This is a genomic window from Leisingera sp. UBA4491, from assembly GCF_002388965.1.
GTDB classification, from domain to species: Bacteria; Pseudomonadota; Alphaproteobacteria; order Rhodobacterales; family Rhodobacteraceae; genus Leisingera; species Leisingera aquaemixtae.
On record NZ_DGNN01000017.1, the window covers coordinates 167,815 to 223,992 of the forward strand.

52 protein-coding genes and 1 tRNA gene (1 of these 53 only partly in view) are annotated in these 56,178 nt (G+C 63.8%); 26 read left to right on the top strand and 27 right to left on the bottom strand.

Annotated features, from left to right (window positions below; all coding sequences use genetic code 11):
* From B2P87_RS10035 to B2P87_RS10060, 6 genes are all read right to left on the bottom strand, one after another.
* Positions 1-180: the start of an Hsp20 family protein gene (locus B2P87_RS10035; protein WP_058284876.1), read on the bottom strand. The gene continues 285 nt to the left of window position 1, outside the view; only the first 180 of its 465 coding nucleotides appear in the window; it begins with the start codon at positions 178-180; the stop codon falls past the left edge of the window.
* 132 nt (positions 181-312) lie between these two features.
* Entirely contained in the window at positions 313-1,128 is an 816-nt protein-coding gene (locus B2P87_RS10040) for a trypsin-like serine peptidase (protein ID WP_141891334.1), read from the bottom strand.
* Complete coding sequence (locus B2P87_RS10045; protein ID WP_244270160.1) at positions 1,125-1,883, bottom strand: trypsin-like serine peptidase; 759 nt, start codon at positions 1,881-1,883, stop codon at positions 1,125-1,127. The genes B2P87_RS10040 and B2P87_RS10045 overlap by 4 nt, the downstream gene beginning before the upstream one ends.
* A 154-nt stretch (positions 1,884-2,037) precedes the next feature.
* Positions 2,038-3,360, bottom strand: coding sequence for a glycolate oxidase subunit GlcF (gene glcF / locus B2P87_RS10050; protein ID WP_141891335.1), 1,323 nt, complete (start codon positions 3,358-3,360; stop codon positions 2,038-2,040).
* Positions 3,361-3,363: 3 nt separating this feature from the next.
* Positions 3,364-4,461, bottom strand: coding sequence for an FAD-binding protein (locus B2P87_RS10055; protein WP_167510290.1), 1,098 nt, complete (start codon positions 4,459-4,461; stop codon positions 3,364-3,366).
* A gap of 50 nt (positions 4,462-4,511) precedes the next feature.
* Positions 4,512-5,957, bottom strand: a complete 1,446-nt coding sequence (locus B2P87_RS10060) for an FAD-linked oxidase C-terminal domain-containing protein (protein WP_141891337.1) — start codon at positions 5,955-5,957, stop codon at positions 4,512-4,514.
* Positions 5,958-6,037: 80 nt separating this feature from the next.
* On the opposite strand from B2P87_RS10060, the gene B2P87_RS10065 reads away from it, so the two are divergent.
* Together B2P87_RS10065 and B2P87_RS10070 are read left to right on the top strand one after the other, a co-directional pair.
* Positions 6,038-6,760, top strand: coding sequence for a DUF599 domain-containing protein (locus B2P87_RS10065; RefSeq protein WP_141891338.1), 723 nt, complete (start codon positions 6,038-6,040; stop codon positions 6,758-6,760).
* Between the two features lie 35 nt (positions 6,761-6,795).
* Positions 6,796-7,152, top strand: a complete 357-nt coding sequence (locus tag B2P87_RS10070; RefSeq protein WP_141892113.1) for a hypothetical protein — start codon at positions 6,796-6,798, stop codon at positions 7,150-7,152.
* 52 nt (positions 7,153-7,204) lie between these two features.
* On the opposite strand, the gene rlmH is transcribed toward B2P87_RS10070, so the two are convergent.
* The 3 genes from rlmH to B2P87_RS10085 form a co-directional block, all read right to left on the bottom strand.
* Positions 7,205-7,675 (bottom strand): 23S rRNA (pseudouridine(1915)-N(3))-methyltransferase RlmH, encoded by a 471-nt coding sequence (rlmH, locus tag B2P87_RS10075; protein ID WP_141891339.1) that lies wholly within the window; start codon positions 7,673-7,675, stop codon positions 7,205-7,207.
* A 92-nt stretch (positions 7,676-7,767) separates the two neighbouring features.
* The gene (gene rsfS / locus B2P87_RS10080) at positions 7,768-8,148 is read right to left on the bottom strand and encodes a ribosome silencing factor (RefSeq protein WP_058284869.1); all 381 of its coding nucleotides are present in this window, start codon (positions 8,146-8,148) and stop codon (positions 7,768-7,770) included.
* A gap of 166 nt (positions 8,149-8,314) precedes the next feature.
* Positions 8,315-9,691, bottom strand: a complete 1,377-nt coding sequence (locus B2P87_RS10085) for a mechanosensitive ion channel family protein (RefSeq protein WP_141891340.1) — start codon at positions 9,689-9,691, stop codon at positions 8,315-8,317.
* A 189-nt stretch (positions 9,692-9,880) separates the two neighbouring features.
* On the opposite strand from B2P87_RS10085, the gene B2P87_RS10090 reads away from it, so the two are divergent.
* The 7 genes from B2P87_RS10090 to B2P87_RS10120 all read left to right on the top strand — a co-directional run bounded on the left by B2P87_RS10090 (position 9,881) and on the right by B2P87_RS10120 (position 15,768).
* Positions 9,881-9,979, top strand: coding sequence for an isopropylmalate isomerase (locus B2P87_RS10090; RefSeq protein ID WP_244270149.1), 99 nt, complete (start codon positions 9,881-9,883; stop codon positions 9,977-9,979).
* Positions 9,980-10,032: 53 nt separating this feature from the next.
* Positions 10,033-11,436 (top strand): 3-isopropylmalate dehydratase large subunit, encoded by a 1,404-nt coding sequence (gene leuC, locus B2P87_RS10095; protein WP_141891341.1) that lies wholly within the window; start codon positions 10,033-10,035, stop codon positions 11,434-11,436.
* A 12-nt stretch (positions 11,437-11,448) separates the two neighbouring features.
* On the top strand, positions 11,449-12,054 hold the full coding sequence (gene leuD, locus B2P87_RS10100; protein ID WP_141891342.1) for a 3-isopropylmalate dehydratase small subunit: 606 nt from the start codon (positions 11,449-11,451) through the stop codon (positions 12,052-12,054).
* A gap of 363 nt (positions 12,055-12,417) precedes the next feature.
* On the top strand, positions 12,418-13,254 hold the full coding sequence (locus B2P87_RS10105; protein ID WP_141891343.1) for a hypothetical protein: 837 nt from the start codon (positions 12,418-12,420) through the stop codon (positions 13,252-13,254).
* On the top strand, positions 13,251-14,291 hold the full coding sequence (locus B2P87_RS10110; protein WP_141891344.1) for an endonuclease/exonuclease/phosphatase family protein: 1,041 nt from the start codon (positions 13,251-13,253) through the stop codon (positions 14,289-14,291). The genes B2P87_RS10105 and B2P87_RS10110 overlap by 4 nt, the downstream gene beginning before the upstream one ends.
* A gap of 124 nt (positions 14,292-14,415) precedes the next feature.
* Positions 14,416-15,519 (top strand): 3-isopropylmalate dehydrogenase, encoded by a 1,104-nt coding sequence (gene leuB / locus B2P87_RS10115; protein WP_058284864.1) that lies wholly within the window; start codon positions 14,416-14,418, stop codon positions 15,517-15,519.
* A 172-nt stretch (positions 15,520-15,691) separates the two neighbouring features.
* Positions 15,692-15,768 (top strand) — tRNA-Pro (locus B2P87_RS10120).
* Between the two features lie 88 nt (positions 15,769-15,856).
* Here the strand turns inward: B2P87_RS10120 and B2P87_RS10125 are convergent.
* The 7 genes from B2P87_RS10125 to B2P87_RS10155 form a co-directional block, all read right to left on the bottom strand.
* Positions 15,857-16,777, bottom strand: coding sequence for a LysR family transcriptional regulator (locus tag B2P87_RS10125; RefSeq protein ID WP_141891345.1), 921 nt, complete (start codon positions 16,775-16,777; stop codon positions 15,857-15,859).
* Positions 16,778-16,790: 13 nt separating this feature from the next.
* Positions 16,791-17,834: an ABC transporter ATP-binding protein gene (locus B2P87_RS10130; RefSeq protein ID WP_141891346.1), complete on the bottom strand. Its 1,044-nt coding sequence runs from the start codon at positions 17,832-17,834 to the stop codon at positions 16,791-16,793.
* On the bottom strand, positions 17,831-18,826 hold the full coding sequence (locus tag B2P87_RS10135) for an ABC transporter ATP-binding protein (protein ID WP_141891347.1): 996 nt from the start codon (positions 18,824-18,826) through the stop codon (positions 17,831-17,833). The genes B2P87_RS10130 and B2P87_RS10135 overlap by 4 nt, the downstream gene beginning before the upstream one ends.
* 4 nt (positions 18,827-18,830) lie before the next feature.
* The gene (locus B2P87_RS10140) at positions 18,831-19,781 is read right to left on the bottom strand and encodes an ABC transporter permease (RefSeq protein ID WP_141891348.1); all 951 of its coding nucleotides are present in this window, start codon (positions 19,779-19,781) and stop codon (positions 18,831-18,833) included.
* A complete protein-coding gene (locus B2P87_RS10145) occupies positions 19,778-20,758 on the bottom strand; it encodes an ABC transporter permease (protein ID WP_058284859.1) in 981 nt (326 codons plus the stop codon). The genes B2P87_RS10140 and B2P87_RS10145 overlap by 4 nt, the downstream gene beginning before the upstream one ends.
* A gap of 146 nt (positions 20,759-20,904) precedes the next feature.
* Positions 20,905-22,467, bottom strand: coding sequence for an ABC transporter substrate-binding protein (locus B2P87_RS10150; protein ID WP_141891349.1), 1,563 nt, complete (start codon positions 22,465-22,467; stop codon positions 20,905-20,907).
* A gap of 285 nt (positions 22,468-22,752) precedes the next feature.
* Complete coding sequence (locus B2P87_RS10155) at positions 22,753-23,946, bottom strand: MFS transporter (protein WP_141891350.1); 1,194 nt, start codon at positions 23,944-23,946, stop codon at positions 22,753-22,755.
* A gap of 88 nt (positions 23,947-24,034) precedes the next feature.
* Here B2P87_RS10155 and B2P87_RS10160 point away from each other — a divergent pair, with 88 nt between their 5' ends.
* Together B2P87_RS10160 and B2P87_RS10165 are read left to right on the top strand one after the other, a co-directional pair.
* Positions 24,035-25,372 (top strand): PLP-dependent aminotransferase family protein, encoded by a 1,338-nt coding sequence (locus tag B2P87_RS10160; RefSeq protein WP_141891351.1) that lies wholly within the window; start codon positions 24,035-24,037, stop codon positions 25,370-25,372.
* Positions 25,373-25,602: 230 nt separating this feature from the next.
* Positions 25,603-27,174: an SGNH/GDSL hydrolase family protein gene (locus tag B2P87_RS10165; protein WP_141891352.1), complete on the top strand. Its 1,572-nt coding sequence runs from the start codon at positions 25,603-25,605 to the stop codon at positions 27,172-27,174.
* Between the two features lie 31 nt (positions 27,175-27,205).
* On the opposite strand, the gene B2P87_RS10170 is transcribed toward B2P87_RS10165, so the two are convergent.
* From B2P87_RS10170 to B2P87_RS10195, 6 genes are read right to left on the bottom strand one after another with little or no spacing between them, the layout of a single operon-like run.
* Positions 27,206-27,646 (bottom strand): c-type cytochrome, encoded by a 441-nt coding sequence (locus B2P87_RS10170; RefSeq protein WP_141891353.1) that lies wholly within the window; start codon positions 27,644-27,646, stop codon positions 27,206-27,208.
* Positions 27,643-28,911: an ABC transporter ATP-binding protein gene (locus B2P87_RS10175; RefSeq protein ID WP_244940737.1), complete on the bottom strand. Its 1,269-nt coding sequence runs from the start codon at positions 28,909-28,911 to the stop codon at positions 27,643-27,645. Before B2P87_RS10175 ends, B2P87_RS10170 begins: the two co-directional genes overlap by 4 nt.
* A 56-nt stretch (positions 28,912-28,967) precedes the next feature.
* On the bottom strand, positions 28,968-29,651 hold the full coding sequence (locus B2P87_RS10180; protein WP_141891354.1) for a copper-binding protein: 684 nt from the start codon (positions 29,649-29,651) through the stop codon (positions 28,968-28,970).
* Between the two features lie 37 nt (positions 29,652-29,688).
* Entirely contained in the window at positions 29,689-31,047 is a 1,359-nt protein-coding gene (locus B2P87_RS10185) for a multicopper oxidase family protein (RefSeq protein ID WP_141891355.1), read from the bottom strand.
* A gap of 14 nt (positions 31,048-31,061) precedes the next feature.
* Positions 31,062-32,522, bottom strand: coding sequence for a TolC family protein (locus tag B2P87_RS10190; protein WP_141891356.1), 1,461 nt, complete (start codon positions 32,520-32,522; stop codon positions 31,062-31,064).
* Positions 32,522-32,746, bottom strand: a complete 225-nt coding sequence (locus B2P87_RS10195; RefSeq protein WP_141891357.1) for a hypothetical protein — start codon at positions 32,744-32,746, stop codon at positions 32,522-32,524. Before B2P87_RS10195 ends, B2P87_RS10190 begins: the two co-directional genes overlap by 1 nt.
* Positions 32,747-34,023: 1,277 nt before the next feature.
* Here B2P87_RS10195 and B2P87_RS10200 point away from each other — a divergent pair.
* The 14 genes from B2P87_RS10200 to B2P87_RS10265 all read left to right on the top strand — a co-directional run bounded on the left by B2P87_RS10200 (position 34,024) and on the right by B2P87_RS10265 (position 46,904).
* Positions 34,024-35,493, top strand: a complete 1,470-nt coding sequence (locus B2P87_RS10200; protein ID WP_141891359.1) for an AMP-binding protein — start codon at positions 34,024-34,026, stop codon at positions 35,491-35,493.
* Positions 35,490-35,747: an acyl carrier protein gene (locus tag B2P87_RS10205; protein ID WP_141891360.1), complete on the top strand. Its 258-nt coding sequence runs from the start codon at positions 35,490-35,492 to the stop codon at positions 35,745-35,747. The genes B2P87_RS10200 and B2P87_RS10205 overlap by 4 nt, the downstream gene beginning before the upstream one ends.
* Positions 35,748-35,796: 49 nt before the next feature.
* Complete coding sequence (locus B2P87_RS10210) at positions 35,797-36,174, top strand: ectoine synthase (protein WP_058285561.1); 378 nt, start codon at positions 35,797-35,799, stop codon at positions 36,172-36,174.
* A 16-nt stretch (positions 36,175-36,190) separates the two neighbouring features.
* Positions 36,191-37,324: an acyl-CoA dehydrogenase family protein gene (locus tag B2P87_RS10215; RefSeq protein ID WP_082649488.1), complete on the top strand. Its 1,134-nt coding sequence runs from the start codon at positions 36,191-36,193 to the stop codon at positions 37,322-37,324.
* Positions 37,321-37,986 (top strand): transglutaminase-like domain-containing protein, encoded by a 666-nt coding sequence (locus B2P87_RS10220; protein ID WP_058285563.1) that lies wholly within the window; start codon positions 37,321-37,323, stop codon positions 37,984-37,986. The genes B2P87_RS10215 and B2P87_RS10220 overlap by 4 nt, the downstream gene beginning before the upstream one ends.
* A 39-nt stretch (positions 37,987-38,025) precedes the next feature.
* On the top strand, positions 38,026-38,625 hold the full coding sequence (locus B2P87_RS10225; protein ID WP_141891362.1) for a DsbA family oxidoreductase: 600 nt from the start codon (positions 38,026-38,028) through the stop codon (positions 38,623-38,625).
* Positions 38,622-39,116: a nucleoside deaminase gene (locus B2P87_RS10230; protein WP_141891363.1), complete on the top strand. Its 495-nt coding sequence runs from the start codon at positions 38,622-38,624 to the stop codon at positions 39,114-39,116. Before B2P87_RS10225 ends, B2P87_RS10230 begins: the two co-directional genes overlap by 4 nt.
* Positions 39,113-39,913 carry a maleate cis-trans isomerase family protein gene (locus B2P87_RS10235; protein WP_141891364.1) on the top strand — a complete coding sequence of 267 codons (801 nt, stop codon included), beginning with the start codon at positions 39,113-39,115 and terminating at the stop codon, positions 39,911-39,913. Before B2P87_RS10230 ends, B2P87_RS10235 begins: the two co-directional genes overlap by 4 nt.
* A 95-nt stretch (positions 39,914-40,008) precedes the next feature.
* Positions 40,009-40,428 carry a MarR family winged helix-turn-helix transcriptional regulator gene (locus B2P87_RS10240; protein ID WP_141891365.1) on the top strand — a complete coding sequence of 140 codons (420 nt, stop codon included), beginning with the start codon at positions 40,009-40,011 and terminating at the stop codon, positions 40,426-40,428.
* A 217-nt stretch (positions 40,429-40,645) separates the two neighbouring features.
* A complete protein-coding gene (locus B2P87_RS10245; protein ID WP_058285568.1) occupies positions 40,646-40,966 on the top strand; it encodes a DMT family transporter in 321 nt (106 codons plus the stop codon).
* A gap of 45 nt (positions 40,967-41,011) precedes the next feature.
* Positions 41,012-41,392 (top strand): DMT family transporter, encoded by a 381-nt coding sequence (locus tag B2P87_RS10250; protein WP_008557863.1) that lies wholly within the window; start codon positions 41,012-41,014, stop codon positions 41,390-41,392.
* Between the two features lie 232 nt (positions 41,393-41,624).
* Positions 41,625-42,983: a sigma-54-dependent transcriptional regulator gene (locus B2P87_RS10255; protein WP_141891366.1), complete on the top strand. Its 1,359-nt coding sequence runs from the start codon at positions 41,625-41,627 to the stop codon at positions 42,981-42,983.
* A 24-nt stretch (positions 42,984-43,007) separates the two neighbouring features.
* The gene (locus tag B2P87_RS10260) at positions 43,008-44,951 is read left to right on the top strand and encodes a sensor histidine kinase (RefSeq protein WP_141891367.1); all 1,944 of its coding nucleotides are present in this window, start codon (positions 43,008-43,010) and stop codon (positions 44,949-44,951) included.
* 249 nt (positions 44,952-45,200) lie between these two features.
* Positions 45,201-46,904 carry an OFA family MFS transporter gene (locus B2P87_RS10265; RefSeq protein ID WP_141891368.1) on the top strand — a complete coding sequence of 568 codons (1,704 nt, stop codon included), beginning with the start codon at positions 45,201-45,203 and terminating at the stop codon, positions 46,902-46,904.
* A 752-nt stretch (positions 46,905-47,656) separates the two neighbouring features.
* Here the strand turns inward: B2P87_RS10265 and B2P87_RS10270 are convergent.
* The 5 genes from B2P87_RS10270 to B2P87_RS10290 all read right to left on the bottom strand — a co-directional run bounded on the left by B2P87_RS10270 (position 47,657) and on the right by B2P87_RS10290 (position 52,387).
* Positions 47,657-49,291 carry an acyl-CoA synthetase gene (locus B2P87_RS10270; RefSeq protein ID WP_141891369.1) on the bottom strand — a complete coding sequence of 545 codons (1,635 nt, stop codon included), beginning with the start codon at positions 49,289-49,291 and terminating at the stop codon, positions 47,657-47,659.
* Positions 49,292-49,295: 4 nt separating this feature from the next.
* Positions 49,296-50,096 (bottom strand): enoyl-CoA hydratase, encoded by an 801-nt coding sequence (locus tag B2P87_RS10275; RefSeq protein WP_141891370.1) that lies wholly within the window; start codon positions 50,094-50,096, stop codon positions 49,296-49,298.
* A gap of 23 nt (positions 50,097-50,119) precedes the next feature.
* Entirely contained in the window at positions 50,120-50,569 is a 450-nt protein-coding gene (locus tag B2P87_RS10280) for an OsmC family protein (RefSeq protein ID WP_141891371.1), read from the bottom strand.
* 23 nt (positions 50,570-50,592) lie between these two features.
* Positions 50,593-51,735, bottom strand: coding sequence for a glycine cleavage T C-terminal barrel domain-containing protein (locus B2P87_RS10285; protein ID WP_141891372.1), 1,143 nt, complete (start codon positions 51,733-51,735; stop codon positions 50,593-50,595).
* Between the two features lie 160 nt (positions 51,736-51,895).
* A complete protein-coding gene (locus B2P87_RS10290; RefSeq protein ID WP_141891373.1) occupies positions 51,896-52,387 on the bottom strand; it encodes an Lrp/AsnC family transcriptional regulator in 492 nt (163 codons plus the stop codon).
* Between the two features lie 1,393 nt (positions 52,388-53,780).
* On the opposite strand from B2P87_RS10290, the gene B2P87_RS10295 reads away from it, so the two are divergent.
* A complete protein-coding gene (locus B2P87_RS10295) occupies positions 53,781-55,496 on the top strand; it encodes a calcium-binding protein (RefSeq protein ID WP_141891374.1) in 1,716 nt (571 codons plus the stop codon).
* Positions 55,497-56,178 lie beyond the last annotated feature (682 nt).

Sequence of the window (56,178 nt, forward strand, 5' to 3'; positions counted from 1 at the left end):
CTCGGCAAAACCGGCGACGGCAATCGAGATGCGATAGCTGTCGGCGTCGGTCTTTTCGATGTTGTAGGGCGGGTAGCTGGACTGGGCGGCATCAGCGCTCAGGGCGCGGTCCATCAGGTTGGCGATCTGGTCAAAGCCGATGGTTGCACGGTGCAGCGGTGTAAAATCAAAGGTACGCATTTTCCATCCTCATTCATGAGCGATTTCAGGATGCCTTCCCCGCGGGGACAGGCCGGAATTTTCCGGGCCCCAATCAGCGGCTGCCCGGATAGTCCTCAGATAGGAACGGAAAATGCGGCTTCAAGGGGGCGGTCAGCCGCCCGGGCGCACAAATTTCGCGCCCCCGGCAGAGGCGCCGCCGCCCGCCCGGATCCGCTTGATCCGGCGGTCGGGCGCGGCCGCAGGATTGCGGCGCAGCTGGGCCTTCAGCTCTGCCACCCGCTGCGGCAGCTTCATGCCAAACGCCACCTGCTTACCCCGGTAATTGCCGCCGCCGGACACCAGCGCCAGGATGCGCCCGCGGCCGCCGGCCTGGGAAAACACCGGCGCACCGGAGGACCCGAAGGTGACGTTGCAGTCGATCATCAGCACGTCCTCATACTCCCCCATCAGGTTGCACTGCCGCTGCCGCGACAGCGCCTCGGCGCGGCCCCGGCCATAGGAGGTCACGGAAATGCGGCTGCCGTACCCGCTGCCGGAGTGCAGGGCAAAGGCATCGGCCTCGCCGCTGAGAATGGGTTCGGCCAGCCGGATCAGCGCCACATCGTGGCGGATGTTTTCGAGGTCGAGGCGTCCGCGCGGGGCGTACCCCGGATGCGCGGCGACCTGCAGCGCCTGCCGCTCGGCAATCGCCACCCCATCGCGCAGCCCGGCGCGGAAGATGATCTGGTCTGCCGGGCGCACCTTTGCATTCCGGTCATAGACGCAGTGGGCCGCCGTCAGCACCAGCTCCGGCGCAATTAGCGTGCCGGTGCAAAACCCCTGCCCGTTCAGCTCCAGCCGCCCCACCGCTTCCCAGCCCAGCAGGTCATCTCGCCCGGTCAGGCGCCGGAGGCCGGTGCCCTGTGCCATTGCGCCGCCGGTATAGGCCAGGGCGGCAACCGCCAGGATCAGCGCCCGCCAGGTCATTGCTTGATGAACTTCGCACCGGAGGAACTGCGCCCCTCGCCGACGCGCACGCGGCCAACGCCGGGCGGCAGGCGGCCGCCGGTGGCCACGCCGGTCAGCTGCGCCTGCAGCAGCGTCAGCTCCTCGGCCAAAGCGGAACCGAGCGAGACCCGTTCACCGCTCACCTCGGCCTTGGCGGAAATCACCGACACGATCCGCGGGGTGCCGCCCTCGAAGGAGAACACCGGCGCCCCGGAGGAGCCGAAATCCACATCGCAGGACATCACCAGCACCCCCTGCTGCCGCGCCATCACCGCGCAGACCTCCTGCAGGGACGGCGCCTCGGAGCGGTCATGGGCGTAGGAGACCACACCGATCTTGGCCCCCTTGCGCGGGCGCTCGTCGGTCTCGAACGGTGTCACGGTGGTGTTGCGGATCGGGCGCTGCAGCTGCAGCAGCGCGATGTCGTTGCGCACCCGGCCGGTCGACAGCTCCCCGTCATAGACATAGGCGGGATGCTGCACCGCCCGCCGCACGCTGCGGTAGGCCGAGGCGCGCCCGTTGCGCCATCCGGCCAGGAATTCAATGGTTGTGGGGTCAATCGGCGCCTTTGTGCGGCTGTCATAGAGGCAATGCGCGGCGGTCAGCACCAAGTCAGGCGCAATCAGCGCACCGGTGCAAAATCCCTCGCCATTCACATCAAGCCGCCCGACGGCCTCCCATTTGCGGCCCGCATCCAGAGTATCCATCCGCTGCAGGCGGCTGTCCTGCGCCATTGCCGCGGCCGGCAGCAACACTGCCAGCACCGCCAGAATCCACTGCCTCACCTGCGTCTCCTCTTATCCACCGGCTGGGAGATTACGTGTCCGTTCCGGCAAAATTACGGCAAGCCCGCGGAGAATGCAGCCTGATTCTTTCGCGCAGGCGGCCTCAGCGCAGGATGGGCACCTCCGGGGCGCGCTTGCCAGGCGCGGTCAGCGCAGGCGGTTGCGGGCCGCCGGCGGCCCAATCGAGCAGCTCCACCGTGTGCACGATGGGCAGTTCAGTGCCGGAGCCGATCTGCATCATGCAGCCGATATTGCCCGCCGCGATCAGGTCGGGGGTCTTGGCCTCCAGCGTCTTCACCTTGCGCGCCTTCAGCTCGGCAGAGATTTCCGGCTGCATCAGGTTATAGGTGCCCGCCGACCCGCAGCAGAGGTGGCTGTCGGCGGGTTCCACCACGGTGAAGCCTGCGCGTTTCAGCAGTGTCTTCGGATGGGTCTTGATCTGCTGCCCGTGCTGCAGGGAGCAGGCAGCGTGATACGCCACGGTCAGCCCCTTGTCCGAACCCTCAGGCAGCTCCAGCTGCATCAGCAGTTCGGAGATATCCATCGCGATGGCAGAGACCCGCGCCGCATCCGCCGCCAGCGGCTCATTTCGGAACATGTGGCCATAGTCCTTGACCGTGGTGCCGCAGCCGGAAGTATTGATGACAATGGCGTCCAGCCCCTGCCCGTCCATCTCTGCCGCCCAGGCGCGGATGTTTTTAGCCGCGGTGGCGTGGCTCTCGTCCTCGCGCCCCATGTGATGGGTCAGCGCGCCGCAGCAGCCCGCGCCCTTGGCCACCACCACCTCGCAGCCCAGGCGGGTCAGCAGGCGGATGGTGGCATCATTGATATCGGTGTTCAGCGCCTTTTGCGCGCAACCGGTCATCAGCGCCACGCGCTTCTTGCGCGGCACGGCGGGGGCAAAGCTTTGCGGATCGTCATTGCGGCTCACCGGCGGGATGTGTTTCGGCGCCATCTCCAGCATGGCGCGCAGCCGCGGATCGGGCAGCAGACCTTTGAATGGCCTGGCCAGCTTGGCGCCCATCAGCGCCAGCCGGAACCGGGACGGATAGGGCAGGATCCGCGCCAGCAGCCAGCGCAGGGCCTTGTCGCTCCAGGGCCTGTCATAGTGCTTTTCGATATAGGCGCGGGCATGATCCACCAGATGCATGTAATGCACGCCCGACGGGCAGGTTGTCATGCAGGCCAGGCACGACAGGCAGCGGTCTATGTGCTTGACGGTCTTGGCGTCCGGCACCCGCTCGTTTTCCAGCATGTCCTTGATCAGATAGATGCGGCCGCGCGGGCTGTCGAGTTCGTCGCCCAGCACCTGATAGGTCGGGCAGGTCGCGGTGCAAAACCCGCAATGGACGCAAGTGCGCAGGATCTCATTGGCGCGCTTGGTGCCCGGATCCTGCAGCTGCTGTTCGGTAAAGGTGGTTTGCATGTCTTATCCCATCAAGCCCGGATTGAGGATGCCGCGCGGATCGAACTGCCGCCGCAGCCCTTTGGAAATGGCCGCAAGGGGCGCGGGCTGCGGCTGGAACACGCCCAGCCGGGCGCGGGTTTCGGCGTCCGCCCGCACCAGCGTGGCATGACCCGGCACGGTGAGCCGGCTCCGCAGCTCTGTCCCCGCGGGGACAAGCGCCCAGATCAGCCCGCCGCCCCAGTCAAACTGCAGCGCATCCGCCTGCAGCTGCGGCGCCAGCGTCACCGCGTCCGATGGCTTCACCGATATCCGCCAGACATCCCCCGCGCGCCCGTGAAAAGCCGACACATCGCGCAGGCCTTGCCACAGATCCCGGGCCTGCGGCTGCACCTCTGCCCGGCCAAAGGGCGACAAAAGCTCCGCCAGCTTGCCGCTGCGATAGGCAGCAGATCCGGCAAACCCCTCCACCCGGATGCAGACCTGACCGCTTTCAGCGTCGTAGGCCGCGCCGGTGACATCATAGGGCGAGCCCAAAGCCGCCGACATCGCCCGCACGGCCGACGGCAGGTCCAGCCCGGCCACCGTTACCGTCGCCTCGGCCTCGGCCCGCGGCAGCACCTTGAGCGACACTTCCGTCAGCACCCCCAGCGTGCCGTGGGCGCCGCAGAGAAGTTTCACCAGGTCATAGCCGGTCACATTCTTCATCACCCGGCCGCCGTTCTTCACCACCTGGCCGGAGCCGTCCACAAACCGCACGCCCAGCAAGTGATCGCGCGCCGCGCCCGCCTGGATGCGCCGGGGGCCGGAGATGCCCGCGGCAATCACCCCGCCGATGGTTGGCTCGCCTTCGGTGCCCAGCAGCCCGCGGTGGTCCATCGGCTCAAACGCCAGCCGCTGGTTTTCAGCCGCCAGCAGCGCTTCGACCTCCGCCACCGGCGTGCCTGCCTTGACCACCAGCGTCAGGGCGCCGGGCTCATAAAGCCCGATACCGGACAGGGCGCGTGTGCTCAGCACCTCCCCCTCCACCGCCAGCCCGCGGCTGCCGCCGCCCTGAATACACAATGGCCCGCTTGCGCCCGCAATGGCCTCCGCCAGCTCTGCCTCGGTCCCTGGTGTCATCATCTTCATCTTTCCGGAAATACTCTGGGGGTTTGGGGGCGAGCCCCCAATCATTCAGCTGCCAGGGCCGCCCGCCGGCCCTCTGTCACCGAAAGCGGGAATACCTTTGCCGGGTTCAGCAGCCACTTGGGGTCAAACACATCCTTGACCTTCAGCTGCGCCTCCAGATCCGCCTCATCATACTGATGCAGCATCAGATCCCGCTTCTCGATCCCGACCCCGTGCTCCCCGGTCAGGCAGCCGCCTGCCTCGACGCACAGCTTCAGGATCTCGGCGCCAAAGGCCTCGCAGGTCTCCAGGTCGCCCGGTTTGTTGGCATCAAACAGGATCAGCGGGTGCATGTTGCCGTCACCTGCATGAAACACATTGGCCACATCCAGCCCGAATTCCTTGCTCATCTCGCCGATCCGGCGCAGCACGAAGGGCAGCGAGGACACCGGGATGGTTCCATCCAAGCACATGTAATCGTTGATCTGCCCCATGGCGCCGAAGGCGGATTTGCGGCCCAGCCAGATGCGGGCGGCCTCGTCCGCATCGCCGGCCTCGCGCAGCTCCACCGGGTTGTGGGAACGGGCAATCTCCGTGATCAATCCAAGCTGGTGGTCAATCTCCTCCGGGCTGCCCTCCACCTCGATGATCAGCAGCGCTTCGCACATCGGATAGCCTGCCTTGGCAAAGGCCTCGCAGGCCTCGATGCAGGGGCGGTCCATGAATTCGATGGCCACCGGCAGCACGCCCGCCTTGATGATGTCCGACACGCAGGCGCCCGCGACCTCGTTGCTATCATACCCGATCAGGACAGGCCGCGCGCCCTCCGGCTTGCGCAGGATCCGCAGGGTGGCTTCGGTCACCACTCCCAGCTGACCCTCGCTGCCGCAGATCACCCCCAAGAGGTCCAGGCCCCCGGCATCCAGATGGGCCCCGCCGATCTCCACCACGGTGCCGTCCATCAACACCATGGTCACACCCAGCAGGTTGTTCGTGGTCACCCCGTATTTCAGGCAATGCGCGCCGCCGGAGTTCATGGCGATATTGCCGGCAATGGCGCAGGCCAGCTGCGAGGACGGATCGGGCGCGTAAAAGAACGCCTCCTCCTCCACCGCGCCGGAAACGCTCAGGTTGGTGCGCCCGGTCTGCACCCGGATGATGCGGTTGCCGTAGTCAGTCTCCAGAACCGCATTCATCCGCGCCACGCCCAGGATGACGCAATCCGCGGTCGGCAGCGCCCCGCCCGCCAGCGACGTGCCCGCCCCGCGCGGCACCACCGGCACGCCTTCCTCGTGGCAGATGCGCAGAACGGCTGAGACCTCCTGCGTGCTCCGCGGCAGCACCGCCAGCAGCGGCGGACATCTGTAGGCGGTCAGCGCATCGCACTCATAGGCGCGGGTCTCCGCCTCGTCCTGGATCACCGCATCGGCGGGCAGCACAGTCAGCAGCCGCGCGGCAAGCCGCGCCTTGCGGGCCAGAATGGCGGGGTTCGGGGATGGCATCTCCATAGGGCTCTCCTCTTTGGTAAAATAATATTACCAATTTATCGCATCTGGCAAGGGGCGGATTGCCGCGCTAGGGTCGGGCCATGATCTGGACCGCCCGCCTTGCGCAGTTTTCCCTGTTCGACCTTGCCGCCGTCACCCTGCTGATTGCCAGCTGGCTGTGGATCGGCTGGCGGATCGAAAACCCGCCTGCGGGGCGGCCTTCGGTGTCCTGGCTGATGGCGGATTTCCGGCGCGACTGGATGAAACGGATGGTGGAGCGCGACCCGCGGATCTTTGACTCCCAGCTGGCAGGCAACCTGCGCCAGGCCACCGCCTTTTTCGCCTCTGCCGCGATGATCGCCATCGGCGGCGGGCTGGCGCTGATCGGCAATACAGAGCAACTGGCCGGCGTTGCCGAAGACCTGATCCAGGACAGCGCCCCGGCCTTCGTCTGGGAGGTGAAGATCCTGGTGGTGCTGCTGTTTCTGTCCAATGCGTTTCTGAAATTTGTCTGGTCCCACCGGCTGTTCGGCTATTGCGCGGTGCTGATGGCAGCGGTGCCGAACGACCGTGCAGACCCGCTGGCCTATCCGCGCGCTGCGCAGGCCGCCGAGATCAGCATCACCGCCGCGCGCAGCTTCAACCGCGGGATGCGGGCAACCTATTTCGCCCTCGCCGCGGTGGCCTGGCTGGCGGGCGCGCTGCCGCTGGCCGGTGCGGCGGTGATCACGTTTGCCGTCCTCTACCGGCGCGAGTTTGCCTCGCATTCGCGCACGATCCTGATGCGCATCCCGCCAGAGAGCGACGGGGACACGGTTTCGTGACCGCGCAGCCGCGCAGCCGCCGCTATGGTGCGGGGATGAAATCCCTGCTGCTGACCGGCGCGCTCTGCGCTGCTGCCCTGCCCGCGCGCGCCGCTGAACCGGTTATTGAAGGCGCCACGGCCCGCCAATCCGGCGGCGGCTGGATCTTCAGCGTGACGCTGTCGCACCCGGACACCGGATGGGAGCATTACGCCGACGGCTGGCGGGTGCTCGGCATGGACGGAACCGAACTGGGCCTGCGCGTGCTGGCGCATCCGCATGAGCAAGAGCAACCCTTTACCCGCTCGCTCAGCGGCGTTCAGATCCCGGAGGGCACAGCCCAAGTGCAGATCCAGGCCCGCTGCCTGGTGGACGGCTGGGGCAAGGACACATACGTCCTCACCCTGCCCTGACTTCATCTTTCTAAGAAATACTCGCGCCGCAGGCATGCGCCCAAAGGCGCATTCACACCCTGTGATAGGGGCTGCCCGCCAGTATGGTCGCAGCGCGGTAGATCTGCTCCGTCAGCATCACCCGCACCAGCATGTGGGGCCAGACCATCTTGCCGAAGGAGATCGAGAAATCGGCTTCTGCCCGCAGGCTGGGATCAATCCCATCCGCGCCGCCGATGATCAGCGCCAGATCCTGGCGGCCGCTGTCGCGCCAGCCGGCCAGCTTGTCCGCAAAATCCGGCGAGGACAGCAGCTTGCCGCGCTCGTCCAGGGTGCAGATCACCGCGCCCTTGGGCAGCGCCTTGCGCAGCAGCGCGGCCTCTGCCGCCATGCCTGCGTTCTTCTTGTCCTCAATCTCCACCACCCGCGCAGGCCCCAGGCCCAGCGCGCGGCCGGTCCGGTCAAACCGGGCCAGATAGTCGTCGATGAGGGATTTTTCCGGGCCGGACCGCAAACGTCCGGCCGCACAGATATGCAGACGCATGACAGTCCTGAAGTTACCGGGCCTGAAGTTACCCGGCCTGAAGCCATCGGGCCCGCACCCTGCGCGCGGGCCTGCATTTGTTCAGCCTGGGATCAGTCCTCGGCCGCCGGGGCTGCCGGCGCCGGCGCGGCACCTGCGGGCATCCACATCTTTTCGAGCTGGTAGAACTCGCGCACTTCCGGGCGGAAGAGATGGACAATCACATCGCCTGTGTCGATCAGCACCCAGTCGCCTGTATCTTTGCCTTCGACCTTGCAGTTGATCCGGAACTCCTGTTTGAGCCGGTCCATCAGTTTTTCCGACATCGCTGCGACCTGGCGGGTGGAGCGGCCGGAAGCCAGCACCATATAGTCGCCAATCGAGGTTTTGCCGCGCAGGTCGATCTGCACAACATCTTCGGCTTTGTCATCGCTGAGTGAGGAGAGAATCCGCTCCAGCAGCTGTTCGCTGGTGGGCTGGGACTGGGCGGCCATCACGGCTGCCCCATTAACAGCGGCATCCGCCGCATGAGGTACGGGTGACAGGACATAGTCCTCCTTGCAACGCGCCGCGAAGCCCCGGCGCCGGGCCTGTTAATAATGTAGCAACCAGTGGGTAAATTTTCAATGAAACCCGGCCCGGCGATGCAAGCCATGGGCTTTACTCCTCATTTCCGTCAGGTGCAACCCTGACCGGCAGCGGGTCATTCAGCATCCGCACTTCGCGCTGCGGGAAGGGGATTGAGATGCCCTGGGCCTGAAACGCATCCCACAGCGCCAGAAAGACGTTGCCGCGGATATTGGTCAGCCCGCCGGTGGGGTCGTCGATCCAGAACCGCAGCACATAATCCACGCTGCTGTCGCCGAACCCGGTAATGTGGCAGACCGGCTTCTTGCTGCCGTACTGCAGCACCCGGTTCACGCTGGAGGCCGCCTCGATCGCGATTTTGCGGACCTTGTGCGGATCATCGCCATAGGCGGTCCCGAAGGTCAGGTCCAAGCGGACGAACCTGTCCGAATGCGACCAGTTCACCACCTGCGTGGTGATCAGATCCTCGTTCGGGATCAGGTATTCGCGCCCGTCGCGGGTCACAACAGAGACGTAACGGGCGCCCAGCGCGTTGATCCAGCCAAAGGTGTCGCCCAGCGAGATCACATCGCCAGGCTTGATCGACTTGTCCAACAGGATGATCAGGCCGGACACCAGATTCGACACCACTTTTTGGAGGCCAAAACCAAGGCCCACACCAATGGCGCCCGACAGCACCGCCAGACCGGTAAGGTCGATGCCAATCGCCTTGAGACCGATGAAAAACGCGCCGCCGAACAGCAGGATCTGAGCCAGCTTGGCCCCCAGCACCTGCATCGACGGGGAAATTTCGGAGTTGGAGCGGATCCGGTTTGCCGCAACCTGCGAAATCACCCGCGCCAGGGTCAGCATCACCCCGAGGATAACAATGGCCTGCACCACCAGAAACAGCGAGATCCTGAGGTCGCCGAAATCTATGGCAACGCTGTCCAGCAGCGCCGTGGCCTCCTGTGTGATCCCCAGGATGCGCAGTGTGATCCATACCCAAGCGCCGTATTTCACCATATTGCGCAGCAGCGGGTTTCCGACCAGCCGGGTGGCGAAGGAGACGATCAGCCAGGCCAGAGACAGGTTGGCCGCCACTAACAGCAGGCGCGAGCGGCTGGGCCACGTGGTCTCCTGCATGATCAGAACAACCGTCCAGATCAGCACCACGAACAGCAGCCCGCGGATCCGCTTGTGCACCACCAGCCCCAGGCGCATCCGCCAGCGCGGCCAGCCTTCGCGCCCGCGCAGCCAGTTGTGAAACGCCTGACTGATGGGCCGCGCGATCACGGTCGCCAGGATAAAAAGCGCCAGCCCGATCCCGACCTGATAGGCGTTCCAGGGCCGCAGCAGCAGTTCGGCGCCGCCAGCGGCGAACTCCCACAGCTGCTGGCCAAGTTCGATCGCTTCAGCGGCGCCTTCTGCCAGCGCGTCCTTGGTTTGGATCTGCTCCTCCGGCTCCATCAAGCCCCCCTGTTTTCTCTGCAGTCTGCCGTTCCTGCCGGTTTCGATCAAGCAGAGACGCCGCAAGCTTGGGACAGAACCGCGCCCGGCCCTGGCGGCAGCCGGGCGGCACCGGTCCGGCCCCTTGCGCAAGCCGGGCGTGAGAGAACGAATCTTGATTGCCGGAGCTTGCGGATGTATCTGACAGCCATGACCCTCGTATTGGCCCAAAAGATCCAGCTGCAAGACCGCGCCCGCCTGCGCGAGCGTTTCTTTGGCGCCGCCCGCACGGTCCTGGCGCGCCTATAAGGCGCCTGCCCAGCCCTAAGCCAGCATATCCAATACATCACGGGAGAGGACCCATGTCCCCCAAGACACTCTATGACAAGATCTGGGATGCGCATGTTGCGCATGAAGCAGAGGACGGCACCTGCCTGCTCTATATCGACCGCCACCTGGTCCACGAAGTGACCAGCCCGCAGGCGTTCGAAGGTCTGCGTATGGCCGGCCGCAAGGTGCACGCGCCCGAAAAGACAATCGCGGTGCCGGACCACAACGTGCCGACCACGCTGGACCGCGCCAAAGGCATCGAGAACGAGGAAAGCCGCATCCAGGTTGAGGCGCTCGACAAGAACGCCAAGGAATTCGGCGTGCATTACTACCCGGTGGATGACGTCCGCCAGGGCATTGTGCACATCGTCGGCCCGGAACAGGGCTGGACCCTGCCCGGCATGACCGTTGTCTGCGGCGACAGCCACACCGCCACCCACGGCGCCTTCGGCGCGCTGGCGCATGGCATCGGCACCTCCGAGGTGGAGCACGTGCTGGCCACCCAGACGCTGATCCAGAAGAAGTCCAAGAACATGAAGGTGGAGATCACCGGCAAGCTGAAGCCGGGCGTCACCGCCAAGGACATCACCCTGGCGGTGATCGGTGAGACCGGCACCGCCGGCGGCACCGGCTATGTCATCGAATACTGCGGCGAAGCGATCCGCGATCTGTCGATGGAAGGCCGCATGACCGTCTGCAACATGGCGATCGAAGGCGGCGCCCGAGCAGGCCTGATCGCGCCGGACGAGACCACCTTTGAATATGTCAAAGGCCGCCCGCACGCCCCGAAAGGCGCCCAGTGGGAAGCGGCGCTGAACTGGTGGAAGACCCTGTACACCGACGAAGGCGCGCATTTCGACAAGGTGATCACCCTGAAGGCTGAAGACATCCAGCCGGTCGTGACCTGGGGCACCTCGCCCGAGGACGTGCTGCCGATCACCGGCGTCGTGCCGCACCCCGAGGACTTCACCGGCGGCAAGGTCGAGGCGGCGCGCCGCTCGATCGAGTACATGGGCCTCACCCCGGGCCAGAAACTGACCGACATCGAGATCGACACCGTGTTCATCGGCTCCTGCACCAACGGCCGCATCGAGGATCTGCGCGCCGTGGCTGATGTGGTGAAGGGCAAGAAGATCAAGGACGGCATGCGCGCCATGATCGTTCCGGGCTCCGGCCTGGTGCGGGCGCAGGCCGAGGAAGAAGGCCTGGCCGAGATCTTTCAGGATGCCGGTTTCGAGTGGCGCCTTGCCGGCTGCTCCATGTGCCTGGCGATGAACCCCGACCAGCTGGCCCCGGGCGAGCGTTGCGCCGCAACCTCCAACCGGAACTTCGAAGGCCGCCAGGGCTATAAGGGCCGCACCCACCTGGTGTCCCCTGCTATGGCCGCCGCCGCTGCCCTGACCGGCAAGCTGACCGACGTGCGCGAGCTGATGTAAGGAGCCAGAAGCATGGAAAAGTTCACAAAGATCCAAGGCGTTGCCGCACCGATGCCGCTGGTCAACATCGACACCGACATGATCATCCCCAAGGTGTTCCTGAAGTCCATTCAGCGCACCGGCTTCGGCAAGAACCTGTTCGACGAGATGCGCTATAACCGCGACGGCACCGAGATCGAGGATTTCGTGCTTAACAAGCCGCAATACCGCAACGCCGAGATCCTGGTGGCTGGCGACAACTTCGGCTGCGGCTCCTCGCGCGAGCACGCGCCGTGGGCCATTGCCGATTTCGGCATCAAGTGCATCGTGTCCACCTCTTTCGCCGACATCTTCTTCAACAACAGCTTCAAGAACGGCATCCTGCCGATCGTGCTGCCGCAGGAGCAGGTCGACATCCTGATGGCCGACGCGGAGAAGGGCGAGAACGCCCGTATGACGGTGGACCTAGAAGCGCAGGAGATCACCACCTCAGACGGCGACGTGATCAAATTTGACGTGGATCCCTTCAAGAAGCACTGCCTGCTGAACGGGCTGGACGACATCGGCCTGACCCTGGAAAAAGCCGACTCGATCAAGACCTTCGAGGCAAAGGCGGCACAGGAGCGCCCCTGGGTCTGATTCCCGCTGCAATACCTAAGACTCAATGGAGCCGCCCGCACGGGCGGCTCTTTCGTTTGCCGCGCCAACAGAATCGCACGGCATGTCAGCAGCCGCTCCACTCTTGTGCAGGAAAACCCTGAAACTACAGCATCTGGTAGCCCGCCCGAGGGTTCAAGTTCTCTGCGCCAAGGCGCTGATGCAATCCCGCACCAGTCCCGCGGTCAAAGTGCCCCCTGCCGCACTGCCGGGCCTTGAGCGGAATACCGCCAACCGGCACCATCAGGGCAAAAATGAGGCAGAGCACCCCGGACCCTACCGGGGGGCTTCAAATCCGGACCCAGAGGCGAAAACGCCCGCGCCGGTTTGAAGGGAAACGAAGACGTGTTTGCACGCATCACAGGCGCGGCGTTCCGCGGCATACTGGTGGCCATGCTGTTCGCGATGCCGACGCTGATTCTGCCGGCGGCCGCGACCGAGTCGCCTGAGATCATCCTGTTCATTGCCTTGCTGGGTTCGGCCCTGGCCTTCAGCGAGTACGTCTCCCACTTCCCCAGCTTCGTGGAGTTCCGAAATGCCCCGCCGATCAACCGGATGCGCTTTGCCGCTGCTGCCGTCACCGTCGGCGCGCTGAGCTTGCTGGCAGCACATCCGCTGGCCCCGACCGGGCTGACAGCGCTGGTGCAGCGGCTGGGCGGCTGGCTGGGCAGCCAGCTGGACTTTGCCTACTCGCCGGTGCAGCTAGCGGTGCTGATGATGCCGCCGCAGGTGCCCGAGGCCACGGTGCTGATGGTGCGCGATGCCGCCGGGCTGGCGTGTTTGATTGCCGGCCTGGCGATTGCCGTCTTTGCGCTGGTGATCCGGATCGGGAACTGGCCGGTGGGCAACGGCGCCTTCAATGTCTGGGTCAATCTGCCCCTGTTCGACCCCACCACCGGCGGCGATGTGGTGCAGCGGCTGCAGCGCGACGGGCGGATAAATATCGTCGGCGGCGTGCTGCTGCCCTTCGCTTTGCCCGCCGCGGTCAAGCTCGCCTCGGGTCTGGTGGATCCCGGAATGCTGGCGGCACCGCATATGCTGATCTGGGTGATCAGCGCCTGGGCGCTGGTGCCCGCCTCGATGATCATGCGCGGGATGGCGATGCTGCGCATAGCCGGTCTGATCGCGCGCAAGCGCCGTGCCGCCTGCAGCAATGCGGATGCGGCGATGCAAACTGCATGAGGCAGCTGGCGGCAGGCCTCCTTCTGACACTCGCCGCCGCCTCGGGCCAGGCTGAAACCCTGCGCATCGCGACATTCAACACAGAGCTGTCACGCGACGGGCCGGGGCTGCTGCTGCGCGATATCGAACGCGGCACCGACCCGCAGGTTGCCGCGGTTGCGGAGGTGATCACCGCGGTGCAGCCGGATGTGCTGGCGCTGCAAGGAATTGACTGGGACTATGAAGGCCGGGCGCTCGCCGCGCTGGCCGGACGGCTGGCGGACCAGGGCCTGGGCTTTCCGTACCGCGTGGCTTTGCAGCCCAACGCAGGCCTGCCGCCCCCGGCGCCGCTGGATCTGGATGGCGACGGCCGGGCCGGCGGGCCGCGCGACAACCAGGGCTTTGGCCGGTTCCGCGGCCAGGGCGGCATTGCGCTGCTGTCGCGTCTTCCCATCGGCCACGAGGGGGTCCGCGACTTTTCTGCCCTGCTGTGGCGCGATCTGCCGGACGCGCTGCTGCCTCAGCACCCGGACGGCCGCCCCTTCCCCTCGCCAGAGGCGCAGGCCGTGCAGCGGCTGTCCTCCACCGGGCATTGGCTGGTGCCGGTGGAACTGCCGGATGGCCGCTGGCTGAATGTGATGACCTTCCATGCCGCCCCGCCGGTCTTTGACGGGCCGGAAGACCGCAACGGGCGGCGCAATCACGACGAAATCCGCCTGTGGCAGCTGCTGCTGGACGGCCGGCTGGGACCGGTACCCGAAGCGCCCTTTGTCATTGCCGGGGACGCCAACCTTGACCCCGGCCAGGGCGAAGGCCGCAAACAAGCCATCCGCAGCCTGCTGGCAGACCCGCGTCTGCAGGACCCGCAGCCGCACAGCCCGCAGGGCACCGCAACGGTGGCCTGGCAAGGCGTTGGGCAGATGCGGGTGGATTATGTGCTGCCCTCCGCCGGGCTGACGGTTGCCGCCAGCGGCATTGCCTGGCCCGAAGGCCCGGACGATGCCGCGGCCCTCGCCAGCCGCCACCGGCTGGTCTGGGTGGATTTGTTGCTGGACTGATCCGCCGCGCCGCCATTTCGTTGCGCAGGCAAATCCTCCTCAGCTCCTTTATTTCCCAGGGCCGTTATTGACCCTGCCCCGCTGTCCCGCTACGCCCTTGCCAGCTGTTTTTAGGAGGATCCCCATGCCCAACCCATCGATTCTGATTCTGCCCGGCGACGGGATCGGCCCCGAAGTCATGGCCGAGGTGCGCAAGATCATCACCTGGTTTGGCGACAAGCGCGGCCTGCAGTTCGATGTGAGCGAGGATCTGGTCGGCGGCGCGGCCTATGACAAGCACGGCAAGCCGCTGGCGGATGAGACCATGGCCAAGGCCCAGGACGTCGACGCGGTGCTGCTGGGCGCGGTCGGCGGCCCGGCCTATGACAACCTGGACTTCTCGGTGAAGCCCGAGCGCGGCCTCTTGCGTCTGCGCAAGGAAATGGACCTCTACTCCAACCTGCGCCCGGCGCAGTGCTTTGACGCGCTGGCGGATTTCTCCTCGCTGAAGAAGGATATCGTCGCGGGCCTCGACATCATGATCGTGCGCGAGTTGACCTCCGGCGTCTACTTCGGCGAGCCGCGCGGCATCTTCGAGGAAGGCAACGAGCGCGTCGGCATCAACACCCAGCGCTACACCGAGAGCGAGATCGAGCGCGCTGCCCGCTCCGCGTTCGAGCTGGCGATGCGCCGCAACAAAAAGGTCTGCTCGATGGAGAAGGCCAACGTGATGGAATCCGGCATCCTGTGGCGCGAGGTTGTGACCCGTGTGTCTGCAGATTACCCGGAGGTCGAGCTGTCCCACATGTACGCCGACAACGGCGCCATGCAGCTGGTGCGCGCACCCAAGCAGTTCGACGTCATCCTGACCGACAACCTGTTCGGCGATATCCTGTCCGACTGCGCCGCAATGCTGACAGGCTCGCTTGGCATGCTGCCCTCCGCCTCCCTCGGCGCACCGATGGAAAACGGCCGCCCCAAGGCGCTCTATGAGCCCGTGCACGGCTCCGCCCCCGACATCGCGGGCCAGGGCAAGGCCAACCCGATTGCCTGCATCCTGAGCTTTGCCATGGCGCTGCGCTACAGCTTCGACCAGGGCGCCGAAGCCGACCGCCTGGAAGCTGCGGTCGAGAAGGTTCTGGCCGACGGCGTGCGCACCGCGGACCTGCTGGCCAGCGAAGGCGTAGAGCCCGTCTCGACCAGCCAGATGGGCGACGCCGTGGTCGCTGCGCTGGACGCAAGCCTCTGATTTCAGGACATTCTCCGGATCACTCCAAGCCCCGCCCGGTTGTCCGCGCGGGGCTTTTTCATGCCCGCCGGCCCCCTGCCCCAAGCCGCTAAAAAGAATTCTCAAAAACCGCATCTTTCTGTGGAATCGCCCTTGTCAAACCCCGCGCCCTGGGCTATTTCGCCCCCACGGTCGGAGTGTAGCTCAGCCTGGTAGAGCACTGTCTTCGGGAGGCAGGGGTCGGAGGTTCGAATCCTCTCACTCCGACCAATAAAACAAGGCGCCCAAGGGCGCCTTTGTTGTTTTTAGCATACCGCCAATACGAAACAGCAGCCCAGGCGGGCGCCTGTTTCGGCGCTCAGGCGGCTTTCATTGCGGAGCGTTTCAGCTGCTTCCACAGCACATCCAGCGTCTGCTTGGTGCTGCGAGGATCCCGGTAGAGACGGATTTCCAGGTCAGTGCCCAACCGCTCGTCGACGATGGCAAAACGGCCGGAGGCGATCTCCTGGCGGCACAGGCTCAGCGGCAGCCAGCCCATGCCGAACCCCTCCTGGATCATCGCCTTGACGCTGTTGGCCAGCGCGTTCTGATTGACGACAAAGACCTTTTGCGTGGGCAGCAGCTGGGTCAGCGCGAACTCCTGCACCGAGCGCAGGGCGGACACCGCGCCATAGGACAGCAGCGGCACCGCGTCCTTGCTGCCGGCCGCAAATCCAAACTCCGGCGTGCCGTCCGCGGCGGTGCGCGAGACCGGCACATAGCGGTCGGTCGACAGGGTCAGGTATTCGAAGTTAGCGACCTCCAGCGGCCCCAGGAAATCCATCGACGGATGCCAGTAGGTCAGGATCACATCGCAATAGCCCTGCTGCAAAGCGCTCACGAACTGATCGGCGGCCCAGGAGGTGGAGTTGAGGTCGGTATCCACCCCGCCCTCGCTCGCCAAGGGTGCGATCAGGGTCTTGTAATGGGTCATGTACAGCGACTGCGACGCCGCAAAGCGGATCACGTTTTCGCCCGCCGCATCAATGGTCTGGCAGCGCTCGATGGTTTCCTCGTAGGTGCGCACCATGATGCGGGACTGGGACAGGAACACCTCCCCTGCCGGGGTCAGCGTCAGCGGCAGGGTCTCGCGGTTGATCAGCCGCACGCCGATTTCATTCTCCAGCGCCCGGATGCGGCGGGAGAAAGCCGGCTGGCTGACATTGCGCTCTTCGGCCGCGCGCGAGAAATTCTTGCACGCGACCAAAGCCTCGAAATCCTTAAGCCAGATGATGTCCAACTAGCGTCCCGTCCTAGCCGGCGGCCACCGCATCCAGCCTGTCTTCTTCGACAGCGTGGCAGGCAACAAGGCTGCCATCGGGCTGGTGAATGGCTTTCGGCTTTTCACTCTTGCATCGTGCGTCCGCAAAGGCGCAGCGGCTTTGGAACGGGCAGCCTGTCGGCAGGTTGATCGGCGTCGGGATCTCGCCCTTGAGGCGGATATGGTTCGGCCGGTCGTCCTTCAGCTGCGGCACCGCGGACAGCAAGGCCCGAGTATAGGGGTGTTTGGGGCTGGAGAACAATGTCGCGGTGTCCGCAACTTCGCAAACCGACCCGAGGTAAAGAACCGCAACACGGGTTCCGAAGTGCTCCACCACACTCAGATCATGCGTGATGAACAGGTAGGTCAGACCGCGGCTTTCCTTGGCTTCCAGCATCAGGTTCAGCACCTGCGCCTGGATCGAGACATCCAGCGCGCTGATCGGCTCGTCCGCGATGATGAACTCGGGGTCCACCGTCAGGGCGCGGGCAATGGCGATACGCTGGCGCTGACCGCCGGAGAATTCATGCGGATAGCGCTTGGCCCAGCTGGGATCGACGCCGACCGACAGCATCACTTCGGTCACCTTGTCGCGCACTTCGGCCGCCGAGGCGTTGGGAAAGTGATGGCGCACCGGCTCTTCCAGCGCCTGCCGGATGGTCATGCGCGGGTTGAGCGAGGCATAGGGGTTCTGGAAGATCATCTGGATCTTCTTGCGCAAAGGCTGCATCTCGCCGCGCGACAGGTTGTCGATGCGCTGCCCGTCATAGCGGATCTCGCCCGCCGTCGGGGTCAGCAGCCCCGCCACCAGCCGCGCCACGGTCGACTTGCCGCAGCCCGATTCGCCCACAACGCACAGCGCCTCGCCGCGGTTGGCGTCCAGAGTGATGTTGTTCACCGCGTGGACCGAGCGGGTTTCCCGCACGAATTTGCCCTTTTTGAACTTCAGCGTCTCCAGGAACCCGTGATCGAGATCGAACCGCTTTTCCAGGTTCTGGATCTCCAGCAGCGGGCGGTCAGTGTTTGCGTCCTTCATGCCCGTGCCTCCTGACGGTCTTCATCGCTGTGCAGGCGCTGCACCTCATGGCAGGCCACTGCGACCTCACCGTATTGCACGATTTCCGGCACCCGGCTGCGGCACAGGTCGGTGGCGTATTTGCAGCGCGGGTTGAAGGCGCAGCCCTGGGGAATGCTGGCCAGGCCCGGCATGTTGCCTGGGATCTGCTTCAGCCGCTGGCCCGGCACCGTCTGCTGCGGCAGCGCGTTGATCAGGCCTTGGGTATAGGGGTGCTGCGGGTCGTTGATGATCTCGCGGGTGCGTCCGGCTTCGATGATCCGGCCTGCATACATCACCAGCGTGCGCTCGGTCATCTGGCTGACCACGCCCAGGTCGTGGGTGATCAGGATCAACCCCACCTGGTTGGACTGGCACAGCTCCAGCATCAGCTCCATGATGTCGGCCTGGATGGTCACATCCAGCGCCGTCGTGGGTTCGTCCGCGATGATCAGCTGCGGATCGAGCAGCAGCGCGATGGCGATGATGATCCGCTGCCGCATGCCGCCCGACAGCTCGTGCGGGTACTGTTCCAGCCGCTCCTCCGGCGACGGAATATAGACCTCGCGCAGCTTGACGATGGCAATCTGGCGCGCTTCCTCGCGGCTCAGCTTGCGGTGCGCCATCAGGGTTTCGATCATCTGCTGGCCGATGGTCAGCACCGGGTTCAGCGTGACCATCGGATCCTGAAAGATCATCGCCATCCGGTTGCCGCGCAGGTTGCGCAGGCGCTTGTCGTTCATCTGAACGACATCCTCGCCGTCGAACAGGATCTGGCCGCTGTCGATATAGCCCGGGCGGCTCAGCAGGTTCATCAGCGAAAAGCCGGTGATTGACTTGCCGGCGCCGCTTTCGCCGACGATGCCCAGACGCTCGCCCTTGGCCAGATCGAAGGAAATGCCGTTTAGGGCAGTAACCGTCTGGTCGCGCATGGCGAATTTGACGGTGAGGTCGCGAACGGAAAGAAGGCTCATCGCGTTACCCCTTGTAGAGTTTCGGGTTCAGGACGTCGCGCATCCAGTCGCCCAGCAGGTTGATGACAAGAACCAGAACCACCAGCACCACGCCGGGAATGGCGGTGATCCACCAGCTGCCGGAGAAGATGTAGTCGAAGCCGGAAGAGATCAGCGAGCCCAGCGACGGCTGGCTCGGCGGCATGCCCAGGCCAAGGAAGCTGAGCGAGGCCTCGGAGATGATCGCATTGGCGACCTGCACGGTGGAAATCACGAAGATCGGCGACAGCGAGTTCGGCAGGATGTGCCGCACCATGATCCGCATCGGCCCGAAGCCGAGGACACGGGCGCTGTCGACATATTCTTTCTTCTTCTCGGCCAGCACGGTGGCGCGCACGGTGCGGGCGTACTGCGGCCATTCCGCCACCCCGATCACCGCAATCAGGAAGACAACGGCATAGCGGTTGAAGGTGTCGGAGCCGAACATCGCCTGCGTGACCGCCAGAAAGATGATCGCCACCATCAGGGTCGAGAACGACAGCTGAATATCGGCAAGGCGCATCAGCAGGCTGTCCAGGCGGCCGCCGACATAGCCGGCCAGCAGCCCGATGGAGATGCCCAGAAAGGCCTGCAGCGCCACCGCGCAGATGCCGATCAGCAGCGACAGGCGGGTGCCGTACAGGATCGTCGACCACAGGTCGCGGCCCTGGTCATCCGTGCCCAGCATGAATTCCGGCAGCGCGCCGTCGATCCAGACCGGCGGGTATTCCGAGTTCATGATGTCAATGGACCCCGGATCGTAGGGATCATAGGGCGCGATCATCGGCGCCAGGAAGGACGCCACAGCAATCACCAGGAAAACAACCATGCTGACCACCGCCACCGGGTTGCGGCGGAAGCTGTAGCCCATGTTTGAGTTCCAGACCTTGGACCAGCGCGATGGTTCGGATTTCGGGTTCAGCGTTTCGGTACTCATGCGCCCATCCTCGCAATATTCACGGTCGGGTTCACCAGCCCATAGATCAGGTCGACGATGGTGTTGGTGACCACAAAGATGAAGCCGACAACAATCAGGTAGGCCACGATCAGCGGGGTATCGACACGGTTCACCGCCTCAAGGAACATGAAGCCCATGCCCGGCCACTGAAACACCGTCTCGGTCAGGATGGTGTAGGCCACCATGGTGCCGATCTGCACGCCGCCCACGGTGATCACCGGCAGAAGCGTGTTCTTCAGCGCATGCACAAAGTAGATGCGCCACGGGTTGATGCCCTTGGCCTTGGCGTATTTCACGTATTCCGACTGCAGCACTTCCATCATCTCGGCCCGGATCAGGCGGACGAACAGCGGCAGCATGATCGACGCCAGCGCAACGGAGGGCAGGATGATGTGCATCCAGCCGTCGGCGGTGGCAAAGTTGGTCTCCCAATAGCCCCAGACATGCACGGTGTCGCCGCGCCCGTAGGAGGGGAACCAGCCGTATTCCACCGAGAAGACAAAGATCATCAGGATGGCGGTCAGGAACACCGGGATCGAGATACCGACAATCGACAGGCCCATGATGACGCGGCTCAGGATGCTGTCCGGCTTGATCGCGGTATAAACGCCCAGCGGCACCGAGAAGCCGATGATGATCAGGGTGGCCCCAAACACCAGCTCCAATGTCGCGGGCAGCTTCTTCAGGATCACGTCCAGCGCCGGCTCCTTGAAGAAATAGGAGGTGCCCAGATCGCCCTGCAGCGCATTGCCGGCAAAGCGCAGGTATTGGGTCACGAAGCTGTCGTTCAGCCCCAGTTCATCGCGCAGCTGCTGGCGCACTTCTTCGGACACCGACTGGCCGACCAGCTCGCGCAGCGGGTCGCCCAGGTTGCCCTGGATGGCAAAAGCAATCAGCGAGATGACGAACATCACCGCAATCGCCTGAATCACTCGCTTGGCGAGATAGGCAAACATCTTCCTGACCTTTGTAGAGTTCGATGACAGCGCAGGCCGCAATGCCGAAGGGACCGGCGGAGCCTGCAATCGCAGCCTTGGCGGCCGCTTGTTATAGGGGTGGCCCGGGCCGGCCGGGGGAGACCGGCCCGAGTCTTTTCAGTGGCTTAGCTGCCGGTTTCGACAACCAGGTCACCGAAGTAGGGGAAGTCCAGCGCATTCACGATTTCTGCCGCGTTCATGCCGGACTTGGCGCCCCAAGCAAGGTTCTGCCAGTGCAGCGGGATAAACGCCGCTTCGTTGTACAGGATGCCTTCCAGCTTCTGCAGCAGCTCCGCACGCTTCTCCGGATCGGTTTCCGCATTGGCCTGGTTCATCAGCTTGTCGGCTTCCTCGTTGCAGTAGTTGCCGGAGTTGTACTGGCCGTTGCCGGTTGCTTCATCCGGGCAGGCGGTCAGGAACTGATGGAAGTTGGCAGAGTCTTCTGTATCCGCGTGCCAGCCGATCATCATCATGTCTGCTGCGCGCTCGTCGAACGCCGGCCAGTACTGCGCCTTGGGCATGGTCTGCAGGTCAACTTTGATGTTGATCTGTGCCAGCATCGAAGCCACCGCCTGCGCGATCTTGTCGTCGTTCACATAGCGGTTGTTCGGCGCCATCATGGTGATCGAGAAACCATCGGCATAGCCTGCCTCAGCCATCAGCGCCTTGGCTTTTTCCAGGTCGAAACGCGGTGCCAGCGCCTCGTCATAACCCAGGTAACCGGCCGGGCTGGCCTGCGCGCCGACGGTGCCGAAGCCGCGCATGATGCGGTCAACGATGCCTGCGTTGTTCACCGCATAATCGATCGCCTGACGGACGCGGGCGTCCTTGAAGGCTTCGACGCGGTTCTGGTTCATCTGGAAGGTGATGATGCGGGTGCCGGGCATGGTGATCAGGTCAACGCCCTCGGCCTCTTCCACGCGCTTCAGGTCGGTCGGCGGAACCGGCGCGATAAAGTCCACGTCGCCGGACAGCAGGGCTGCCACGCGGGTCGGGTCTTCCTTGATCGGGGTCAGCACGATCTTGTCGACGTTGCCGCCGCTTTCGGTGTCCCAGTAGTCAGCATAGCGGTCGAACACGACGCGCACGCCCTGCTCACGCTCGGAGACGATGAAGGGGCCGGTGCCGGAGACATTGCGCGAAGCAAAGCTGTCGCCGTGCTTGACCACTTCGGCCTTGTCCTTGCCGTCAGCGGTGGTGCCGGAATAGAAGGCGCTGTCCATCGGGAAGATGTAGGTCGCGGTGTGCAGGACCAGCGGATACGGCTCCGAGGTCTTGAGGTCGAAGGTCATGTCGTCAACGACTTCGACATCGGTGAAGGGGGCGAAGATGCCCTTGAAATCGTCACTTTGCTTCAGACGGTCAAAGGTCCAGTCGACGTCCTTGGCGGTCAGCGCATTGCCGCTGTGGAAGGTCACGCCGCTGCGCAGCTTGAAGCGCATGGTGGTCTCGTCGATCTGTTCCCAGCTTTCGGCCAGGCGCGGTTCGAACTGCAGGTCCTGGGTCCAGCGCACCAGCGGGTCAAAGACCATGTGCGACAGCTGCAACGTGCCGCCGGACAGCTGCTCGTGCGGATCCAGCGAGACCGGGTCAGCGTCATAGGCAACGCGCACGGTGGTTTCGGCATAGGCAACCGGTGCCATCGCCACCACCGCAGCAGCCGCCAGGCTTCTGACAAATTTCGTCATTAGGCATACTCCCCTGTGATTATGCCGCAAACGCTAGCCTGCGCGGCGGGAACTGTGAAATGCCTATATCGCATAGGGTATGCAGGACTCACATCAGGGCTATGCAAGAAAGGAATAGCTGAGCCTGAGCAAAGACTTACTCAGACTGTCCGGCACCGCCTCCGCCTTCGCAAGGCGGCCAATCCGGCCCGCAGCTCGTGCATAACCTGCGCAAAAGGGTGCCGGGAACGCGGTCCAGTGCGCGGTCCGTGAACTTTGCCTTCTGCGGTTCCAGCATGTTCCCCTTCAGGACCCGCTAAAGATCTTTTTCAAGCGGAGACCTCCCAAGCTGCCGCGGCGCGGCGCGGAGTGCCGTTTCCAGATGCCAGCGATGGTCAGCGCCGCCGCCACTTGCGCCGCGGCAAAGACGGCCAGCGCGGGCAACAGCCCCAGCATGTCCGCCAGCGCACCGCTGGCAATCACCGGCAGCGAGAACCCGCAGTAGGCATAGGCAAACAGACCTGCTGTGGCGCGGGCGCGGTCTTCCGGCGCACGCTGCGACACCTCTGCCAGGGACGCCAGATACGTGAACCCGTAACTCGCCGCGCTGGTGATGCAGGTTCCGGCCAGCACAAGGACCAGCGCCTGCAGCCACACCCCCGCCAGCAGCGCCAGGAACCCAAGCGGAACCAGAACAAACCCGGCGGCAAGCGCCTGGCTGTTGGACAGACGGCGGGCAACCGGCTGGCACAGGAAGCCGGTAAAGATTGCCAGGAAAATCACCAGCCCGGTCCAGCCGCCCAGGCCGTGCGCCGCCAATTGCAATGGCACCACGGCGATGGTCATTCCGGTGGCGGACCAGGCCAGCGCCATCGCGGCGCCATAGACCCAGGTGCCGGACGGAAACACCGGCAAGCGCAGCAGCGATACCCTCTGCGGCCGGTCCGCCCGCGGCAGGGCAAAGATCAGCGCGGCCAGGACCGGCGCGGCGGCCAGCAAGGCAACATAGCTGACCGGGACCAGCACCACCCCCTGCACCGCCAGGCAGATCCCGGTTGCCAGCGCGCCGCCGCCGAACCCCAGCGACGTTGCCGAGGTAACGGTCAAAGCCGCCGTGCGGGCCCGCCGGTTGCCCAGGATCTCTGTCATCCAGGCGGTTCCGGCAGTGGTCGCCAGCGCTGTCCCGGCCCCCAGCAGTACCCGCGCGGCGACCAGGCTGGGCCAGCCCGGGGCCAGAACCAGCAATCCGGTGGCCGCCCCGCCAAGGATCAGCGCCAGCGCCACCGGAATGCGGCGCCCGATCCGGTCCGACAGCCCCCCAAGCAGCAGCAGTGCCGGCATCAGCCCCGCGGCATAGGCCGCAAAGGCCACCGTCACCGCCGTTGCCCCAAGACTGCTGCCAGCCGCATAGACCTCGTACAGCGGGGCCTGAAGATTGACGGCAAAGGTCACCGTGAACAGGCACAGGGCCAGCAAAGACGCAGACAGGAAACGGGGCATGACGCGAACCTCAAGGTTGACTTGAGACCGGGATGCCACGAGGCTCAATCCATGACAATTTTTCCATTGTACTAATGACAGCGCCCCGATGAGCAAAGCCAGATACATCCGGCTTGCCGACCTGATGTCCAAGGCGATCCGCGAGGGCAAGCTGGCGCCCGGGTCCAGACTGCCAACGCACCGGGCCTTTGCCGAGGCATCCGGCGTCGCCCTGGCCACCGCGACGCGGGTTTACAAGGAGCTTGAGAGCCGGGGGCTGGTCGCCGGCGAAACCGGCCGGGGCACATTTGTGCGCGACCCCGGCCTGCCCATGACGCTTGGCGTTCATCAATCCGCGGCTGAAGGGGTCACCGACCTGGTTTTAAACATGCCCGGCGATCCCGCCGACGCCGCCATGCTGCGCGCCGGGCTGCGGCGGCTGGCTGCCGCGGGCGACCTGGAGGCGATGCTGCGCTATCAGCCCCACGGCGGGCGGATGCATGAGCGCCGGATCATTGCCGGGCACCTCTTCCCACGCCTTGGCCCCATCGACGCGGACCGGCTGCTGGTCACATCGGGCAGCCAGCACGGCCTGGCCGCCGTCTGCCTGGGGCTGTTCCGGCCCGGCGATGCCATTGCCGCCGATGCCCTCACCTATCCCGGTTTCAAATCCGCCGCGGCCCTGCGCGGCCTAGAGCTTGTGCCGGTCAGCTCACCGCAGGGCATCATGGATCCGGACGATCTGGACCGGCACTGCCGCCAGCGCACGATCCGCGCGGTCTATCTGATGCCGACGGTCCAAAGCCCGCTTGGGGCGGTCATCGATGAGGCAGCGCGCCGCCGTCTGCTTGCCGTTGCCGAGCGCCACAGCCTTCTCATCATCGAAGACGCCGCCTACGCCTTTCTGGAGCCTGACCCGCCGCCCAGCTTGCTGGCGCTGGCGCCGGACAGGACCGTGTACATCGGCGGGTTCTCCAAGAACCTCGCGACCGGGCTGCGGCTGGGGTATATGGTTGCGCCGCCCGCGCACACCGCGCCGCTGCTCGAAGTAATCCGCGCCACGACCTGGAACGCCCCGGCGCTGGTTTCCGCGCTGGTGACCGGATGGATCGAAGACGGCACGCTCAGCCAGTGCGAAGAAAACCGCAGGCGCGACGGGGCTGAGCGTCAGTCGATCCTCAAAAGCGTTTTTGCAGACATGCCCGTCCTTGCGCACCGGAACGCGGGCTTTGCCTGGCTGCCGCTCGGCAAGGGCGTGCGCGCGCAGCCCATCGTGACAGAGCTGAAGGAGCAGGCGATCTCGGTATCGGGTGCCGAGCCGTTTGCGGCCACCGCAGCCGCGCCGCAGGCCTTGCGGCTGGCCTTTGGCGGTGTGCCAAAGGCAGGCCTCGCCGGCATCCTGCAAACCGTGAAGGCGGCGGTGCGCAACCAAGATCCGCCCGCCTGATGGCGGCGGCTGCCTGCTGCGCTAAGGGGCCGTGCGCCCTTTGCGCATTTGGCCCGCGTTCGCTCCAATCCGAAATCCTTGCTTTGGACGGCCCGCAATGGCAGCATAAAACCCGGAACGCGCTAGGGCAGCGAAACCGGATTCGCACGTCAGTGGGACGGCCGCGCCTCTTCCAGTCTTCAGGTTATCAGTAACGGGCGCAGCCCCGGCGGCGCCGGGAGTGCAGGTTTATGACACCATTTTCACGAGTCTATTATTTCGGCGACAGCCTGACGGATGAGGGCAACGCCGTAAACCTTCTGGCGTCGGTGATCGAGCCGGTCATTCTGACCGGTCTGATCCTTGATTTCGGCAGCATCCCGTCATCACAGGAACTGGACGCGCTGCGCGCACAGGCCAAGACCGAGGCCAGACAGACCGTTATTGCCAGCTTCTCTGAAATCGGACCCGCAGGCGCGGTGACCAATGCACTGACCCATGCCAGCTATGCCGCTGCCCTGGGCGGGTTCGAGGTTCAGAACTATGCAGTCGCAACGGCGACGGCCCTGGGCGACGGGCTGCTTGAGGACAGGATTGACCTGGAAGCGCAGATTTCGGATTTCGCAGAAGATGCCGCTGGCGGCGTGCCGGCGGACTCGGCGGCGTTTCTGCTGATCGGGGGCAATGACTTCACCTCCCTGCTGGACACCGTGCAAGACCAGCAGATCACCACCGAGGCCGGCTTCCTGGCTCTGGCAACCCCGGTGATCGAAGGTCTGATCGCGCAGATCACCGCCGCGGCGAACACGCTCAGCACCGCCGGTGTCGGGACAGTGTTCCTGGCAACCCAGCCGCGGGCAGGCTTTTATCCGGAGTTTGACACGCTCTCCCCCTTGTACACCGGCTTTGCCTGCCTCCTCATTAGCAATTTTAACGGCCTGATAGCGGACACTATCTCTGATCTTCGCAGCACCGGGACTGACGCCCGGGCGGTCGACCTATCTGCCGTCTCGGAAGCCCTGACCGAGGATCCGGCGGGTTTCGGCATCCTTGCGGAGCGGACCGATTACCTGATCGACGGCAGCCCCTTTGACAGCGATCAGGTTCTGGCATGGGACGCGATCCACCCGGCCGAGACCGCGCATCAGCTGTGGGGCGCCTACAGCGAATTCGTCATGGGCGGCGGCAAGACCGCGCTGCTGGACGGCGGCGCAACGGACCGGGGCTGGGGGGCCAAGGACAACGCCATTTTCGCGCTCGGCGGCGATGACACCATCCGCGCCGGCGGGGGCCATGATGCCGTGGCCGGCGGCAGCGGAAATGACGGCATCCGGGGCGGCAGCGGTAACGATGTGCTCCTGGGCGGCAGCGGTAATGACACCGTGCAAGGCAACCGGGACGACGACATCCTCAGCGGCGGCGATGGCAATGACCAACTGCGCGGCGGCGGCGGCAACGATGTGATCGCGGATGGCCGCGGCAGCGATTTGGCGATTGGCGGCCGGGGCAACGACACCTTCATTTTCACCGAAGCCGCGCTGGCTGGCGGCGGCGGCGCTTCGGCGGACACGTTCCGCGGCGGGGCGGGGTCGGATACGCTCTACCTCGTTCTGGATGCGGCGCATTATGCAGCGTTCAGCGCCGGCAGCGCCGATGCTGTGCTGAACAGCCTCGGCATCACCGTATTCGGAATCGAATTCATCCGCGCCATCGACGGCCGCAGCAATATTGCCGACCAGCTTGACAGCTTTGACTGGTTTCAGGCCGCCGACAGCTGGGGGGCGGTTTCTGCGCCGCAATCAGGCGACGCGCTGCTGGTTTGACGGCACAGCCCGGGCACAGGCCGCATCGGATCTAGTCAATCCCATTGGCCCGCTGCAGTTCCCGCACATACCTGGTGATGCCCTTGACGTCGGCATCGGTCAGCCCCTGCTGCACAGGCATGTTGCCGAACTTCCAGTGGTGCGCGCGCACGCCGTTGCGGACCGCAATCATGAAGGCCGCATCGCCATGGTGCGAGGGCTCATATATTTTGTGAACAAGCGGCGGCCCCATGCCATTGCGGCCCGCAGCGCTATCGCCGTGGCACTCGGCACAGACCGCGTCAAAGGCGCGCTTGCCGATCATGGCAGTATCACTCAACTCCGGCGGCAGCTGAACCGCGGTCAGCGGCGCGCCGGGCTCCAGCACGGCGCGCTGCGAGGTTGCATCGTCTCCGCCTGCGCTGCTGTAGACGAAATAGACCGCGGCGGCTGCCACGGCAGCGGCGGCTGTGATGGCAAAGATCTTTCTCATAAGGGAGTCTTTCTTTGGTGGGTGAATGACGTGCCGCAATGGGCAGGGGCCGGGGTGTAGCAGGGACGGCCCGCAGCTTGCGCAAATCCAGCTGCCGCGCCCGCGGGCGCGGCAAAGGCGCGGATCTCTTGGTAGCGGATCCGCACGTCTTCGCTTTGCTGGTAAAACCGGAACAGATCCTTCAGCGGCGAGGAGAATTCCTTGTGCGCCGACAGCATTGCCACAAGCGCACCCAGCGAAACCCGCTCCTGCAGCACGAAATAGCCACCCAGGGAGTAGAACAGGAACGGCGTCAGCGCGGTCAGGAAGTTATTGATCGCCTTGGCCAGAAATTTGAGGCGGTGGATCTGCAGGCGCAGGTCCTGCAACTGCCGGAAACTGCGCGCGGCCGGCAGCGCGCCCTGCCCCGAAGCCCGCATGTCCCGGTCCAGGATTTCCCCCAGCATGCGCATTTCGCGGATCCGTTTGCGGGACACTGTGTTCACCCGCCGCTGCAGCCGCGGGACAATGATCAGTTGCAGCGGCAGCACCGTCAGCGCAGCCGCCGCCAGGATCGGGTCCTGCACGAACATGAACAGAAGGATCGTCGCCAGCGTCCCGCCTTGCAGCAGCGGCACCGTCAGCAGTTCTGAGGCAAAGCCGCCGACCGGCTCGACCTCGGGGCCCAGAACCGGCATGACGGCAGGCTTGCGCCGTTCGGGCCGGTCCCGCCGCCACTGCCGGTAAACGGCAAGGCGGAGGCGGCGCACAAAACGCTCGGCAACCCGGCCCTTGCTGATGTTGAGCCAGTATTTGTTGAGGCCATTGAGCGAGATGGCCGCCAGATAGGCGCCGCACAGCAGAAACAGCAGCGAGACCTGCGAGAGCTCGAACCCCAGGACCGGAACTGCGATATCCTGGCTTTCGAAGACACGGTTCACGATCTGCTTGGGCAGTTCCAGGGTGAGGTAAAGGATCGGCATCGCGGTCAGGCTGAGCAGGACCAGAACCATCTGATGCCGCCCGGTTGTGCGCAGGATCTGGCGCGGCAGACCTGCCCATGCGCCGCCATCCAGTCCTTGCTCAGCAGCACCGGCTGCTGGCGCCGCCTGCAGGCGCCGCCGCAGCAGCCAGACGGCCTGGGCCGCCAGGGTCACGGCCAGCAGCGCAGGGGCCAGCACCAGCACCAGATGCATCATCGGGTGCAGCCAGGCCGGTGCCGTGCTGTCGTAATTGAAGCCCAGCGCCGCCGCCGCGTCATGCGCAAGAGAATGGAGTTCCGGCATCGGCCGTCCTTGTATCGGTGAACGGAAGGCGGGCAGGCCCGCCTTCCGCCGCAGGTTTACTTCAGCGCGGTCAGGGTCAGCTTGCCCTTGATCCGCTCGGCAACGAATTCGATGGGATCGCCGGCCTTCAGCTGGTCCAGCATCGCGTCATCCGCCACCCGGAACACCATCGTCATCGCTGGCATCTCCAGGTTCACCAGCTCCTCATGGATGATGGTGACCTTGCCAGACGCCGCATCGACTTTCTTGACCGTGCCCTTGGTGAAGCTCCCGCCGTTGCCGTCAAGCACGGCAATCGGCCCGTGCATGCCGGATTCGTAATGGCCGGGGATCAGGCAGGCGAACTCAAATGTGCCGGCGTTGGAGAAGGTCCAGACCACCTCCCCCGAGGCGCCCGGCTCCAGGCGCACCGAGTTCGGGTCGTCATGCTCCATCTCCATCTTGGCCATCATCGCCTTGTGGTGGACATTGCGCTCGGCCGTATCCAGCACGAACTCATGCTCCAGCTCGCCGGCGTTGGTGATCACGAATTTCACCGTCTCATCCTTGGCAAAGGAAAAGCTGGACGGCTCAAACAGCATCTCACCGTCATCGGTTTCCTTCATGGTGACGGCGACCTCGCGGTCCGCCTGCGCAGCCTTGCCGGGTTTGCCGACCTCCATGCCGCCGTGTGTGCCGCCGGCCAGGGCCGGGGCGGCGAAAAAAGCGCCAATCAGCGCTGCGGAAAGGATCTTGTTCATGTCTGTCTCCTCGTCAGGTTTGGTAGAAAGCCAGGGCTCAGCCCTTGGTGGTTGGTTTCGGGGTAATGCGGGTCTGCGCGTCTCCCACGCGGGCAAAGTCCGGCAGCTCGCCGGTCCACTCATAGGCCTGGGTGCCGGGCGGGTTCTCGTACCAGCCGGGATCGCTGTAGTCGTTTGCAGCGATGCCCTCGCGCACCTTCACGACCGAGAACATGCCGCCCATTTCCAGCGGCCCGTAGGGCCCCCAGCCGGCCATCATCGGCACGGTGTTGTCGGGCAGCGGCATCGACATCTCGCCCATATCGGCCATGCCTGCGGTGCCCATTGGCATGTATTCGGGCTGCAGCTTGCGGATCTGGCCGGTCAGCTTGCGCTTGTCGGCACCGATGAAGGTCGGAATGTCGTGGCCCATGGCGTTCATCGTGTGGTGCGACTTGTGGCAGTGGATCGCCCAGTCGCCCGGATGCACCGCGTCGAACTCATAGGCGCGCATGGCGCCGACGGGAATGTCGATCGACACCTCCGGCCAGCGGGCGCTTTTCGGAACCCAGCCGCCGTCGGTGCAAGTGACCTCGAAGTCGTAGCCGTGCATGTGGATCGGATGGTTGGTCATGGTCAGGTTGCCGGTCCTGACCCGCACCCGGTCGCCCTGATTGACCACCAGCGGGTCGATGTCCGGGAAGATCCGGCTGTTCCAGCACCACAGGTTGAAGTCCGTCATCTCCATCACCCGCGGCACATAGGAGCCGGGGTCGATGTCGAAGGCGTTCAGCATGATCAGGAAATCCCGGTCGACGGGCATGAAGGCGGGGTCCTTGGGATGCACGATGAACATCCCCATCATGCCCATCGCCATCTGCACCATCTCATCCCCGTGCGGGTGGTACATGAAGGTGCCGGATTTGATCAGGTCGAACTCATAAACAAAGGTCTTGCCGGGCGGGATGCCCGGATGGCTGAGGCCTGCAACCCCGTCCATGCCAGAGGGCAGGATCAGCCCGTGCCAATGAACCGTGGTATGCTCCGGCAGCTTGTTGGTCACATAAATCCGCACCCGGTCGCCCTCCACCGCCTCGATGGTGGGGCCGGTGGACTGGCCGTTGTAGCCCCAGAGGTGGGCGATCATGCCGTCGGCCAGCTCGCGCTCGACCGGCTCGGCGACCAGGTGGAACTCCTTCACCCCGTTGTTCATCCGGAACGGCAGCGTCCAGCCGTTCAGCGTGACCACCGGGTTGTAGTCCGGCCCGGTGGTTGGGGCCAGCGGCGGCTGGGTTGCCGCGCTGTTCATGCTGGCGGCCTCGGGCAGGCCCATGTTCGCGGTCTTGCCCCAAGCCTGGCTGGACACCAGCGCAGCCCCCGCCGCGCCGGCTCCAAGCATTTGACGTCTGTTCATCATGTCATTTGATCCTTTCAATGGCCTGCGCCGCCGCCGGCAGCGATCTCGGCGCTGCCGCCCTGCGGAGCTGATTCCGCACCGCCGCCATAGATCGCGGCGCTGACATTTGCCTGAGCCAGCCAGAAATCGCGCTTGGCGTTGGCCGCTTCCAGCGAGCCCGCCAGCTTTTCGCGCACGTCTGTCAGCAGTTCGAAGGTGCTGGTGATCATGCCGTTGTAACTCAGCAGCCCTTCCTCCTCGATTGTCCGGCGCAGCGGCAGCAGCACGTCGCGGTAGTGGCGCGCAATCTCGTAAGAGGAGTGATAGGCCAGCTCTGCGCTGCGGGCTTCTGAGCGGACAGTGACCGCCCGTTCCGCCAGCGCATTGGCCGCCTGCATGTAGGACAGCTCCGCCTTACGCATCCGCGCTTTGCCGGTGTCGAAAACCGGAATGGCGAACTCCAGTTCCAGCTGCGGCAGGGTTTCGGTGTCTGTCACCCCGTCCTCCCGCTCGCGCTCGGACTCGGCCCCAGCGATCAGTTCCAGGTCGGTGACCAGCCGGGTCCGGTCTGTCAGGCCAAAAGCCCGAGCCTGCGCTTCCAGCCCCAGCTTGGCCACCTGCAGGTCTACCCGGTTCTGCAGCGCCGCCTTTTCGATGGCCGGCACTTTGCTCAGCGATTTGGGCAGCGGCGGCAGCGCATCGGGCACATAGTAATTGGCATCGCTGCCCCACAACCCCATCAGCCGGGTCAGCTCCTCCTTGGCAAGCTTTGCCTCCAGCCGGGCGCGGGCCACCTGCCCTGCAAGCTCCGCGTTAAAGGCGAACTCCCGCGCTTGGCTCGCCTTGTTCAGCGCGCCGGTCCTACCCAGCTGGCTGGCCAGCTCTGCCCCCGCCGCTGCTGTCTCGCCAGCCTGGCGCAGATAGCTCAGCCGCTCAAAGGCCGCCACGGCGTTGATCCACGCCTGCCGGGTTTGCCCGGCCAGCGCCAGCGTGTCGTTCACCGCGTTCAGCTGCGCCTGCTGGAACTGCGTCTCAGCCACGGCGATGCGCTGCTTGCGGGTCTTCACGTCCAGCAGGTTCACAGCGATGGTGGATTCCAGAGCCCGGTACAGGCCCAGTTCCGGCGCGCCGATCCCCATCAGGCCGATAGCGACCACCGGGTTCTCCGGCGTCATCTGCTGCCAGGCCTCCGCCGCCGACAGCCCGACTGCGGCATAAGACGCCTGCAGCCCCTTGTTGTTCAAAAGCGCCGCCTGCACCGCGGTATCGGCAGAGATTGTCTTGCCCTGCACCAACTGCCGGACTTCTTTCGCCAGCGCCTCGTTCTGGGCCTGTGTCCGGGCAAAGGCCGTACGCTTGCCGATCGCGGCCGCTGTCTGGCTGGCGACCTCCTGAAACCCGGCCTGCGGGCTGGTGTATTTCTCCGGCACCGCCGCCGAACAGGCGGCCAGCACCAGGGGCGACGCCAAAAGAACGCGCCAAGTTTTCGCTGTCATCAGTGGCGCTCCTGCTGCTGCTCGTTGACACCGCGCCAGGACACAGGGCCGCGGGGCGTGTGGTTTTCAAATCCCCTGAAAGGGGACTGGTAATTCAGAGACCGGTAGGGGCCGGAGGGCGCGGCAGCACGTTGCAAGGCTGCGGTATCGGGCAGCGCCGCCGGTGACTTGGCGCACGCCCCCAGCAGCAGGGCGCCTGCCCCGGCCAGTAAGAGAGATTTCATGTGTTTTTCCTAAGAAATATCTGCGCGGCTCCTGCATGGATGTGCAGGAGTGATTAGCGGCCGTCAGAAACGGTTCAGATGTCTCAGGCTTTTGGCGGGCGCAGCAGGGAATTCTGTTGCCGGGACGGCAGCTGCGAAGCTTCTTGCCTCCAGCGCACTGGGCGCTTGAGGGCGATTTCCCCCGGCTGCAGGGAGATCACCGCAACCGCCATACAGGCGCCTGAGCAGCAGTTTCCAGTGTCGCCGGCGTTTTGCGGCGCCCCCTGGGGCTCATGCGCCCCTGCCTCGGAAAGGTCTTGCGCCGCAGCGGTTACGGCAGCGCCGTCATGATTGCTGCCACTGTGCACAGACGGCGTGTTGCCGTGATGCCCTGCAACGGCATGCGCGGCGGATGGCAGCGAAAAGCCCAGCACAAGGATCACTGCACATGCAGCAGCCACCCTGATCAGCCGGAAGATATGTGCCAGAAACGCCATGCGGGTATTTCTCCTGACAGGACCGGCCCGCGTCAAGACGCCAATGATGCATTCAGCGCACAAATTTGCGGTTTTCTGAGGTGTTTTCCCCGGTTCTGCCAGGCTGATCGCGGGCGCCCGCATCGCCCCGCAAACCCTCCCGCGCAGGAGGGTCGCAGCGGACCAGAGGTGGCGATTCGGGCGCTGAACAGGCCGGCAACGCAGGTTCATTCGCGGCCCCTGAAGCGCTTGATTTCGCAGTGCCGGCTGGATCAGGAAGCTGGTCGCCCGCGGGCGTCCGTCAATCTGCCGCGCCACCCGCGCTTGGGAGAGGCCGGTGCCACGGGAGACAGATCCGCCAAGGACTAGGTCAGAACGCGCTCCGTCACGGCGGTGCCCAGCAGCACACCGCCAAAAGCGCGCGGTTTAGCACGCGTGCGAGATGGCCGCTATCAAACAGGTGCCATACGGCGGCCCTACCGCTGGCTCAGGCCAGAAGCCCCTTCGGTCCGCCGCACTAGGTGCTGTTTACTGAGAGAGAGCAAAGGGCAGCTAACGGTCCCCGGCAATCGGCGGGAAACAACCTATGGAAGATTCCGCAACTTGCCACGGTGCAGCCCGTAAAATACTTCCGTCGGCGAAGCACCGGTTCCATCCACCGGCTCCCTCTTCAGGCTTCCGCCAAACTGTTGTGCCAGAGACGTTCAGCAAAACTCCGCGCCTCGCTAAAATTTAGTTGCACAAGCAAGTTGACGAATCGCACGCTCTTACTCATCTTCACACCCACAGATTGTTTGCACATGCATTCAGGTGGAGGTTTAAGTGTATTTACAGCAACTAACGGACTCATTGAAGTCGATTGCCCAAACGGATCCGTCCCGCACGGCTCTCTCCTGGCCTGGCAACGAAATGAGCTACAGCGGCCTTTGGAACATGGCGCAGGATCTGGCTTGGCAATTTCCGGAAAGTGTAACGGCCGGAAGTCTCGTGCTGGTCGAAAGCAGGAGGACCCCCCGCTTCACGGCTCTTATGATCGCCCTTGGATTGTGCGGCGCCACGCCGCTCGTGGTGCCGGACCGGCTTGGCGGTGAGCTTAAGGACAAGCTGATCGCCCGCTCAGGCGCCAGCCACATTGCCAGCTTCACGGATGCGGGAAGGCTGAGGGTTGCGGAGACCGGACAGGCCCCGAAGCTTCCCGCCGGCGAGCAGGTCCCGCTCTGCCTGACAACCTCAGGATCGACCGGGGTTCCCAAAGTGGTGGTGCTCAGCAAGACCGGGGTGAACGCTTTCTTTGACTGGGCACAGGGCTGTTTTTCAATCCAGCCCGGCACCAGGATCCTCAGCATCGCCCCATTCAACTTCGATCTGAGCCTGCTGGAACTCTGGGCGGGCCTGGACGCGGGAGCCGAAGTCATCCTCGCCGATCCCGAACGGTCGGCGGAACCCGGATACCTTGCGGATCTCTGCGCCGAGGCGAAGCCGGAGATTGTCCAGGCAGTCCCCCTGTTTCACGAGCGCCTCTGCGCTGCGCGGCGCGCTGACCCGGGGTTTTCACCGCGCCATGTCATCGTGACCGGCGAAGCGGCACCCCGCGCCTTGCGCCGGCAGATGGCCGGGCAGTTCCCCTCCGCGGTCTTCCACAACATCTACGGCAGCACCGAAACCAACGACAGTTTCATCCTGACGCTGGGCGCCGAAGACTTCGCCGCGGCAGAAAAGCTGGGGATCGGCAGGCCGATCGCAGGCACGGACTATTACGTCACCGAAGACCCGGACGAGCCGGGAACCGGCGAGCTGTTCACTGCGACCCCGTTCGCCGCCAGCGGCTATTCCGACCCCGAACAGACGCTCAACGCCTTCCTGCCCCGGCTGGAGAACGAACGTCTGGTCACCTATTTCCGCACCGGAGACCGGGTGCAGCGGCAGCCGGACGGGTCCCTGCTTCTGATTGGCCGCGCAGATTACGTGGTAAAGCTGCGCGGCGTGCGCACCAATCTTCTGGATGTCGAAGACGTCATCCGCTTGCATGAGGCGGTGCGCAACGTGGCCACCGTACCCTACCGCGACATTGTCAGCGGCCAGCAGCAGCTGCTTGCCGTGGTGGAAGCCTGCGCCGGAGCCTCCGTATCCAACCTGCAAATGCGGGCCCACTGCGCCCTGCACCTGCCCAAGAGCGCCCTGCCCAGCCGCTACGTGCTGACGCAGGAGCCTCTGCCCAAGACCTCAACCGGCAAAATCAACCGCGGCGCTGTGCAGCGCCTTTATGCCCCCAAACCGGAGAAAAACGCATGACCATGCGACAGACGATCAAATCCTTCATCTGCGAGGAGCTGCTGGCCGATGACATTGCGGTCTCAGACCTTGAGGATGACTATGACCTGCTGCGCAACGGCGTGGTCGACAGCCTCTCGCTGGTCCGCCTGGTCGCCTGGACCGGCGAAGCCTACGGCGTCCCCATCAACGAGATTGAGATCGCACCGGAAGATCTGGCCACAGTGGCAAAGATCGAAGGCTTCATCGCGCGCCACACCAGCGTCCCCGCCTGAACCCGCGCCTGAATTTCTGGCATCACAAATTTCCAAAAGGACTACCGCAATGTTTCTTCGTGATATTTCCAGCATCGAAGCCGTCAATTGGGGCAATGGCACCAGCGTGCGGCTGCTGACCAAAGCCGACAATATGGGCTTTACCGTCTGCCACACCGTGGTCAACCGCGGTACTGAATCAAAGCTGCAGTACCGCCGCCACCTGGAGGCCTGTTACTGCATCAAGGGCCAGGGCAAGGTGGTCAGCGCCGACGGCCAGACTGTCCTCGAAGTCCTGCCCGGCTCTCTGTATGTGCTGGACCAGCATGACGCCCATCATTTGATTGCCGATCCGGAAGAAGACCTGCATCTGGTCAGCGTGTTCAACCCGCCTCTCGACGGCACCGAGCATCACCAGCTCGATGCGGCCGGGTATTCGCAGTACTGAACCGGGCTTGCACATCATGTTGGATATTGCTTTTGACAAGGGGGACAGTCCCCTTGCGGCCTCCATCGGCAAGGCTGGCCAAACCTGGAACAGCAGTGCGGAACCGCCCGCACCGGACTGTCCGCGCTGGCAAGCCCTCAGCGAAACCGGTCTGTTCCGGCTCGCCTGCGACCGCGATAAACCTTTTGCGGAGCGAAACATCGGCATCATTCACGCGATGGAGCGTTTGGGCGAAGAATGCCGCGATGGCGGCTTCACTTTCGCGGTGGCGACCCACCTCGCCAGCACCCTGACAGCGCTCGACAGGTTCGCCAGCGCCGAGCTGCGCGCCGAAGTGCTGCCGGACCTGGTGGCCGGGCGGCGCATCGGCGCCCATGCGATCAGCGAAGCGGAAGCCGGGTCTGACGCGCTGGCCATGACCACCACAGCCCGCCGCGACGGTCCGGACTATGTGCTTGACGGTGACAAGGCTTTTGTCACCAACGGACCCATCGCGGATGTCTTTGTGATCTATGCCAGAACCGCCGGCACCGGTGCCGGCTCAGTTTCCGCCTTCCTGGTGGACCGGGACACGCCGGGCCTGACGGTCGCCGGGGCCAAGCCCCTCGTAGGCTTGAAAACCTCCATGAACGGGCCGCTGCAGCTGCGCGGCTGCCGGGTGCCTGCCAGCCGGCTGATCGGGCGCGAAGGCGCGGGTTTCATGGTGCTGAGCCATGTCATGAAGCAGGAGATCCTCTATTCCTTCATGGCCAATGTCGGACAGATGAAGCACACGCTGGCGCGCTGCGTGCGCCATGTGCGCAGACGCCGGCAGTTCGACCGCCCGATCGGCGATTTTCAGGCGGTTTCGCACCGCATCGCCAATATGAAGATGCGCTACGAGATTTCGCGGCAGTGCATCCTGACCGCCGCGGCCCGGCAGGCCCGGAACAAGGACGTGACCAGCGATGTGGCGATCGCCAAGATCTACGTCAGCGAGGCGCTGCTGGCCAATGCCATTGATGCGGTCCACCTGCACGGCGGGGTTGGCTACCTTGAGGAGACGGGCCTCGGCGAAGGCGTCGCGGATGCCCTGGCCGCGCCGATCTATTCGGGCACCAACGATATCCAGCGCGGGCGCATCGCCGCAATGATGGGGGTTGGATCATGAACGGCCTGGCGCCGGAGCAGCGCGCCGCCCTCGCCGCCACCGGCGTGCTCGACCTCCAGCACCCGGAGGTGCGCGCAGCCGCGGAACGGGCGCTGGCGGACGGCGCGGAGGATGACACAGCCAAGGCGGTCGCCTTCTACTACGCCGTGCGGGATGGAATTTCGTACGAGGTCTTCGGCACCGGGCTGTCGGAAACCGACTTGAAGGCCAGTTCGATCCTCAAGGCGCGGCGCGGGTTCTGTCTGCACAAGGCCATCTTGTTTGCGGCGCTGTGCCGCTCGCAAGGCATCCCCTGCCGGATAGCAGCGGCGCGCGTGCGCAATCATATCTCCTCTCCGAACCTGACCAAGCTGGTGGGCGGAGATGTGTTCCTGCACTGGTTCAACCAGGTCTGGCTTCAGGGAAGGTGGATCAAGGCCGCGCCGGTGTTCAACCGGCTTCTGTGCCGGATCTACCGCATTCCGCCGCTGGAATTTGACGGCACCGGCGACGCTTTCGTCCAAGGCCACGTGGCAGGCCAGGAGATGCAGTATCTTGACACGCCGGTGCTGTTCGAAGCGCCAACGGCAGAACAGCTGGTGCAGCATGTTGCCAGCCACCACCCCTTGATGGTGCCTGCCAGCCTGCGCGTGCCCCGTGAACGCGAGATAGCGGCGCTTTAGCGCCGGCCTCAGCCCTCTCTCACTCAGGAAAACGAACCCGTGAAACAAATCCACGTCTATTCAGATTTCGTCTGCCCCTACTGCCTGCTGGCGGAGCCTCTGATCCGCGACGCCGCCGCAGCAGAAGCGGCAGAGATCGTCTGGCATCCGTTTGAACTGCGCCCCGATCCGGTCCCGACCCTGCGCCCGGAAGACCCCTATCTGCCTGCGGTTTGGCAGCGCTCGGTCTACCCTCTTGCCGAACGGCTGGGTCAGAAGATCACCCTGCCCACGGTTTCCCCGCAGCCGCGCAGCGCCCTCGCCTTTGAAGGTTTCGCCTTCGCCAGCGACCACGGCCGCGGCCATGAATACACGCTTGCGGTCTTCAACGCCTTCTTCGCGGAGGATCGCGACATCGGCGACATCGGGGTCTTGGCCGCGCTGGCCGAAGCGGCCGGGCTGGATGGCGCCGCGCTGCGCCAGGCGCTGCAGGACGGGCGGTATCGCGCCCGCCACGCCGAAGCCCTGCGCGAAGCCGAAGCGCAGCAGATCAAGGCGGTGCCCACCATCGTGATCGGCACCACCCGCATCGAAGGGATGCCCACGGCCGAGGGCCTGCGCAACGCCCTGCAATCTCTTGCCGCGGAGGAACAGGCATGAACGGCGGCATTCTCGCACCGGAGCTCGCCGACCGGCTGATGCAAGATGTCGTCGCATTGTCCGCAGCCCGGGTGGCGGAAGGCGGCGTGCCCTTTTCGGCCCAGGTGGTCACCCCGGACGGCCGGGTGCTGGGTTCTGGTGTCAACACGGTCCTGGAGGATCACGACCCCACTGCCCATGCGGAGGTCTGCGCGATCCGCGATGCCTGCGCACGGCACGGCCGCACCAACCTTGCGGGCACCGTCCTGCTGGCCTCCGGCGAGCCTTGCGCGCTGTGCTACATGGCGGCGTTATTCGCTGGCGTGTCCGAAGTCCTCTATGCGGTCAGCGCCAGCGAGGCGGCCCGCTACGGCTACGGCTACGGCACATCCTACCGGCTGCTGTCCGGCTTCCCCGAGCATTTCCCCCTGCCGGCCCGCCATCTGGCGGTGCCCGGCGCCCATACCCCTTTTGAAAACCAATCCCCTCAGTTCAGGAGAGTTGAAAAATGACAATTCAAGACAAGATTTTCCGCCCCGACGGATGGTCGGCCACCGCGCGTCTCGGACTGGTGGTGCCGCATGCGGACGTGGGCCCGGAGGCCGAATGCGCCGCGCTTGGCGGCACCCAGGTCTCTGTCCACGGCGCCCGCATCAATTTCAGCGCCATGCGGGCCGGCGGCGAGATGGATCCGAAAATCCCCCATGATCCGGTGGAGAGCTTCACCCAGCCGCCCTACATCGACGACATTGCCGCCTCTCTCTGCGAGTCGCCGCTGACGGCCCTGGGTCTGGCGTTCACAAGTTCCGCCTACAAGCACGGCCCGGAGGGGGAGCGCGCGCTGGTGGAGCGCCTGCGCCCCCGCCTGAGAGGGATTCCGGTCGTCACCACCTGTCTTGCCGCCGAAACCGCCCTGCGCAGCCTCGGTATCAAGCGGCTGGCCATCGTGAACCCGGCCTGGTTTGACGAAGACCTCGATGCCCTTGGCGCGCGCTATTTCGAGGCAGCCGGCTTTGACGTGGTTCACCACGCGCCCTGCGGCCTGAAAAGCGGTCAGAAATACGTCTCCCCGCCCGCGCTTTACGACTGGATCAAGACCACGGTGGCCCCTTCCGGCGCTGACGCCGTTTTTGTCGGCGGCAACGGGCAGCGGGCGATTGGCGTCATTGATGCCGTCGAAAGCCAGCTGGGCCTCAAAATGCTGACCGCAAACCAGGTTTTGTTCTGGGGCGCCCTGCAGGCAGCCGGTGTTCAGCCGTCTGTTGAGGGATACGGGACACTTTTTTCTAAGAATGTAACGCCTGTGTGACTTCAAAGTCTGGCAAGTGGCGCGCAGAAGCAATATCCTTGCTTGCAAAAGCAAACGTGTACTGCGCGCCATGAGCAGGACGAAGGAGCCACGCAATGAAGCTAGATGTTTGGGATCAGATAACGGCCTTGTTCTACGGGATCGAAAACCAGCTCACGGAAGAGCTGCGCAGGACCAGCGACCTTGGCCTCAGCGAATTCCGGACCCTGAAACATCTGTCAGAACAACCTGACCTGGAGCTTCGGATGCAGGAACTGGCGGAATTTCTGATGCTGACCCAAAGCTCGACCACCCGGGTGGTCGAGCGGCTGGAAAAGCGGGGGTTTGTGTTCCGCGACAGCTGCCCCTCCGACAAACGAGGCAAGTACTGCGTCCTGAACGAGCATGGCAAGAAATACATCGAGGAAGCCGCCCCGGTATTCCAGGACTGCCTGGAGCGCGTGCTGAATAAGACCTTTGAGCAAAAAGAAGCCCGGGAGGCTGCCCGCGCTCTTTGCGTCTTGACCGAAGCCTGATGAAACATCCGGCGGAGGGCTTCCTCCGCCGGTGTCCAACCGAAGTGGCAGTCTCTCCAAATTAGGTGCATGCACAAATAAGCTTATTGACACGCGCTGCCGTCCCTCATTATGTTGCATGTGCAAGTAAATATATTCCGCCCTCCATTTCCACGGACGGGCCCACCCAAAATTGCCCCCGCCCCGCGCGCAGGGGGACAACCCGAAAGGAACAGTTATGCACTGGGTTTATCTGATGATCGCAGTCGTCTTTGAAATCACCGTGGCCATCGCCGCCGGAAAATCAGAAGGTTTCAAGAACGTCAAATGGACCACGATCACGCTTGTCAGCGGCGTGGTCGCAACCATCTTCCTCAGCCTCGCCCTGCTGACCTTTGACGTGGGCGTCGGCTACTCGATGTGGACCGCGCTGGCCGGGGTCGGGATCGTCGCGCTCGGCGCGATGTTCTTCAACCAGCGCCTGAGCTTCTCCAAGGGTGTCGGCATCCTGATTGTCATCGGCGGTGTTGTCGGCCTGCGGATGAGCGGCGCCGCGTGACCCGAATACCCTTCAATTTCCTGAACAGATTCAAAGGAAAAAATCATGACTGACACACAAACTTCTGCGTTCCCCGCGGCAGAGACCGGCAACAAGGGCGCCTGGGGCGCACTGCTGCTGGCCGGGGCTTTCGAGGTCGGCTACGCCCTGAGCGTCGGCGGCAGCCAGGCCTTCACCGTGCTGACCTGGTCGGTCTCGGCCATCGTGTTCTTCTTGCTGACGCTCTATTTCCTAAGCGTCGCACTGAAGACAATCGACGTCGGCATCGGCTACGCCGTCTGGGCCGGGATCGGCTCGATCGGCGCCGCGGTGCTGGGCGCCGTGCTGCTGGACCAGCCCTTGACCCTGGCGCAATCATGCTGGCTGGCGGTTATCATCGCGGGGGTGGTCTGGCTGAAACTGGCAGACAGCCCCAAACTCAAATAGACCAGCGCGCTCCGGCATAAGGGAGTGCCTCAGCTCCAGCCGGATCCGGCTTGGCCAACGCCCGCGCGCCCAGAAAGGCCCGGGCGTTTTTGCCGGCGGCACCGGATGGCAGATCAATTGCTGATGTTCTGACCGGCGCATCCGCGCTGCGAAACACGCAGGCCCTGGTCTCTCGACAAAGCACCGGAAAGCGACAATAGTCCAATACCGCGCCCATGGAAGAGCGGCAGGTATGACAAATACAGACATGGCAAGGCTGGCCGACCCGCTCGGGCAAGCAAGTATTCTCATCGTGGACGATGAGCCGGGCATGCGCAATTTCCTGGTGAAAACCCTGCGGCCGCTGTGCCAGCTGGCGGATGAGGCCGAAAACACCGAAGCCGCCGCCGCGCTGCTCAATACCCGGCAATATGACGTGATGATCCTCGACAACATCATGCCCGGCCAGAAAGGCCTGGACTGGCTGGAGGAGCAGCGGCGCGAAGGCGGCTTCACCGATACCATCCTGATCACCGCCTACGCCGACCTGCAAACGGCGATTGACGCTCTGCGGGCCGGTGCGTCGGATTTCGTTCTGAAGCCTTTCCGCTCCAACCAGATCCTCAATGCCCTGCGCCGTTGCATCGAGACCGCCCGGCTGAAGCGCGAGAACATGCTGCTGCGGCGGGAGCTGGAAAGCACTGGCGTCGGGCGCCGGCGCCGCCGCGAGCTGGTCGGCGCATCGCCCGCCATCAGCCAGGTGCGCGCCCTGCTCGACCGGGTGGCACAGGTCTCCACCCCGGTGCTGATCACCGGCGCCTCCGGCACCGGCAAGGAGGTCGCCGCACGCCATCTGCACGCCCGCTCCAGCCGCGCCGGAGCGCCTTTCGTGCCGGTCCAATGCGGCGCCATACCGGCGGATGTCATAGAATACGAGCTGTTCGGCCACGCCCCCGGTGCTTTCCCCGGCGCGCCCGCGGGCCGCGAAGGCCTGCTGGCCTCGGCGCAGGGCGGCACCGTCTTCCTTGATGAGATCGGCGAACTCACCCCCTCGGCGCAGAACGCGCTGCTAAGGGTGCTGGAGGATGGCCGCATCCGGCCGATCGGCACAGAACGGACGGTTCAGCTCGATGTCCGCTTCGTGATGAGCTCCAGCCGCGCGCTGCCGGAGGCGGTGGCCGCGGGACATTTCCGTGAGGATCTTCTGTTCCGCATCAACGTGATCGACGTGGCAATGCCGCCGTTGCGCGAGCGCGGCACCGACATTGTTGAGCTTGCCGGGCTGTTCCTCGACGAAATCTCTGCCCAGCTGCAACTGCCGCCGCTGGAGTTGTCCGCAAGCGTCAAATCCGCCCTGCTGCGCCACGACTGGCCCGGCAATATCCGCGAGCTGCGCAACTTTATCGAGCGCTCGCTGATCTTCGGCAGCTTCTCCCTCGACACGCTGGCCCCGCCCCGTCCGGCGGCTGACATCCTGCCGCTGGAAGAGGTGGAGCGCCGCGAGATCCTGCACGCACTGGAGGCCGCCGGCGGCAACCGCAGCGAAGCGGCGCGGCGTCTGGGGGTCTCGCGCAAGACCATTGACCGCAAATGCGCGGCTTGGGGGCTATAGCCGGTGCCAAGGCTGCGCTCCTTGATGCGGTCGGTCCGGGTCCGGCTGCTGCTGATCGCGCTGCTGCCGATGCTGGTGCTGATGCCCTTGCTGCTGGGCCTTGCCACCTGGCGCTGGTCGGAAAAGACCGACGGCCTTCTGATCAGCAAGGTGAACGGCGATCTGACCATTGCCGACCAGTATCTGGCCAGGCTGACCGCCACCTCGGGCGAGCTGCTGGACGCGGTGGCGCAATCGGTCCGCTTCCGCAGCGCGCTTACGGCGGGCAGCACCGCGGATTTCCTGGCACAGGAACAGGCCCGGCTCGGTCTTGATTTCCTCTATCTGGCCGGCCCTGAGGGCCGGGCCGGGTTCTCACCCGCGGACTGGCCCGTCCTGCGCGGCGCGCTGCAGGGCCAATGGCAAAGCGCGGTCGACATTCTGGACGCCGCCCAGCTGGACGCGCTGGCCCCCGGCCTTGCCGCCCGCGCCGCCATCCCGCTGGTGGCGACCGAAGCTGCACTGCCCACCGACCGCACCGCCGAGACCCGCGGCATGATCATCCACTCTGCCGCACCGGTGGCCCTGCCAAACGGCCAGACGGCGGTGCTGGCGGGCGGGCGGCTCTTAAACCGCAACCTGGACTTCATCGACACCATCAACGCGCTGGTCTACCGCGAGCAAAGCCTGCCGGAGGGCAGCCAGGGCACCGCCACGCTGTTTCTGGAGGACGTGCGGATCTCCACCAATGTGCGGCTGTTTGAAAACGTGCGCGCGCTTGGCACCCGGGTCTCGGCAGAGGTGCGCGGCCAGGTGCTGGGGCGCGGCGACGTCTGGCTGGACCGGGCCTTTGTCGTGAACGACTGGTACATCTCCGCCTACGAGCCAATCCTCGACAGCCGCGGCAACCGGGCCGGAATGCTCTATGTCGGCTTTCTGGAAACCCCGTTCCGCCAGGCCAAGCGCAGCACGGTGCTGACGCTCGGCGGGGCATTCCTGCTGATTGCAGCAATGTCGGTGCCGATTTTCCTGCAATGGGCCGGGCGCATCTTCCGTCCGCTTGAGGGCATGACCCAGACCATCGCCCGGGTCGAGCAGGGCGATCTGGCCGCCCGCAACCAGCCCCAGCAGGACGGCGGCGAGATTGCCCGGGTGGCGGCGCATCTGGACAGCCTGCTGGACCAGCTGCAGGAGCGCGACCGGCAGTTGCGCGGCTGGGGCGAAAGCCTGGAGGCCAAGGTCGAGGAGCGCACCGCCGACCTTCGCGAGGCAACCCGGCGGCTGGAACGGACCACCGAGCGGCTGATTGTCTCCGAGAAGCTCGCCGCGGTGGGCGAGATCACGGCCTCGGTCGCGCATGAGATCAACAACCCGGTGGCGGTAATCCAGGGCAACCTGGACTTGGCCCGCACTGTTCTGGGCCGCCATGCGGAGCCGGTCGAGGAGGAGTTCCGGCTGATCGACGATCAGGTCTACCGCATCGGCGTGATTGTCTCCAAGCTGCTGCAATTCGCCCGGCCCGAGGAATACTCCGGCGCCGCAGGCCTGATTTCCCCGGCCGAAGTTGTGGCAGACTGCCTGGTTCTCACCCGCCATCAGATCGAGGCCACGGGGATCGAGGCAGAGGCGCATCTGGCCAGCACAGGCCAAGTCAGGATATCGCGCACGGAATTGCAGCAGGTGATCGTCAATCTCATTCTGAATGCCGTGCAGGCGATGCCCGGCGGCGGCCGCCTCACCCTGACCGCTGAGGATACCCCGGACGGCGTGCTGCTGGCCGCCGAGGATACCGGCACCGGCATCCCCGCGGACCTGTTGAACCGCATCTTCGATCCATTCTTCACCACCAAGCAGGCGCAGGGCACCGGGCTGGGCTTGTCGATCAGCCACCAGCTGGTGAGTCGCGCCGGCGGGCGCATCACCGTGCAGTCAGAACCCGGACAGGGCACCCGGTTCGAAATTTTTCTGCCCTCGCCAGCCGCCGCCTGATCCGGACAAATTGGCGCAAAATTGCAGGCCCCGGTTTCCCCCCTGCGGACAGAATGTCCCGCAACTGCCGGCAGGCGCCGGGCCGGACAGACAAAGTGCCCACACAAGCATTTGTTATTAAACAATTATTTATTTGACAGCTGGGCCATACGTCTTCCTTTGTCAAGCTACGGCACATTGCCGCGGGCCATTCGGGGCGGCCGCAATAGGAGGTTGCAACCGCCGGAACAGCACTAGGGAGGACACCACATGAGTACGCCATCATCCGGCGCGCTGAGCTTTCTGCACAAGCACCACATCACTGCCAAACCCGGCTTCAACCGCTGGCGGGTGCCGCCGGCTTCCATCGCCATCCACCTTTGCATCGGCTCGGTTTATGCCTGGTCGGTGTTCAACCCGCCGCTGACCCGCGAGCTGGGGGTGGTCGCCTCCAGCGCCGACGACTGGAGCCTCAGCTCTGTTGTCTGGATCTTTTCGGTGGCTATCGTCTTCCTCGGGCTGGCTGCCGCCTTTGCCGGCAAATGGCTGGAGGAAGTCGGCCCGCGCATGGTCGGTGTCGTGGCGGCGCTGCTGTGGGGCGGCGGCTTCATTGTCGGATCATTTGGCATCTCCAGTCATCAGCTGTGGCTGGTCTATCTGGGTTACGGCGTGCTTGGCGGCTGCGGACTGGGGCTGGGCTATGTTTCGCCGGTATCAACGCTGATCCGCTGGTTTCCCGACCGGCGCGGCATGGCAACCGGCATGGCCATCATGGGCTTTGGCGGCGGCGCGATGATCGCCGCTCCGGTCAAGGGCTGGCTGCTGGATTTCTATGAAACCGCCCCCACCTATCTTGGCGCCCGGGATGCGGTGCAGACCGTAGTCGAAAACGGCCGGGTCTTTGCCGAAACCGCACAAGGCAAGATCGAGGTGGTAATCGCCAGCGCAACCCAGGCCGCCGAGTTCGGCGGCGAGGCCGGCGCCTATGTTGTGGGCACCGGCAATACCGGCGCCGCCCAGACTTTCATGACCCTGGGCATCGTGTATTTCGTGGTGATGATCCTGGCCGCCTTCCAGTACCGGGTCCCGGCCAAGGACTGGAAGCCTGAAGGCTGGGAGCCGAAACCCGCCGCCTCGGGGCTGGTGACCCAGAACGACGTGCATATCGACCAGGCACTGAAGACACCGCAGTTCTGGCAGCTGTGGGTCATGCTGTGCTTCAACGTGACCGCAGGCATCGGCGTGATCGGGGTCGCCAAGACAATGATGTCCGAGATCTTCGGCTCGGTGATGCCCTTGGTGGCAACCGCCGCCTTCGCCTCGACCTATGTCCTGATGATTTCGGTCTTCAACATGATCGGCCGGTTCTTCTGGGCTTCTGCCTCGGATTACATCGGGCGCAAGGCGACCTACATGTGCTTCTTCGTGCTGGGCACTGCGCTCTACCTGTCGATCCCCTACTTCGCCTCTGCCGCCGCGGCCAACCCGTCACTGGTCTATCTGATGGGCTTCTATCTGGCGACGATGCTGATCTTCTCGATGTACGGCGGCGGTTTCGCCACAATCCCGGCCTATCTCGCCGACATGTTCGGCACCATGCATGTCGGCGGCATCCACGGCCGCCTGCTGACCGCCTGGTCTACCGCGGGCGTGCTGGGGCCGCTGGCGATTACCTCGCTGCGCCAGATGTCGGTGACCAGCGCGGTCCAGGACCTGGCCGCCAAGGTCGATCCTGCCGCCTTTGCCGCGAAATTCGGCGCGCCTGTTGCGCAGCTGGACCAGCTGGTGGCGGCCAAGACCGTGACGATTGCCAAGCTGATGGAAATCGCACCAGCCGGCACCGTGGACCCGACCCCCAGCCTTTACAATACAACGATGTATTGCATGGCGGCGCTGCTGGCGGTGGCCTTCTTCGCCAACCTCCTCATGCGCCCGGTGAAGGAGCACCACCACCATGACGAACCGGAACTTTAGGCCGTTCCGGGAGAGTAAAGCCGCCAGCCGGGGCGCCCTCAGCGCCCCGGCTGCACATGCAGCCTGCATTCAAGACAGCCGGTTTACGAACAGAGATCGAAGTTGTTGCCGCAGCAGCCGGATGTGCCGCAAGCTTTGCGAAGATAACGCCCCTGCCCCAAGGCGCTTGCTGCCCCGGCATTTTTCATTTGACTGGTGCGCCTGCCATCCGGCCGGCACTCTGAACACGGGTTCTGATGTAGCTTGCGCGTCAGCCTCCACGGAGAAACCCGGTTCCTCCCGCGCCAGGCGCGACCCTCCCGATTTCACCGCTCCGGCGCATCCTTTCATTTCGCGGGTGTCAGATCACCGTCCGGCCGCAGCCCGGAAGACACGAGGTCTTCCGAAGTGAAAATCAGGGAAGGCTTCGCCACTGGCGGAACAGGAGGCGCGAGCGAGGATGTTGGAGACACGAAAAAGGAAAGGTTCTGCCGCAAATGGCAAAACTATGTGTCGCCCGACAAGAAGTGTCGGGCGACACATAGTTTCTCCTTTTTAGGGAACTTGGCTGATTGATTTTAAAGGGAAATATTTTCATCCGAAGCAGCTAAGTTACCTTTAGCGACTCACAGATTTACCTTTGGATGAAGCAGACATTCATGCAGCGCGCGGCGAAACCGGGCTTCGAGCCCATATTACCGAATGCTGCGCGAGAGAAATGAACGCGTAGGAACTGTGTAAAGCCGCCATTGGCCGAAGTTCTGCGCCCCTGGTCAGGACGCGATTTCCCTTGCCTGCTCGCGCAGGGTGAATTTCTGGATCTTCCCGGTTGAGGTTCTTGGGATGGCCGTGAAGATAAACTTCCCGGGGACTTTGTAAGGCGCAAGGTGGTCGCGGCACCAGCTGCGCAAGGTTTCTGCGTCCGCCTCGTGCCCCTTCGCCAGTTCGACAAAGGCACAGGGGGTTTCACCCCACTTTTCATGCGGCATTGCCACCACAGCAGCCACCGCAACCGCAGGGTGGCGGTAAAGCGCCTCTTCGACCTCGATCGAGGAGATGTTCTCGCCGCCCGAGATGATGATGTCTTTGGACCGGTCCTTAAGCTGGATATAGCCGTCAGGGTGCATGACACCCAGATCGCCGGAGTGGAACCAGCCGCCGGCAAAGGCCTCCTCAGTGGCCTTGGGGTTGCGGAAATAGCCCTTCATCACGACATTGCCGCGGAACATCACCTCGCCCATGGTCTGGCCGTCGCGCGGCACCGGCTGCATCGTCTCCGGGTCCAGCACATCCAGCTGTTCCAGCGGCAGGTAGCGCACGCCCTGGCGCGCCTTCAGTGCGGCCTGTTCGGCAGGCGGCAGATCCGACCAGCCGCTGTGCCAGTCATTGACCACCGCAGGGCCGTAGGTTTCCGTCAGCCCGTACAGATGGGTCACGTCGAAGCCTGCGGCCTTCATCCCGGCCAGCAGGCTTTCGGGCGGCGGCGCGGCGGCGGTGAAGAACTGCACTTGCTCGGCGAGATCGCGTTTCGCCTCCTCCGGTGCCGAGATCAGCAGCGACATCACGATGGGGGCGCCGCACAGGTGGGTTACTCCCTCGTCTGCAAGAGCGTTCCAGATCGGTTCGGCCCGCACCTGCCGCAGACACACATGGGTGCCTGCGATGGCGGACAGGGTCCAGGGGAAGCACCAGCCGTTGCAGTGGAACATCGGCAGGGTCCAGAGATAGACCGCGTGTTTCTGCATCGAGGTGGTTAGCGCGTTGCCCTGCGCCAGCAGATAGGCGCCCCGGTGGTGCGAGACCACGCCCTTGGGGTCGCCGGTGGTGCCGGAGGTGTAGTTGATCGAGATCGCATCCCATTCGTCTTCCGGCATCAGCCAGTTGAAATCGGGGTTGCCGCGGGTCAGGAACACCTCGTAGTCGGCGGCCTCCACGTCTGTCTTCGCGCCGTCATACTCTGGGTCATCATACTGGATCAGTACCGGCGAGACCGTGGCAAGCGCCAGCGCCTCCTGCATCAGCGGCATGAATTCCCGGTCCACGATCACCAGTTTCGACATCGCGTGGTCGAGCTGGAACGCGATCACCGCCGCATCCAGGCGCGTGTTGATCGAGTGCAGCACTGCGCCGCACATCGGCACGCCGTAATGGCACTCCAGCATCGCCGGCGTGTTGGGCAGCAGCGCCGACACGGTGTCGCCGCGGGTGATGCCGTTCTTGGCCAGGGCCGAGGCAAGCCGCCGCGAGCGCGCGTAAAACTCCGCATAGCTGCGCCGCAGGGACCCATGCACGATCGCCGTGCGGTCCGGAAAGACGCTGGCGGCGCGTTCCAGGAAGGTCAGCGGTGTCAGCGGCTGATAGTTCGCGGGGGTGCGGTCCAGACCGGTGTTGTACGGGTTGTCCGTCATGATCTTAGTGATCCTGCCATTTGGGGCTGCGTTTTTCGAGGAAGGCGCTGATGCCCTCTTCGGCATCGCGGGCGAGCATGTTGTCGACCATCACGCTGGAGGCATAGGTATAGGCGTCGGTCAGGGGCATTTCCCGCTGCGCATAGAAGGCGCGTTTGCCGGTGGCCAGGGTCATCACCGACTTGGACGCGATCTTGCGGGCCATTTCCATCGAGGCCTCCCGCAGCCCTGCGGGCGGAACGGCGCGGTTGATCAGGCCGATCTCCTCTGCCCGCCGGGCCGGGGTCATGTCGCCGGTCAGCAGCATTTCCATTGCATGCTTGCTGGTGACATTGCGCGACAGGGCCACCATCGGCGTCGAGCAGAACAGGCCGATATGCACCCCCGGTGTGCTGAACTGCGCGGTATCCGCCGCAACGGCCAGGTCACAGCTGGCCACCAGCTGGCAGCCCGCCGCAGTGGCGATCCCCGTGACCTCGGCAATCACCGGTTTGGGGCAGTTCACAATCGCCTGCATGGTGGCAGAGCACATCGCCATCACCTTGGCAAAATAGGCCCGCCCGCCGTCCGCAGCCGCGCGTCCGGCGGTCATCTCCTTCAGATCATGCCCGGCGCAAAAGGCCGGGCCGTTTGCCGCCAGGATGACAACGCGCACCTGCGGGTTATCCCCCGCTTCGGCAAAGGCTGCAGCCAGTGCCGCCAGCATGGCTTCGGACAGGGCATTGCGCCGCCCGGCATCGTTCAGGGTCAGACGCAGGATGCCGGCGTCATCCAGGTCGCGCAGCAGGATATCGGTGTCTTGCACGGGGCTCTCTCCTGTTTTGAGGGTCAGTGAACGTTGATCTCGACGAAGTCAGCCAGTGTATTGGCGATGAAACAGTACCGGTGCGCCCGGTCCTGCATTTGCGCCAGTTCCGCATCATTGACCTGAAAGCCAGTGTCGAAACGCACCACCGGGTGCATATCCAAGCGGTTCACCGACATCTTGCCCTTCGGGTTCTTGCCCAGATGCGCCACCACATGATCATGGTAGCTGGCCACTGGCCAGCCGGCCTTGGCGGCCAGAGCAAGAAACGTCAGCATGTGACAGCTGGACAGGGCCGAGGCCAGCGCCTGCTCGGGATTGGTGCAGCTGGGGTCGCCGCCATAATCGGGGGCGGCGTCCACTTGCACGTCGTAGCCGTTGTTGAGCTGAACGGTATGCGCGGCCGTGTAGGCGCCGGGCTTGAGCTCAGGCTCAATGCGATGCCAGTGCAGATCGATCGAAATATCCGACATTTCCGTAAGTCCTCGTTCTGGCGTTAGCTTGCTGCGAGCGATTTCTTGGGGTCGTAGAAGGGGATTTCGACAATCGTGGCCTTTGCCGGGCCGCTGGCAGTCTTCACTTCGACTTCGGTGCCCAGTTCAGAACTCCCTGCCGAGACCATCGCCAGTGCGATGTTCTTTTCAAGGCGCGGCGAGTAGACGGCCGAAGTCACCTTGCCGACGGTGCCGCCATCTTTGGTGATCGGCCAGAAGGTGGTGTTGGGGCCTTTCAGCGGTTCACACTCGATAACCAGCCCTACCTGTTTGCGGCTGACACCTTTCTCCTTGATGCGGCGCAGAGCTTCCTTGCCGATGAAACCGGTTTCCATGCCGAGATTCACCAGCCGGTCAAAACCGAGCTCAAAGGGGTTGGTGTGGATGTCGGCATCAGCGTGATAGGACAGCATGCCGCCTTCGATCCGCCGGATCGAGGAGGTGTGGCCCGGCTGCAGGCCAAAGGGCTGGCCCGCCGCCATGATTTTTTCCCACAGCTCGCCTCCGCGCGATCCGTCCTGCAGGTACAGCTCATAGCCCAGCTCGCTGGACCACCCGGTGCGCGACACGATCAGCGGAATGCCGTCCAGATCAACCTCGCGCAGCCAGTAGTATTTCAGGTCCATGATGCTGTCGCCGAACAGCGCGCGCATGATCTCGCCGGACTTCGGGCCTTGCAGCTGCAGCGGCGACACATCGGGTTCGCAGATGGAGACATCCATGCCGGAATGCACCGCCACGCCTTGCGCCCACAGCAGGATGTCGCTGTCCGCCAGCGAGATCCAGAAGTGGTTTTCCGCCAGCCGCAGCAGGATCGGGTCGTTCAGAATGCCGCCGTCGGCATTGGTGATCAGGATGTATTTGCACTGGCCAACGGCCATTTTCGACAGGTCGCGCGGGGTGAGCATCTGCACGAACTTCGCCGCATCCGGGCCGGTGATCTCCACCTGGCGCTCGACCGCCACATCGCACAGGATCGCGTCGTTCACCAGGTTCCAGAAGTTCTGCACCGGATCGCCGAAATCGCGCGGGATGTACATGTGGTTGTACACCGAAAACCCCTTGGCGCCCCAGCGGACAGTGGCGTCGAAATAGGGGGATTTGCGGATCTGTGTGCCGAACCCGAAGCCGTCTGATTGCGTCATGTCTTTCACCCTTTTCACCGGCGGCCCGATCAGCCGCGGCCTGTTTGAACTGGGTGAAGGATTACCCCCGCAGTCAGGCCGGAAGCGGACTGAAAACAAGCTGCGGAAAGCCCGAACGGGCTGATGCCGGCGGGCTGGCAGACCGTTCAGGCGGGGTCCGTCATTTGCCCGGCCTGGCCGTCAGGCCGGAGAGATTCGGCTGGGCGGATTTGACGTGGCGCGTCACGATGTAGGTCATGTAGCGGTCAATCCCCAGTTCGGCCGACAGCAGGGTTTCCATCAGTTCCTGAAAGGCTGGCAGGCTTGGGGTGAAGACCTTCAGGACGTAATCCATGCCACCGCCTGTGGCGATGCATTCGGTGACCGCGTCCAGCTTCCGGATGTGGCCCTCGAAGCGATCAAAATCAGACTTGCGGTGATGGGTCAGCGAGACCGTCACGATAACCTGCGTGTAATCGCAGACCCGGTCGAGCGCAATGTCGGCGTGATAGCCGCGTATGAACCCGGCTGCCTTCAATTTCGCAAGGCGGGTCCAGCACGGGGTTGGCGACAAGTTGACGATCTCCGCCAGCTTGGTTTTGCTCAGCTGGCCGTGTTTCTGGACTGCACTAAGGATGCGGATATCGGTCGCATCGAGGCTGAACTTGTCCATGCATCAGGGCCTTTCAAAGCAAGGGTTTGGCGGTCCAATACAATCACCACCATCAACCCGGAAGCAACATCTTGCTCCAGCAAGGCTGGTTTGGCGCGCAGGCCACCGGCTGTCCTCTGGAGAAAACTGCGAAAGAGCGTCTTGCATGAAACCTTTAAAACCAACGGCCGCTGCGTCATGGTCAAATCCAGGCCTAAGAATTCCGGGGCGCTCCGCAGCTGACTGTTCTGAAAACCGGCTTAACCGGCCTATCGACTGCCGCCAAAAGGTGCAGTGAAGGTCCGGAAACCGCCCTTCCAGCGGGTCGCCGCAGACAAAACGCGCAGTTTGCCGCCTTTGAAGCAGCTTGCAGCGAATTTTCACTTAGTCCGCGACCTGTAAATTGCCTCATGGAGCGGTTATGGCTCCTGCTGAGGGCATTCTGCCCCTTGATAACGGGACCGTTGTTAAGGAACGACCCCTTTTGCTGGAGCAGGACTTGACTGTCTGGCTGGGGCAACTGCGCCTTCTGTAAGAGACAGTAGAAATCCGCGCGGGGCGCGCGGATTGCATATCCCAGGAGTCGGGACAGGGCATCGACGGGCTGCGCCCGCTCCTCCCTGCCCCGGCATTTTCTGTTTGATTGGTCCGCCTGCCATCCGGCCGGCACTCCGAACACGGGTTCTGATGTAGCTCGCGCGTCAGCCTCCACGGAGAAATCCGGTTCCTTCCGCGCCTGGCGCGGCCCCCTCCCAATTTCTCCGCTCCGGCCCCGTGTGTCAGATCACCGCCTGGCCGCAGTCCGGGCTGCGCCCACCCTGCTTTGCCCTCCGGAAGACACGAGGTCTTCCAAAGTGAAAATCAGGGAAGGCTTCGCCACTGGCGGATCAGGAGGCGCAAGCGGGGATGTTGGAGACACAAAAAAGGAAAGGTTCTGTCGCACATAGTTTTACCTTCCAGGCTCCGCTAAGCCCTTGATTTTAGGCCAGTGGAAAAATCGTGATCGCACCAGTCTTTCCTTTTGCGACTCATATACTTGCCATCGGCTGAAGCGGACCTTTTCGGCCAGCGCCGTTCAAATTTGGTCAGGAGCATATTTTCAATGCTGAGTGCCAGGCGCGAGCGACAGCTCAGCGCAGCAAACGGGCTTTGCAAAACTCTGATCGCGGTTCCAAAGCGGACTTATAACCGCCTCGCAACAAAGGGCCGGTCCGAGTCTAACTTGACCGGTGCGGCACCCTTTTTCATACGCCAAGAAGGCTCGGAAGACAGGCAAAATCTCATCGCACTATGCTAATTTGATTGGCCTCGCTATTGTACGGTGCAGCCGATCGAGCACCTGCAAGTTGCAGGCTTCCCTATTAAGTGATTAAACAGCCAAGATTGAACCAGTCGGTATACAGAAAGCATTATAATGGAAGCAATTACTGGTTTAGCACTCGAGACGATTGTTCCGGATGCAAACAAGGTAAGCTCAGACCATGGGATGTCAGCCTTGCAGAACGGCGAGTATATTCTGGTCTGGCGCGAGAGCGGTAGCGTTATCAAAGCGCAGATTTTCCGCCCGGATGGAAAGCCCAAAGCTGCGGCTTTTGATGTCAGCCTCAGCGCCAACGATGAAAACCGCCCGGATGTCACCACGCTAGAGGACGGCAGCTTTGTTGTTACCTACACCGCATTGCAAAGCTCTACTAATGCGTCGATCAACGCGCAGAGATTTTCGGCGGATGGCACTCGCATCGGAAGTGAGCTTACGGTGTTCCACGACCCCGATGACACCAGTTTTGACCCGGAAATCACCGCGCTGAACGATGGCGGGTATGTTGTCGTCTACAACGGTTTAGGACGGGACGACTCATATGTCAGCTACCACGCCCGCGTTTTTGACGTTGACGGGACTCCGCGCGGAAACGATTTTCGCGTAAATCAAACCACGGAGGGGTATCAGTCTTTTGGCGATGTTGCGCCACTAGAAGACGGTGGCTTTGCAGTAACTTGGAGATCGCGAGAGGTTGATGGCAGCCTCTACAGTGTCATGCTTCGGCTTTACAATTCTGATGGAACACCGCGAACATACGAGGCACAGGTCAACCAGTATTGGAATAATAGCCAATCGGATCCATCCATAACTGTTCTGGAGAACGGGAACATCCTGCTCACCTGGGTATCTGACGGCCAGGACGGCAGCAGAGAAGGTGTTTATGCCCGCATCATGAACCCGGATGGCAACCCGATAGGCGATGAATTCCAGGTTCATACTCAGACGTTGGATGAACAATACGCTCCGGAACTTACCGCGCTGTCAGATGGCGGTTTTGTCATCGTCTGGACGCATGTAACGTCTTCTGAAACCTCATCCATCATGGCGCAAAGATTTGCGGCTGGTGGTGAGCGTATAGGAGAGGAAGTTCAGCTTTCGAAGGGCAGCAATGACCTAGATGTCCGCCCAAAGATTACAGAACTTTCTGATGGTGTCATTTCTGTAAGCTGGCAGGATTATGACAGGACTACTTATACGGGGCAGCTTGAGACGAAGCTCTTTCTAACCCCGGCCTTAGCCAGTGACGGCGATGATGTTCTGTCCGGAACGAGATTTGGTGACCGACTTGATGGCTTATCGGGAAATGACAAACTGACGGGCCACGCCGGAAACGACTGGCTGATTGGCGGCATTGGATCCGACATTCTATTCGGCGGTTCTGGCCGCGATCACCTTAAAGGTGGTGGTGGCAGGGATCGCTTGAAAGGTGAAGGTGGCAACGACCGGCTTGAAGGTGGCGGTGGCAACGACCGGCTGGAGGGCGGAGCGGGTAAGGACCGGCTGATTGGAGGTAAGGGCAAAGACAAGCTGGATGGCGAGGGCGGCAATGACCGGATGACCGGTGGAGGTGGCAACGACACTTTCATTTTCTCAAGTGGCAATGATGTGGTGACCGACTTCAATGCGGCCAGCACTGGTGAACGGGTGGATCTTCGTGGAGTTGCGTCAATTAAGGGCTTCAACGATCTGATGAACCATCACGTCTCATGGGTGAACGGTGACGCGATCATCGACGATCTGAACGGCAACACCCTCACGCTGAAAAGTACAACGCTGAACAGCTTGGGGGCAGACGACTTTCTTTTCTGACCGACGCAGGGCCGTACGATTTCAAGGACTCCGCCAGAACTGGGTAGACTATCTCAAATTGTTGCGAGCATTCGGTCAACGGTAGCAGAGCTCCGCGTATCATTCATCGGTCTGTGCCTGGATGGATGTCCGCTTTTTCCTCCCTGTTAACCACGCCTAACGGCCGCTCTGGGCTGGATCCGCGCTTTTGCGCGCTCGTCTTGAACGCCTGTTCTTGGGTCGGCAAATCCCGAGCTTTCAGCTCGGTACCGGGCTCTATCCGGATAGCTCATTCTCCCTGCGGCCCGTGGGCGGCGGAACGCGTCTCGTTCCGAGCCACTTTCCACCGCGGCCACAAGTCGTTTTAACTACCCAGTTTCCGCCTCAGAAGGTAACGATCCCTTTTGCGGGAGCGGGACTTGTGCTCGGGGATCGGCCATTCACGCCTGGCGCGGCGAAAGCTAACGAAGAGCCCATTGCCGCCACCTCTACCCACACTGGATGCTGCAAGCGCACTGGACCGCTCGCAGCCCAAAGCGAACATGATCTGCGAATGTCCTCGACTACCCAAGTGCCATAATCTTAGGGGGAGAGCAGCCCAGAACGAACTTGGTAGACCTTCGCCGCGGGGGGAAGGAGGCGTTCGCAACGGCTGGCTCGAATGGCGACAGTGGACTTGCCCTGACCTGCCCCCCGCTGGTCC

Excerpts from the sequence above, each read along its gene's own strand:
- B2P87_RS10040 (WP_141891334.1), bottom strand. The coding sequence starts at position 1,128 with ATGACCTGGCGGGCGCTGATCCTGGCGGTTGCCGCCCTGGCCTATACC.
- B2P87_RS10045 (WP_244270160.1), bottom strand. The coding sequence starts at position 1,883 with ATGGCGCAGGACAGCCGCCTGCAGCGGATGGATACTCTGGATGCGGGC.
- glcF (WP_141891335.1), bottom strand. The coding sequence starts at position 3,360 with ATGCAAACCACCTTTACCGAACAGCAGCTGCAGGATCCGGGCACCAAG.
- B2P87_RS10055 (WP_167510290.1), bottom strand. The coding sequence starts at position 4,461 with ATGACACCAGGGACCGAGGCAGAGCTGGCGGAGGCCATTGCGGGCGCA.
- B2P87_RS10060 (WP_141891337.1), bottom strand. The coding sequence starts at position 5,957 with ATGGAGATGCCATCCCCGAACCCCGCCATTCTGGCCCGCAAGGCGCGG.
- B2P87_RS10065 (WP_141891338.1), top strand. The coding sequence starts at position 6,038 with ATGATCTGGACCGCCCGCCTTGCGCAGTTTTCCCTGTTCGACCTTGCC.
- B2P87_RS10070 (WP_141892113.1), top strand. The coding sequence starts at position 6,796 with ATGAAATCCCTGCTGCTGACCGGCGCGCTCTGCGCTGCTGCCCTGCCC.
- rlmH (WP_141891339.1), bottom strand. The coding sequence starts at position 7,675 with ATGCGTCTGCATATCTGTGCGGCCGGACGTTTGCGGTCCGGCCCGGAA.
- rsfS (WP_058284869.1), bottom strand. The coding sequence starts at position 8,148 with ATGGCCGCCCAGTCCCAGCCCACCAGCGAACAGCTGCTGGAGCGGATT.
- B2P87_RS10085 (WP_141891340.1), bottom strand. The coding sequence starts at position 9,691 with ATGGAGCCGGAGGAGCAGATCCAAACCAAGGACGCGCTGGCAGAAGGC.
- B2P87_RS10090 (WP_244270149.1), top strand. The coding sequence starts at position 9,881 with ATGACCCTCGTATTGGCCCAAAAGATCCAGCTGCAAGACCGCGCCCGC.
- leuC (WP_141891341.1), top strand. The coding sequence starts at position 10,033 with ATGTCCCCCAAGACACTCTATGACAAGATCTGGGATGCGCATGTTGCG.
- leuD (WP_141891342.1), top strand. The coding sequence starts at position 11,449 with ATGGAAAAGTTCACAAAGATCCAAGGCGTTGCCGCACCGATGCCGCTG.
- B2P87_RS10110 (WP_141891344.1), top strand. The coding sequence starts at position 13,251 with ATGAGGCAGCTGGCGGCAGGCCTCCTTCTGACACTCGCCGCCGCCTCG.
- leuB (WP_058284864.1), top strand. The coding sequence starts at position 14,416 with ATGCCCAACCCATCGATTCTGATTCTGCCCGGCGACGGGATCGGCCCC.
- B2P87_RS10130 (WP_141891346.1), bottom strand. The coding sequence starts at position 17,834 with ATGAAGGACGCAAACACTGACCGCCCGCTGCTGGAGATCCAGAACCTG.
- B2P87_RS10135 (WP_141891347.1), bottom strand. The coding sequence starts at position 18,826 with ATGAGCCTTCTTTCCGTTCGCGACCTCACCGTCAAATTCGCCATGCGC.
- B2P87_RS10140 (WP_141891348.1), bottom strand. The coding sequence starts at position 19,781 with ATGAGTACCGAAACGCTGAACCCGAAATCCGAACCATCGCGCTGGTCC.
- B2P87_RS10145 (WP_058284859.1), bottom strand. The coding sequence starts at position 20,758 with ATGTTTGCCTATCTCGCCAAGCGAGTGATTCAGGCGATTGCGGTGATG.
- B2P87_RS10150 (WP_141891349.1), bottom strand. The coding sequence starts at position 22,467 with ATGACGAAATTTGTCAGAAGCCTGGCGGCTGCTGCGGTGGTGGCGATG.
- B2P87_RS10155 (WP_141891350.1), bottom strand. The coding sequence starts at position 23,946 with ATGCCCCGTTTCCTGTCTGCGTCTTTGCTGGCCCTGTGCCTGTTCACG.
- B2P87_RS10160 (WP_141891351.1), top strand. The coding sequence starts at position 24,035 with ATGAGCAAAGCCAGATACATCCGGCTTGCCGACCTGATGTCCAAGGCG.
- B2P87_RS10165 (WP_141891352.1), top strand. The coding sequence starts at position 25,603 with ATGACACCATTTTCACGAGTCTATTATTTCGGCGACAGCCTGACGGAT.
- B2P87_RS10170 (WP_141891353.1), bottom strand. The coding sequence starts at position 27,646 with ATGAGAAAGATCTTTGCCATCACAGCCGCCGCTGCCGTGGCAGCCGCC.
- B2P87_RS10175 (WP_244940737.1), bottom strand. The coding sequence starts at position 28,911 with ATGCCGGAACTCCATTCTCTTGCGCATGACGCGGCGGCGGCGCTGGGC.
- B2P87_RS10180 (WP_141891354.1), bottom strand. The coding sequence starts at position 29,651 with ATGAACAAGATCCTTTCCGCAGCGCTGATTGGCGCTTTTTTCGCCGCC.
- B2P87_RS10185 (WP_141891355.1), bottom strand. The coding sequence starts at position 31,047 with ATGATGAACAGACGTCAAATGCTTGGAGCCGGCGCGGCGGGGGCTGCG.
- B2P87_RS10190 (WP_141891356.1), bottom strand. The coding sequence starts at position 32,522 with ATGACAGCGAAAACTTGGCGCGTTCTTTTGGCGTCGCCCCTGGTGCTG.
- B2P87_RS10195 (WP_141891357.1), bottom strand. The coding sequence starts at position 32,746 with ATGAAATCTCTCTTACTGGCCGGGGCAGGCGCCCTGCTGCTGGGGGCG.
- B2P87_RS10205 (WP_141891360.1), top strand. The coding sequence starts at position 35,490 with ATGACCATGCGACAGACGATCAAATCCTTCATCTGCGAGGAGCTGCTG.
- B2P87_RS10210 (WP_058285561.1), top strand. The coding sequence starts at position 35,797 with ATGTTTCTTCGTGATATTTCCAGCATCGAAGCCGTCAATTGGGGCAAT.
- B2P87_RS10215 (WP_082649488.1), top strand. The coding sequence starts at position 36,191 with ATGTTGGATATTGCTTTTGACAAGGGGGACAGTCCCCTTGCGGCCTCC.
- B2P87_RS10220 (WP_058285563.1), top strand. The coding sequence starts at position 37,321 with ATGAACGGCCTGGCGCCGGAGCAGCGCGCCGCCCTCGCCGCCACCGGC.
- B2P87_RS10230 (WP_141891363.1), top strand. The coding sequence starts at position 38,622 with ATGAACGGCGGCATTCTCGCACCGGAGCTCGCCGACCGGCTGATGCAA.
- B2P87_RS10235 (WP_141891364.1), top strand. The coding sequence starts at position 39,113 with ATGACAATTCAAGACAAGATTTTCCGCCCCGACGGATGGTCGGCCACC.
- B2P87_RS10240 (WP_141891365.1), top strand. The coding sequence starts at position 40,009 with ATGAAGCTAGATGTTTGGGATCAGATAACGGCCTTGTTCTACGGGATC.
- B2P87_RS10245 (WP_058285568.1), top strand. The coding sequence starts at position 40,646 with ATGCACTGGGTTTATCTGATGATCGCAGTCGTCTTTGAAATCACCGTG.
- B2P87_RS10250 (WP_008557863.1), top strand. The coding sequence starts at position 41,012 with ATGACTGACACACAAACTTCTGCGTTCCCCGCGGCAGAGACCGGCAAC.
- B2P87_RS10255 (WP_141891366.1), top strand. The coding sequence starts at position 41,625 with ATGACAAATACAGACATGGCAAGGCTGGCCGACCCGCTCGGGCAAGCA.
- B2P87_RS10260 (WP_141891367.1), top strand. The coding sequence starts at position 43,008 with ATGCGGTCGGTCCGGGTCCGGCTGCTGCTGATCGCGCTGCTGCCGATG.
- B2P87_RS10265 (WP_141891368.1), top strand. The coding sequence starts at position 45,201 with ATGAGTACGCCATCATCCGGCGCGCTGAGCTTTCTGCACAAGCACCAC.
- B2P87_RS10270 (WP_141891369.1), bottom strand. The coding sequence starts at position 49,291 with ATGACGGACAACCCGTACAACACCGGTCTGGACCGCACCCCCGCGAAC.
- B2P87_RS10280 (WP_141891371.1), bottom strand. The coding sequence starts at position 50,569 with ATGTCGGATATTTCGATCGATCTGCACTGGCATCGCATTGAGCCTGAG.
- B2P87_RS10285 (WP_141891372.1), bottom strand. The coding sequence starts at position 51,735 with ATGACGCAATCAGACGGCTTCGGGTTCGGCACACAGATCCGCAAATCC.
- B2P87_RS10290 (WP_141891373.1), bottom strand. The coding sequence starts at position 52,387 with ATGGACAAGTTCAGCCTCGATGCGACCGATATCCGCATCCTTAGTGCA.
- B2P87_RS10295 (WP_141891374.1), top strand. The coding sequence starts at position 53,781 with ATGGAAGCAATTACTGGTTTAGCACTCGAGACGATTGTTCCGGATGCA.